This is a genomic window from uncultured Streptococcus sp., assembly GCF_963536705.1.
GTDB lineage: Bacteria > Bacillota > Bacilli > Lactobacillales > Streptococcaceae > Streptococcus.
In genome coordinates this window covers 1-57,263 of the sequence record NZ_CAUTAP010000007.1, presented here as the reverse complement: position 1 = coordinate 57,263, position 57,263 = coordinate 1, and the positions used below count along the sequence as shown (strand labels likewise).

At 44.3% G+C, this 57,263-nt stretch carries 58 protein-coding genes and 3 pseudogenes (1 of these 61 running past the window's edge); 5 read left to right on the top strand and 56 right to left on the bottom strand.

Annotated features, from left to right (window positions below; all coding sequences use genetic code 11):
* The 9 genes and pseudogenes from RWX26_RS05650 to RWX26_RS05610 all read right to left on the bottom strand — a co-directional run.
* Nucleotides 1-702: the beginning of a phosphoenolpyruvate synthase gene (locus RWX26_RS05650; RefSeq protein WP_314580041.1), read on the bottom strand. Its footprint begins 1,782 nt before the window's first position; the window shows 702 of its 2,484 coding nt (coding positions 1-702); its start codon is at nt 700-702; the stop codon falls past the left edge of the window.
* Nucleotides 702-1,601, bottom strand: a complete 900-nt coding sequence (locus RWX26_RS05645) for a UbiA family prenyltransferase (protein WP_314579997.1) — start codon at nt 1,599-1,601, stop codon at nt 702-704. Before RWX26_RS05645 ends, RWX26_RS05650 begins: the two co-directional genes overlap by 1 nt.
* Nucleotides 1,586-2,458: a phosphatidylserine decarboxylase gene (locus tag RWX26_RS05640; protein ID WP_314579994.1), complete on the bottom strand. Its 873-nt coding sequence runs from the start codon at nt 2,456-2,458 to the stop codon at nt 1,586-1,588. Before RWX26_RS05640 ends, RWX26_RS05645 begins: the two co-directional genes overlap by 16 nt.
* Nucleotides 2,451-3,083, bottom strand: a complete 633-nt coding sequence (locus tag RWX26_RS05635; RefSeq protein ID WP_314579992.1) for a CDP-alcohol phosphatidyltransferase family protein — start codon at nt 3,081-3,083, stop codon at nt 2,451-2,453. Before RWX26_RS05635 ends, RWX26_RS05640 begins: the two co-directional genes overlap by 8 nt.
* Nucleotides 3,070-5,565, bottom strand: a pseudogene (locus tag RWX26_RS05630) (PEP/pyruvate-binding domain-containing protein). Before RWX26_RS05630 ends, RWX26_RS05635 begins: the two are co-directional and overlap by 14 nt.
* A gap of 14 nt (nt 5,566-5,579) precedes the next feature.
* Nucleotides 5,580-6,170, bottom strand: coding sequence for a CDP-archaeol synthase (locus RWX26_RS05625; RefSeq protein ID WP_314579990.1), 591 nt, complete (start codon nt 6,168-6,170; stop codon nt 5,580-5,582).
* Nucleotides 6,171-6,518: 348 nt separating this feature from the next.
* Complete coding sequence (galE, locus tag RWX26_RS05620) at nt 6,519-7,520, bottom strand: UDP-glucose 4-epimerase GalE (protein ID WP_004187168.1); 1,002 nt, start codon at nt 7,518-7,520, stop codon at nt 6,519-6,521.
* Nucleotides 7,521-7,566: 46 nt separating this feature from the next.
* Entirely contained in the window at nt 7,567-9,048 is a 1,482-nt protein-coding gene (galT, locus tag RWX26_RS05615; protein ID WP_004187169.1) for a UDP-glucose--hexose-1-phosphate uridylyltransferase, read from the bottom strand.
* Nucleotides 9,049-9,267: 219 nt separating this feature from the next.
* Entirely contained in the window at nt 9,268-10,446 is a 1,179-nt protein-coding gene (locus RWX26_RS05610; protein WP_004187170.1) for a galactokinase, read from the bottom strand.
* Nucleotides 10,447-10,640: 194 nt separating this feature from the next.
* On the opposite strand from RWX26_RS05610, the gene RWX26_RS05605 reads away from it, so the two are divergent.
* Both RWX26_RS05605 and birA read left to right on the top strand, forming a co-directional pair.
* Nucleotides 10,641-11,642 (top strand): LacI family DNA-binding transcriptional regulator, encoded by a 1,002-nt coding sequence (locus RWX26_RS05605; RefSeq protein WP_004187172.1) that lies wholly within the window; start codon nt 10,641-10,643, stop codon nt 11,640-11,642.
* Nucleotides 11,643-11,658: 16 nt separating this feature from the next.
* A complete protein-coding gene (birA, locus tag RWX26_RS05600) occupies nt 11,659-12,594 on the top strand; it encodes a bifunctional biotin--[acetyl-CoA-carboxylase] ligase/biotin operon repressor BirA (RefSeq protein WP_004187176.1) in 936 nt (311 codons plus the stop codon).
* A 52-nt stretch (nt 12,595-12,646) separates the two neighbouring features.
* Here birA and RWX26_RS05595 read toward each other — a convergent pair whose 3' ends face one another.
* The 7 genes and pseudogenes from RWX26_RS05595 to RWX26_RS05565 all read right to left on the bottom strand — a co-directional run bounded on the left by RWX26_RS05595 (nt 12,647) and on the right by RWX26_RS05565 (nt 17,747).
* Nucleotides 12,647-12,838, bottom strand: a complete 192-nt coding sequence (locus tag RWX26_RS05595; protein ID WP_002895701.1) for a DUF3272 domain-containing protein — start codon at nt 12,836-12,838, stop codon at nt 12,647-12,649.
* Between the two features lie 37 nt (nt 12,839-12,875).
* Nucleotides 12,876-14,546 carry a DNA polymerase III subunit gamma/tau gene (dnaX, locus tag RWX26_RS05590; protein ID WP_314579978.1) on the bottom strand — a complete coding sequence of 557 codons (1,671 nt, stop codon included), beginning with the start codon at nt 14,544-14,546 and terminating at the stop codon, nt 12,876-12,878.
* The gene (locus tag RWX26_RS05585; protein WP_314579976.1) at nt 14,546-15,043 is read right to left on the bottom strand and encodes a GAF domain-containing protein; all 498 of its coding nucleotides are present in this window, start codon (nt 15,041-15,043) and stop codon (nt 14,546-14,548) included. The genes dnaX and RWX26_RS05585 overlap by 1 nt, the downstream gene beginning before the upstream one ends.
* A gap of 29 nt (nt 15,044-15,072) precedes the next feature.
* The gene (locus RWX26_RS05580) at nt 15,073-15,906 is read right to left on the bottom strand and encodes an alpha/beta hydrolase (RefSeq protein ID WP_314579973.1); all 834 of its coding nucleotides are present in this window, start codon (nt 15,904-15,906) and stop codon (nt 15,073-15,075) included.
* Between the two features lie 18 nt (nt 15,907-15,924).
* Complete coding sequence (locus RWX26_RS05575; protein ID WP_314579971.1) at nt 15,925-16,548, bottom strand: Type 1 glutamine amidotransferase-like domain-containing protein; 624 nt, start codon at nt 16,546-16,548, stop codon at nt 15,925-15,927.
* A gap of 11 nt (nt 16,549-16,559) precedes the next feature.
* Nucleotides 16,560-17,169 (bottom strand): annotated as a pseudogene (locus RWX26_RS05570) (class I SAM-dependent methyltransferase).
* Nucleotides 17,157-17,747 carry a GrpB family protein gene (locus RWX26_RS05565; RefSeq protein WP_314579969.1) on the bottom strand — a complete coding sequence of 197 codons (591 nt, stop codon included), beginning with the start codon at nt 17,745-17,747 and terminating at the stop codon, nt 17,157-17,159. Before RWX26_RS05565 ends, RWX26_RS05570 begins: the two are co-directional and overlap by 13 nt.
* Nucleotides 17,748-17,940: 193 nt before the next feature.
* Here RWX26_RS05565 and RWX26_RS05560 point away from each other — a divergent pair, with 193 nt between their 5' ends.
* Nucleotides 17,941-18,702 carry a DNA/RNA non-specific endonuclease gene (locus RWX26_RS05560; protein WP_314579966.1) on the top strand — a complete coding sequence of 254 codons (762 nt, stop codon included), beginning with the start codon at nt 17,941-17,943 and terminating at the stop codon, nt 18,700-18,702.
* Between the two features lie 62 nt (nt 18,703-18,764).
* Here the strand turns inward: RWX26_RS05560 and RWX26_RS05555 are convergent, their stop codons facing one another.
* The 15 genes and pseudogenes from RWX26_RS05555 to udk form a co-directional block, all read right to left on the bottom strand.
* Nucleotides 18,765-19,502, bottom strand: a complete 738-nt coding sequence (locus RWX26_RS05555) for a DUF3307 domain-containing protein (protein ID WP_314579964.1) — start codon at nt 19,500-19,502, stop codon at nt 18,765-18,767.
* A complete protein-coding gene (locus tag RWX26_RS05550; protein WP_314579962.1) occupies nt 19,499-20,164 on the bottom strand; it encodes a SatD family protein in 666 nt (221 codons plus the stop codon). The genes RWX26_RS05555 and RWX26_RS05550 overlap by 4 nt, the downstream gene beginning before the upstream one ends.
* 91 nt (nt 20,165-20,255) lie before the next feature.
* On the bottom strand, nt 20,256-20,573 hold the full coding sequence (locus RWX26_RS05545; protein ID WP_314579960.1) for a TfoX/Sxy family protein: 318 nt from the start codon (nt 20,571-20,573) through the stop codon (nt 20,256-20,258).
* Nucleotides 20,574-20,723: 150 nt separating this feature from the next.
* Nucleotides 20,724-22,244 (bottom strand): ABC transporter permease/substrate-binding protein, encoded by a 1,521-nt coding sequence (locus RWX26_RS05540; RefSeq protein ID WP_314579957.1) that lies wholly within the window; start codon nt 22,242-22,244, stop codon nt 20,724-20,726.
* Entirely contained in the window at nt 22,237-22,965 is a 729-nt protein-coding gene (locus RWX26_RS05535; protein ID WP_314579955.1) for an ABC transporter ATP-binding protein, read from the bottom strand. The genes RWX26_RS05540 and RWX26_RS05535 overlap by 8 nt, the downstream gene beginning before the upstream one ends.
* 68 nt (nt 22,966-23,033) lie before the next feature.
* A pseudogene (locus RWX26_RS05530) lies at nt 23,034-23,360 on the bottom strand (nuclear transport factor 2 family protein); the annotation flags it as partial.
* A 3-nt stretch (nt 23,361-23,363) separates the two neighbouring features.
* Entirely contained in the window at nt 23,364-23,807 is a 444-nt protein-coding gene (locus tag RWX26_RS05525) for a MarR family transcriptional regulator (protein WP_314579953.1), read from the bottom strand.
* Between the two features lie 185 nt (nt 23,808-23,992).
* A complete protein-coding gene (locus RWX26_RS05520; protein ID WP_314579951.1) occupies nt 23,993-24,772 on the bottom strand; it encodes a Sua5/YciO/YrdC/YwlC family protein in 780 nt (259 codons plus the stop codon).
* A 99-nt stretch (nt 24,773-24,871) separates the two neighbouring features.
* Entirely contained in the window at nt 24,872-25,462 is a 591-nt protein-coding gene (leuD, locus tag RWX26_RS05515) for a 3-isopropylmalate dehydratase small subunit (protein WP_125401552.1), read from the bottom strand.
* A 9-nt stretch (nt 25,463-25,471) separates the two neighbouring features.
* On the bottom strand, nt 25,472-26,854 hold the full coding sequence (leuC, locus tag RWX26_RS05510; protein ID WP_125341313.1) for a 3-isopropylmalate dehydratase large subunit: 1,383 nt from the start codon (nt 26,852-26,854) through the stop codon (nt 25,472-25,474).
* Nucleotides 26,832-27,122 carry a DUF1294 domain-containing protein gene (locus RWX26_RS05505; protein ID WP_314579950.1) on the bottom strand — a complete coding sequence of 97 codons (291 nt, stop codon included), beginning with the start codon at nt 27,120-27,122 and terminating at the stop codon, nt 26,832-26,834. Before RWX26_RS05505 ends, leuC begins: the two co-directional genes overlap by 23 nt.
* Nucleotides 27,119-28,156, bottom strand: coding sequence for a 3-isopropylmalate dehydrogenase (gene leuB / locus RWX26_RS05500; protein WP_314579949.1), 1,038 nt, complete (start codon nt 28,154-28,156; stop codon nt 27,119-27,121). Before leuB ends, RWX26_RS05505 begins: the two co-directional genes overlap by 4 nt.
* Before the next feature lie 12 nt (nt 28,157-28,168).
* Nucleotides 28,169-29,737 (bottom strand): 2-isopropylmalate synthase, encoded by a 1,569-nt coding sequence (locus RWX26_RS05495; RefSeq protein ID WP_176693558.1) that lies wholly within the window; start codon nt 29,735-29,737, stop codon nt 28,169-28,171.
* Between the two features lie 535 nt (nt 29,738-30,272).
* Nucleotides 30,273-30,941, bottom strand: a complete 669-nt coding sequence (locus tag RWX26_RS05490) for a YoaK family protein (RefSeq protein WP_314579947.1) — start codon at nt 30,939-30,941, stop codon at nt 30,273-30,275.
* A 164-nt stretch (nt 30,942-31,105) separates the two neighbouring features.
* A complete protein-coding gene (gene udk / locus RWX26_RS05485; RefSeq protein WP_009660533.1) occupies nt 31,106-31,741 on the bottom strand; it encodes a uridine kinase in 636 nt (211 codons plus the stop codon).
* An 80-nt stretch (nt 31,742-31,821) separates the two neighbouring features.
* On the opposite strand from udk, the gene RWX26_RS05480 reads away from it, so the two are divergent.
* Nucleotides 31,822-32,832: a Gfo/Idh/MocA family protein gene (locus RWX26_RS05480; protein ID WP_002930181.1), complete on the top strand. Its 1,011-nt coding sequence runs from the start codon at nt 31,822-31,824 to the stop codon at nt 32,830-32,832.
* Nucleotides 32,822-33,913 carry a DEAD/DEAH box helicase gene (locus RWX26_RS05475; protein ID WP_314579944.1) on the top strand — a complete coding sequence of 364 codons (1,092 nt, stop codon included), beginning with the start codon at nt 32,822-32,824 and terminating at the stop codon, nt 33,911-33,913. The genes RWX26_RS05480 and RWX26_RS05475 overlap by 11 nt, the downstream gene beginning before the upstream one ends.
* An 87-nt stretch (nt 33,914-34,000) precedes the next feature.
* On the opposite strand, the gene RWX26_RS05470 is transcribed toward RWX26_RS05475, so the two are convergent.
* The 25 genes from RWX26_RS05470 to RWX26_RS05350 form a co-directional block, all read right to left on the bottom strand.
* Nucleotides 34,001-35,398, bottom strand: coding sequence for a polysaccharide deacetylase family protein (locus tag RWX26_RS05470; protein ID WP_314579943.1), 1,398 nt, complete (start codon nt 35,396-35,398; stop codon nt 34,001-34,003).
* Nucleotides 35,399-35,459: 61 nt separating this feature from the next.
* The gene (locus tag RWX26_RS05465; RefSeq protein WP_002895748.1) at nt 35,460-35,846 is read right to left on the bottom strand and encodes a VOC family protein; all 387 of its coding nucleotides are present in this window, start codon (nt 35,844-35,846) and stop codon (nt 35,460-35,462) included.
* A 112-nt stretch (nt 35,847-35,958) separates the two neighbouring features.
* Complete coding sequence (locus RWX26_RS05460; protein WP_125347677.1) at nt 35,959-36,897, bottom strand: ketopantoate reductase family protein; 939 nt, start codon at nt 36,895-36,897, stop codon at nt 35,959-35,961.
* 15 nt (nt 36,898-36,912) lie between these two features.
* Nucleotides 36,913-38,304 carry a HAMP domain-containing sensor histidine kinase gene (locus tag RWX26_RS05455; RefSeq protein WP_314579939.1) on the bottom strand — a complete coding sequence of 464 codons (1,392 nt, stop codon included), beginning with the start codon at nt 38,302-38,304 and terminating at the stop codon, nt 36,913-36,915.
* Nucleotides 38,294-38,968 carry a response regulator transcription factor gene (locus RWX26_RS05450; RefSeq protein ID WP_002897753.1) on the bottom strand — a complete coding sequence of 225 codons (675 nt, stop codon included), beginning with the start codon at nt 38,966-38,968 and terminating at the stop codon, nt 38,294-38,296. Before RWX26_RS05450 ends, RWX26_RS05455 begins: the two co-directional genes overlap by 11 nt.
* 104 nt (nt 38,969-39,072) lie before the next feature.
* Entirely contained in the window at nt 39,073-39,555 is a 483-nt protein-coding gene (locus RWX26_RS05445) for a hypothetical protein (protein WP_314579937.1), read from the bottom strand.
* Nucleotides 39,556-39,862: 307 nt separating this feature from the next.
* Entirely contained in the window at nt 39,863-42,403 is a 2,541-nt protein-coding gene (locus RWX26_RS05440) for a M1 family metallopeptidase (protein ID WP_314579935.1), read from the bottom strand.
* 216 nt (nt 42,404-42,619) lie between these two features.
* Nucleotides 42,620-43,210, bottom strand: a complete 591-nt coding sequence (locus tag RWX26_RS05435) for a hypothetical protein (protein WP_314579932.1) — start codon at nt 43,208-43,210, stop codon at nt 42,620-42,622.
* Between the two features lie 156 nt (nt 43,211-43,366).
* Nucleotides 43,367-44,020 carry a phosphate signaling complex protein PhoU gene (gene phoU / locus RWX26_RS05430; RefSeq protein WP_002895767.1) on the bottom strand — a complete coding sequence of 218 codons (654 nt, stop codon included), beginning with the start codon at nt 44,018-44,020 and terminating at the stop codon, nt 43,367-43,369.
* Between the two features lie 14 nt (nt 44,021-44,034).
* Nucleotides 44,035-44,793 carry a phosphate ABC transporter ATP-binding protein PstB gene (pstB, locus tag RWX26_RS05425; protein ID WP_009660526.1) on the bottom strand — a complete coding sequence of 253 codons (759 nt, stop codon included), beginning with the start codon at nt 44,791-44,793 and terminating at the stop codon, nt 44,035-44,037.
* 75 nt (nt 44,794-44,868) lie between these two features.
* On the bottom strand, nt 44,869-45,672 hold the full coding sequence (gene pstB / locus RWX26_RS05420; RefSeq protein ID WP_002895769.1) for a phosphate ABC transporter ATP-binding protein PstB: 804 nt from the start codon (nt 45,670-45,672) through the stop codon (nt 44,869-44,871).
* A gap of 10 nt (nt 45,673-45,682) precedes the next feature.
* Nucleotides 45,683-46,567 carry a phosphate ABC transporter permease PstA gene (gene pstA / locus RWX26_RS05415; RefSeq protein ID WP_002895770.1) on the bottom strand — a complete coding sequence of 295 codons (885 nt, stop codon included), beginning with the start codon at nt 46,565-46,567 and terminating at the stop codon, nt 45,683-45,685.
* Entirely contained in the window at nt 46,557-47,474 is a 918-nt protein-coding gene (pstC, locus tag RWX26_RS05410) for a phosphate ABC transporter permease subunit PstC (protein ID WP_002895771.1), read from the bottom strand. Before pstC ends, pstA begins: the two co-directional genes overlap by 11 nt.
* Nucleotides 47,471-48,352 carry a phosphate ABC transporter substrate-binding protein PstS family protein gene (locus RWX26_RS05405; RefSeq protein ID WP_002900576.1) on the bottom strand — a complete coding sequence of 294 codons (882 nt, stop codon included), beginning with the start codon at nt 48,350-48,352 and terminating at the stop codon, nt 47,471-47,473. The genes pstC and RWX26_RS05405 overlap by 4 nt, the downstream gene beginning before the upstream one ends.
* A gap of 130 nt (nt 48,353-48,482) precedes the next feature.
* On the bottom strand, nt 48,483-49,787 hold the full coding sequence (locus RWX26_RS05400; protein WP_314579927.1) for an RsmF rRNA methyltransferase first C-terminal domain-containing protein: 1,305 nt from the start codon (nt 49,785-49,787) through the stop codon (nt 48,483-48,485).
* Entirely contained in the window at nt 49,788-50,558 is a 771-nt protein-coding gene (locus RWX26_RS05395) for an inositol monophosphatase family protein (RefSeq protein WP_314579926.1), read from the bottom strand.
* Nucleotides 50,548-50,826 (bottom strand): UPF0223 family protein, encoded by a 279-nt coding sequence (locus RWX26_RS05390; protein WP_314579925.1) that lies wholly within the window; start codon nt 50,824-50,826, stop codon nt 50,548-50,550. Before RWX26_RS05390 ends, RWX26_RS05395 begins: the two co-directional genes overlap by 11 nt.
* A gap of 2 nt (nt 50,827-50,828) precedes the next feature.
* On the bottom strand, nt 50,829-51,230 hold the full coding sequence (locus tag RWX26_RS05385; RefSeq protein WP_002906786.1) for a Spx/MgsR family RNA polymerase-binding regulatory protein: 402 nt from the start codon (nt 51,228-51,230) through the stop codon (nt 50,829-50,831).
* Between the two features lie 111 nt (nt 51,231-51,341).
* Nucleotides 51,342-52,271, bottom strand: coding sequence for a bifunctional riboflavin kinase/FAD synthetase (locus RWX26_RS05380; RefSeq protein ID WP_314579923.1), 930 nt, complete (start codon nt 52,269-52,271; stop codon nt 51,342-51,344).
* 248 nt (nt 52,272-52,519) lie between these two features.
* Nucleotides 52,520-53,398 carry a tRNA pseudouridine(55) synthase TruB gene (gene truB, locus RWX26_RS05375; protein WP_314579921.1) on the bottom strand — a complete coding sequence of 293 codons (879 nt, stop codon included), beginning with the start codon at nt 53,396-53,398 and terminating at the stop codon, nt 52,520-52,522.
* A gap of 3 nt (nt 53,399-53,401) precedes the next feature.
* Nucleotides 53,402-54,205, bottom strand: coding sequence for an alpha/beta fold hydrolase (locus RWX26_RS05370; RefSeq protein ID WP_268699365.1), 804 nt, complete (start codon nt 54,203-54,205; stop codon nt 53,402-53,404).
* Between the two features lie 30 nt (nt 54,206-54,235).
* On the bottom strand, nt 54,236-54,679 hold the full coding sequence (locus RWX26_RS05365) for a GNAT family N-acetyltransferase (RefSeq protein WP_006270531.1): 444 nt from the start codon (nt 54,677-54,679) through the stop codon (nt 54,236-54,238).
* A gap of 9 nt (nt 54,680-54,688) precedes the next feature.
* Complete coding sequence (locus RWX26_RS05360; RefSeq protein ID WP_314579914.1) at nt 54,689-55,960, bottom strand: DUF2130 domain-containing protein; 1,272 nt, start codon at nt 55,958-55,960, stop codon at nt 54,689-54,691.
* A gap of 30 nt (nt 55,961-55,990) precedes the next feature.
* Nucleotides 55,991-56,413 carry a hypothetical protein gene (locus RWX26_RS05355; RefSeq protein ID WP_314579911.1) on the bottom strand — a complete coding sequence of 141 codons (423 nt, stop codon included), beginning with the start codon at nt 56,411-56,413 and terminating at the stop codon, nt 55,991-55,993.
* A 95-nt stretch (nt 56,414-56,508) separates the two neighbouring features.
* Nucleotides 56,509-57,263 (bottom strand): ATP-binding cassette domain-containing protein (locus RWX26_RS05350; RefSeq protein ID WP_314579909.1); only part of this gene is annotated, 755 nt, incomplete at its 5' end.

The window sequence follows — 57,263 nt, the reverse complement described above, 5'->3', positions numbered from 1 at the left end:
TATGTCTGGTGAGTCCTCCGTCTGCTCTGTATAAAAGAGCTGGTCCTTGGGATGGAGCGTCACCATGGTTGTAGGAATCTTATCCTCGACAACCTTGTTGCCCAATCCCCGACCGATGACCATGATGTGCTCGTTCAGAATACCCTTGGGATTAGCTGTGAAGTAAATCCCAGACAAGTCTCCCTCTTGCATGACCTGAACAAGGCAAATCATCTGCGCTTGCTTCAAAGATAGTCCCTGCTCAAATAGATAACTAAGAGCTGACTCCTGATAAAGAGAGAGCAAGGTCGTTTGGATAGCTTCTTTAAGCCCTTCTGGACTGACATTAAGCTGGCTTTCAAACTGACCGGCAAAGGATGAGGCCTTGCCATCCTCAATGGTAGCAGATGAGCGAACTGCAAAGTGACAGTCTTTCTGAGAAAACTCCTGATGAATCCAGTTTTCTGCTGCCGTCAGATCTTCTTGCGCAAACTGCTCTATAGCCCAATCCTGCAGTTGCTGACTGAGCTGGGACAAGTCCAACTCTCCAGACCGATAGGCTGCTTCCATCCGCTCCAAGTCAGCAGAGCTAGCAGATTTTTGAAAAAAGTCAAAAGCAAACACTGCAAAGTCAGGAACCGGCAAACCAGCAGCCTGCATTTTCAGCAAATGATAGGCCTTGCCTCCAACCTGGTCAAGCCCTGTCTGCTCGATTCTTTTCATCAAAGTACCCCCATCAAGAGATAAACAGCAACGGACAGAACCATGGTCGTCTCTGTGATATAAGTATAACGCTCTACCCGCTCCCGGATATTAAAGCGAGTCGGATCCTTGATAAACTGTTCAAACTGGACGGTCATCCAGATGACATTCAGCACTAAGACCACCACTCCGACATGGGAAATATTCCAGAGGAGTACAAAATTGGTCAAGATATCCAGCAGAGTCACCACTTCGATAAAGCGAGTGGCTTTTTTGTAGCCAAAAAGCATAGAATAGGTCACATACTCTGTCTCGTCTTTTGGCGCCCGAATCTTGCGGCAGACTTCCCAGATTAGACTTGGGAAATACATGGTAAAGGCCAGCAAGACGGTCGGCAGGGACAAGAGGGGCAGATTGTACTTGTAGCAGACAAAAGAAATGGTATAGAGATTTAAAATCATCATGACCGGATTATGGGTCACTAGAGCCAGTGGCAGAGAATTTTGAATCTTGTCACGCTTGAAGAACCAGAAGGACATGAGGGTTCCGTAGATATAGAGAAAGAGGAACCAACCGATATTGTTCATAAAGAGGATATTGAGAAGTACAGATACAGCTACGATAAAGCTGAGGGCAATAGCCAGATCCTTCTTTTTTACCCGACCAGATGGCAGAGCCCGATGAGGAAAGAGCCGTCTGTCGGTCTCATAGTCCTTGAAATCATCTGCAATCCGCAGAATCATCAGAAAGACGAAAATGGTAAAGATTCCGATCAACTCCTGATGGTCAAAGTGAAAGGTGGTCACTCCGTCATTGAGCAGAAGGACAAAATAAATCTCAAAAAACATGATGGCAGCCACAAAAAAGCGCGACAGCAAAGGAAACATTTCCTTATAATAAACAGCTAATCGTTTAAACATAGCTTCTCTCCAATCTTTTCACCCATTTGAATCTGGGTTTCTATTCCGAGGTCTGAGTAAGTCAGGATATCCTGATCCAAGCGAATCGTGTCTGCCGGATAGAGGACAAGAATAGTTGAGCCGCCCAGACCAAAGCAGCCCTTCTCCTGTCCCCTAACCAAATGGTCCTGACTGTGATTGTATATTCTTCCGACCAAGAGAGCCCCTACTTCCATCTGCAGGACAGGTCCTAGGTCGGTATCTAAAAGACAGTATTCTCTTTTATTTTCCTTGTAAATCAAGCGCCGCTTCTGGGCTACCTGTCTAACCGTATGCAGGCGGCCTTTGATTTTTCGACTTTGGGTAATTCTGCCGGATTCAGCTGCCAAATAGCGGTGCAGATCTTCTATTCCCAAGCGATAGACCAGCGCTGTTCCGCCACTAAACAGTTGAGCCAATTCTTCATCCAGCAGTAAGTCAGCTAGCCTGTATGTCTGCCCCTTTATCGTCAGCTGCAAGTCCTGACTGATGGTAAAAGCCTCCAGCTTGGCATCCGCCACAGCCAGTACTTGACTATCAGGACAGACCGGACGCAGAGCGGGCTTGATTCTCCGTTGGAAGAAAGCCGCAAAGCTAGAATAGGGGCCATCTTCATAGTCAACTAAATCCAACTGATAATTTTCCACAAAAGCTGCAATTTTCTTGCGAGAACAAGGAGTGTAGTCTTTCAAAGTCAGAAGATAAGACATGCTAGGTCGGGTCAAGATAGGCAATAAGAAGCGACCCAAAGCAGTACCATAAAGCTTGTCTAACAGACCCGCCTTGTATTCTGTCGGTTCCACTACTTGGCAAGTCTTTCGCTGATAGACCTTAACCATGCGGGAGAACTCCCAGACCAATCAAACTTGCAACAGCTAAAATCGCAAAGACCAGATAGGCCAGCTTATTGGGCTTGGGAATTCGGCAGTTGTAGACAAATAGGAAGGTCAGCAAAAGAGACAAGCTCAGCCACACCCAAGCAAAGAAACCAGGCGCCAACCATTGACATACCAGATAGGTCAATGGAAAAAATAGGGCACTGTAGGTCACGGGCAAGCCGATAAAATACGAGCCAGATCCTTCATCATGCTTGGCCAAGCGATTAAAATGAGCCAAGCGCGTAACCGCAGCTAAGACATAGAGGACAGCCAAGATGATATTGGCCGCTCCCAAGGGCAGCTGAGTCATAAGAAGCACAGCCGGGAGAGCCGCAAAGCTAATCATGTCGCAGAGGGAATCAATCTCAATGCCGAAGCGTTTCTGACTTTCAGTCCGCTTCATCCGCCGCGCTACGACTCCGTCAAAAAGGTCGCAGATACCACTAACGATAAAGGCCATCATGGCTAGCCGCAACTGGGACTGAATGATGGCATAGACTGCCAACAGTGCAAAAGCAGCGCCCATATAAGTCAGGATAACAGATTTGTCGTATTCACCGATAAACAAAGGTTCATTCTTCTTCATGAATTCTTATTTCTCCTCTTCTTCCATCTAAGGTAACCAGCATGCCAGTTTTTAGTAGCTGAGTTGCATTCTTGGCGCAGACCAGAGCTGGAATCCCGCATTCCCGAGCGACAATGGAGGCATGGCAGAGAACTCCACCATACTCTGTCACAAGACCGCCTAGAATACCAAAAACATAGCTCCAGCCCGTATCTGTATAGCGGGTGACAAGGATTTCTCCCGGCTCAATAGTCTCAATATCAGCCAAATCCAAGAGAACTCGAACCCGACCGGTTACCTGACCGCTGCTGGCTGGCATTCCCGTCAGCAGAGCCTGACTCTCATGGGCCACCTCTTCCAGGCTCATCTCTTTGTCGGTCAAATCACCGACTGGCTCAAAATTCCGATAGGCCTGGCAATAATGCTGATTATCAGCCGCTTCTTCTTGAAGCTGGTCGGCAGTCTTTTGCCCTTCCATAAAGGCAGTCAAACTTTCTTTCATAATGTAAAAAATATCTTGTTCATTTTTCAGAAAGCCTTGCTTTTCGTAGGCCTGGCCGAGTTTGAGACTAATCTGACGAATGAGGTGGTAATAACGTGTGGAAATATCTTTGAACTCCTCCCGCCACCAGAGCAAGTTTCGCAGGGCTTCGCTGATTTTTTCTATCTTTTTCTGCTTGGATCGAGATAGATGAGCCAGATCCAGCTCAGACTCTGAGACAGGACTGAGCGAAGCTTTGGCCGCTTGGTAATACGCTGAATCAGCAACCAACTGCTGGACAGCTGTCAGGACCTGATGAGCATCTTCTTCATAACTAGCTACTCGTAAGTCCAGCTCTCGTGACGAGTGATAGCCAAAGTCCTTTTGAAAATTCCGAATCTTAATGAAATCTGCTCGGTCAGGATATTGTGCAGTCAGTTCCTGCAATTCTTCCACCGATAACTTCAGCCAATCGTCTGTCAGTTTCTCGTCTGCCAAAATAAGATCCGCAGCTTCCAGCATTCGAGTTAAAGGCTTGGTATGAGAAACATTTCCTAACTTTGCAATCAGCTGGAAAAATTCATCGACCGTCAGCCATTTGAGTAGACTGGTCTTTTTCATAGACAGCTGGACCGTATTGATGTAGGCCTGCCAGAAATAAGTTCCCTCACTGTCTAAATAAGCCTGATTTAGCACTAACTGCCAAAGACTCTCGACTTGCTGGAGCGGGCTTTGGTCGTTCAGTTCTCGTATTTCTTGATTTAGGCGGGTAAATTGCTGGCGCAGCTCTTGCAGCTTGTCTGGTGCCTGATGCAGAAAATTCTTAGTTACCTTTTGCGTTTTCAAAGCTACCCGCAGGAAATTCAAGAGCAAGGCTGGACTTAATATGCTGGTAAAACCTTGACCTCGGTAGTCTTTGTTGACTCCCAGCTCATCATCAAAGTCTCGCTCAATATAACCCGGAATCTGCTCCATGCCTTGTTTAACCACACCTAAGTTCCAGAAAGGTCGGGCATAATGCAGGCGCATCAGTGGCGGCATCACACCATCTGGCTCTAGGCCAATTGCCAGCAAAAAGCTGGAAAGGGCCTCTTACCAAGAATGGCGGTAAAGGCTCCACATCAGGTTGGGACAAGGCTGGGCCGCCACTCCTCCATCCCGAAAATTCGCCGTCGTCCAGCGGCCAGTGTCGATTTTAGTTGGTACTGTCGTGATGGGCCGAGCCTGAAGCAGATAGACTTGCTCTTGGACAGCGCACCACTCAATATCCATCGGCCGACCAAAATACGCCACAATCTCCAAAACCTGCGCGTGCAGTTTCTGCAAGACTGCCAGAGGGATTTCAACTTTTTCAAACTTGCTCCAGTCCGGCTTGTACCAAGAAAGAGTCAGCTGCTCAGGATTGACTTGACCGCTAACCAAGCTCTCAGCTGAGCCTTTTACATACTCCAAGAACATGGCCTGGTCCTGATTGGTCGCCACGTCTAGGGAAAAGCAGACACCGCTAAAGTCAGGCTCTATCTGCTCCTGAATCAGCACTGCCATAGCAAAATCCTGCTCAGCAAGCCCATGACGCTGCCAGTAGGCCAATGCTTCTGGATTAAAGAGGGAAAGCAGACAAGAACGAATGCCCTGCTCAATTTCTGACAGTGTCCAGCAGTTGCCAATCGAGTCATATTGACCGGCAAATGACATGGCCTGTCCGTCTTCTAAAAGGGCACTGCTGCGAACGATATAAGCTTGATTTTCCTGACAAAAGGCTGCTAACTCCTGTAGCCAAGCTGGATCCAAGGGATATTGCTGCAAACGCTCCGCAATTTCCTCCTTGCCCAGTTCGATTAATTCTTTAAGTCCCTGTTTTGAGTATTCTGGCAGAGCTACTTTTAGCCAAGCCATGACTTGGTCTGCCGGCAATATTAGAGCCCTAGGCACCGAAAGCCCCAGCTGACAGAGGTTGATTAACTGATTGATTTTACCGCCATAGACGGCCGAAGGCTCTTTTTCCAGCCATAGTTCTTTCATCAAAAGCTCCCACCTCACATACGATTTTTTCTAAGTTTAGCCCAGTAGAGCAGACGATTGACTCCTAGATGCGTGCCTACCCCCAGGATTATAATGCCCAGCATCTGCTGCCAGGACAGAGGGATATAGAAAAGCAAAAAAATAATACAGCCAATCAAGGAATCAATCTGGTCTATCCAGATAAAGGTCCATTTCCAGCCATTCTCCGCCGTCTTGCCCTCTCTGATTTCCAACCGGCGCTTGATAAAGCTATTAGGCAGCTCAAACAAAACATAAGCCAGCCCCAAAAGAGCCCCAAGCACCAGATTAAAGAGCGCGGTATTTTCGTAGAAAGCATAGACCAAGTGCAGCTTCTCTAGGCTAGGAATACTCTTCAAGAGCACGCCCCAAAGGATCTGAGCCAAAGCTCCCCAGATAATCATGCCAATGAAACCTTTCCAGGTCTTGTTAGCCCCAAAAAGCCTCTTCCCATCCTTTAAAATCAACCCAGCATCCATTGGTCGATAAGCCATCTGCAACAGTGAAGACTTGCAAAAGATCATATTGAGAACTCCAGCCAGAATGACCGGCATCAGGGTGATATATAAGGCAAGAATCGAACGCATACTTATTTCCTATTCTTTTTATGAAAATCAGCTTGAAAAGATTAAGAGACTTCTCAAACTTTTATGAGTTCATTATATCATAAGTCTCTAAAGCCCTTACACAACAAACTGTCAACAACTGTCACATCTGATTGTTGTACAAAAATTCGTTATTCTAAAATGTCGCTTCCCGTGGCATCTGTAACTACCTGATTTTTTAAGACATACTAAGAGTTAGCAGCAACTAAATAAGATTACAGATAATATGTCAATCAATCTTCTTTTTATTATAAAAGGCTTTTAAAAATTTGTAAAGAAGGGTTTTATAATTCAAAGTAAAAAACCAGCTTTTCTAGCTGGTTTGTCAGTTTATCTTCTGTCATCATAGCCATTTGGATGACTGGAGTGCCATTTCCAAGCAGTTTCGATAATGGTTTCGATATTGTCAAATTTCGGCTGCCAACCCAGAACATTTCTTGCCTTCTCAGAGGAAGCAATCAGCGTATCCGGATCCCCTGGGCGCCGCTCTGCTATTTCCAAAGGAATAGGATGTCCGGTCACCTTTCGGGCCGCTTCTACAATCTGCAGGTTGGAAAAACCAGTCGAAGAACCAAGGTTAAAGGCATCTGAAGGATTTCCAGCACGCAGATGCTCAACAGCCAGAATATGGGCGTCAGCCAAGTCGAAAGGATGGACATAATCGCGAACATTGGTGCCGTCTGGAGTGTCATAGTCGTCGCCAAAGACGGCAATCTTCTCACGTTTGCCCTGAGCCACTTGAAGCACAATGGGCAAGAGATGAGTTTCAGGTCCGTGGTCCTCGCCAATAGAGCCGTCGGGCTTGGCACCGGCCACATTGAAATAACGCAGAGCTACAAACTTGATCCCATAGGCCCGGTCTGCCCAGCGCATAATGGTCTCCATCATAAGTTTGCTCTCACCATAAGGATTAATCGGCTTTTGCGGAGTTGTTTCCAGAATCGGCACTTCCTCAGGAATGCCATAAGTTGCAGCAGTTGAAGAAAAGACAATGTTTTTAACGCCGCATTCCTGCATGATCTCCAAAAGAGAAACCATGCCGGCTGTATTATTATCAAAATACTTGAGCGGGTCCGCCATTGACTCTGCGACCAGTGAAAAGGCAGCAAAGTGAATGACTGCATCGATGGATGGATGTTTGGCAAAAACGCCACGCATAAAGTCCTTATCCGCCAAATCCCCCTCATAAAAGACTGCTTGCGGATGGACGGCTGCCCGATGGCCAGTCACCAAATTATCAACGACGACTACCTCTTCCTTGCCTGCTGCTACCAGACGGTCTACCATGTGCGAGCCGATATATCCAGCTCCACCTAATACTAAAATTGCCATAAAACCTTCCTTTCCCTGTTACGATAGTTTCATTATAACACATTTCCTAGGGCTGGATGCCGACGGATTGGACGAAGCGCATGAAAGCCTCCTGCCCTTCCTCTGTTCGCTTGTAAACTCCCGCATCTTCCAGTACTCGGCTGAAAATTTGTCCAACCGAGGCCTGAACGACTCCTTCCACCATCTCATCGGAAACATCTAGATTCTGGTCTTTGAGTTGATTGGCCCACTCCTGATGATAGGCCGCGACCTGACAGTCTTCTCCCAGCAGAAACAGTTCCACCTGCTTGAGTTCTTCCTTGAGCCGAGGCGGCAGAATAGCCAGTCCCATAACCTCAATCAGGCCGATATTTTCTTTCTTAATATGCTGCACATCCTTATGAGGGTGGTAAATGCCGTCCGGATGTTCTGGGGAAGTTTGATTGTCCCGCAAGACCAAGTCCAGCTCAAAACATCCATCTTTTCTGCGGGCAATCGGTGTGATGGTATGGTGCAGCTCACCCTCAGACTCTGCCAAGACCTGCACACTCGGGTCAGAATAAGTCCGCCAAGCTTGCAAGATCTTGTCAGCCAACTCAATCAAGTGTTTTTTCTTCTCAGACCTTAGACGAATAACGGACATGGGCCACTTGACAATGCCTGCCTCCACCTCTTCAAATCCGCTAAAAGTAAAGCTGCAATCCAGCTCTGCTATTTCCATAGGGAAGGTATGACGTCCGCCCTGATAGTGGTCGTGGGTCAGGATAGAGCCGCCGACAATAGGCAGGTCGGCGTTAGAACCTGCGAAATAGCCTGGAAAGGTCTCAACGATGTTCAGCAGGCGCTCAAAGGTCAGCCGGCTGATGGACATAGGAAGGTGCTGGCTGTGCAGAAAGATGCAATGCTCATTAAAGTAGGCATAGGGCGAATACTGGAAGCCCCACTCCTGTCCAGCCAAGTCAAATCGAATAATGCGATGGTTGGCACGGGCTGGGTGGTCCAAGCGACCTTGGTAACCTTCGTTTTCCATGCAGAGCTGGCAGGCTGGATAATTGCTATTCTTGGCCTTTTTAGCTGCCGCAATTTCCTTGGGATCCTTTTCTGGCTTAGAGAGATTGATGGTGATTTCCAAATCTCCATAAGCGGTCGGTGCTTTGAAAGCAATGTTTTTAGCAATAGCTTTGACCTTGATGTAGTCATTCTTTTGACTAAGCTGGTAAAAATCAGCCACAGCTTGCTCGGGATTAGAGGCATAAGTCGTCCAGAAGTCCCGATTGAGCTGGCTAGGGGCAGGTGTGATTAAGTTCATGAGCTCAGCTCCCAGTATATCCTGCTCTGCCAGAGTATCACCAATCTTCCCACTCTTCACAGCTACGGCTACCAAGTCATCCTTAAGGTCAATTAGCTGATCAGCCTCCGTATCCTCCTCTGCCACTGCCTCTCCGACCAAAGCCATGACACGATTGCTCAGATAGATGGTGTCCATTTCCTCAAAAATGCTATTGTCAATCACTGCTGATACGAAAGCATCCAGTAACTTCTTGGACATAGTTCTTCCTTTCTTTTGCTAGTAAAGAGAGTGGGACAGAAATCGGTAATTCGTTAGAATTCGATTTCGTCGTCCCACCTCCGCACAGTTGAGTAGGGCTGTAAAAGCTGATGAAATCAGCGTAGTAGAGCCCACTCAACCACTGCGTCTTGCTCGACAATCCAAAGACAATTGAGAGGCTAGGACTTTTGTCCCAGACCCAAGTTTCTTTTCTCTGATTTAGTCCAGCACTCGGCTTCCGCCAGCTACTTCTGCAATGTAAAAGCTAGGGGCATAGCCGACGACTTCTTGATACTTGCGGCCAACATTTTCTTTGAAAGATTCCACCGCATCCTTAGCAACTAAAGCAATGGCGCAGCCACCGAAGCCTGCTCCAGTCATACGAGCCCCTAGAACACCTTCTTGCTCCCAGGCCGTGTGAACCAAGGTGTCCAGCTCTAGACCAGTCACTTCATAGTCATGTTCCAAAGAAACGTGGGAAGCATTCATGAGACGGCCAAACTTGTCAAGATCGCCTGCCTGCAAAGCTGCTCGCGCTTGCAAAGTGCGCTGATTTTCTAAAACGGCATGGCGAGCCCGTTTGAGGCGATTTTCGTCCTCTATCAAATAGCTATACTCGTCAAAAGACCACTCGTCCAACTCACCCAAGGTAGTGATAGACAGCTTACGATTGAGTTCTTCAACAGCTTTTTCACACTCAGCACGGCGTTCATTGTACTTAGAGTCAGCCAGCTCACGCCGCTTGTTGGTATTCATAATCACTACGACATTGTCCTTGAGATCAAGCGGCACCAAATCATATTCAAGAGTATTGGTATCTAAGTAAATAGCCCTCTGGTCAGCTCCCATTCCGATAGCAAACTGGTCCATAATGCCAGAATTAACCCCGATAAATTCATTCTCAGTTAACTTCCCGATTTTCACTAAGTCCAGACGTTCTAACTGCAAGTCAAAGAGTTTCTCAGCAATGACACCCGTCAAAAGCTCCAGCGATGCAGAAGATGATAAGCCAGAACCATTTGGAATATTTCCATAAACATAGACATCCATGCCTCGGTCAATCTTATAGCCTGCCTCCTGCAGAAAATGCAGAACTCCTTTCGGATAGTTGGTCCAGTTATGCTCAGGCTCAAAGTGCAGGTTTCCCAGCGACACTTCAATAATCCCTTTTTCTTCAAAATTCCCTGAGAAGAATCGCAAGAGCTGGTCATCCCGCTTGCGAGCCGCTCCATAGGTTCCGAGAGAAATTGCTGCAGGAAAGACATGGCCGCCGTTATAGTCTGTATGCTCACCAATCAGATTGATCCGACCGGGTGAAAAGAAAGTGTGGTCCGCTTCTACTCCAAAAACCTTGGCAAAATCTGCGCGGACTTGCTCCGCTGAAATTAGGTTTGACATAAGCTAAACTCCTTTAAAATGAATAATCGATATTGTAATCGTTTTCTTATCTTTATTATAACTATTTTCAAGTAAAACTTCAATAAATTTAGTAAAATTTTACTTAACAAAATGTTTACTAAATTCTTCTTTGTTATTTACTAATTTTTGAGTTATAATTTATGTAGACAGTAAATTAAAAAGGATCAAATCAAATGGCTACTATCAAAGATATCGCCCAGACTGCTGGTGTTTCTCCCGCAACTGTTTCGAGGGTTTTGAACTATGACAAGTCCATGTCTGTCAGCGATGAGACGCGTAAGAAGATTTTCGATATCGCTGAACAGCTCAATTACCAAAAAAGCAAAAGGCAGAAAAAGACTTCACCTCAGACCCACCGCATTGCCATCGTTGAATGGTACACTGAGCTGGAAGAGCTGGATGATCTTTACTACTACTCCATCCGCTTAGGCATTGAAAAGAAAGCCCAGGAACTGGGCTATGATATCGTGCGGATTTTCAACAACGACTCTCTGAGCCAGCTAGAGCAGATTGACGGCATCATTGCCATCGGAAAATTCAGCAGCAAGCAAGTCAAGGACCTGGAGCAATACAGTCCTGCCTTGGTTTTCGTGGATAGCGATACGATCGACCAAGGCCACAGCTGTGTAACAACGGACTTTGAGCATGCCGTTACTCATGTTCTCGACCATTTTCTTCAGCAGGGTATTGGAGAAATCGGTATGATTGCTGGACGTGAAGAAACAGCAGATGGAACGACAAGTCTTGACGATCCGCGCTTGGCCTGCTTCTGCCGTTACCTTAGTGACAAAGGTCTTTATCAGCCGACTTATGTCAAGACAGGCAAGTTCTCCTCAGAGTCGGGCTACCAGCTGATGAAAGACATGATTGACGAACAAAAAGAACAGATGCCCAAAGCATTTTTCATAGCCAGCGATGCTCTGGCAGTCGGTGCTCTCCGTGCTCTTCAGGAAGCGAGAATAGCTGTTCCCCAAGATGTCCAGATTATTTCCTTTAATGATACATCCATCGCCAAATACGTCTATCCGCCTCTCAGCACTGTGACAGTCTTTACAGAGGAAATGGGTAAGCAAGCTCTGCAGATGCTGGACCAGATGATTAAAACTGACGAAAGCCCCATCCCCTATATGATCAAGCTCTCTACCAAGCTGACACTAAGAGCAAGCAGCCTTTAAGCTAGAAAGACCGCCTATGAAAACCTACGAAAAAATCTTTGACATCCTCAGCCAGGCTGACGACTATGTCAACGGTGAAAAAATAGCCCAAGAATTGGGCATTTCACGAACTTCCATTTGGAAAGCCATCCAAAAACTGGAAAAAGAAGGCATCCAAATCGAATCCGTCAAGAACCGGGGCTATCGATTGACAGCGGGTGACTTGCTGATTCCTGATTGGATTGAGGAACACTCACCTGTTCAGGTCTCCTTTAATCCTGACTGCCAGTCCACTCAGATGGACGCCAAGGCTGGCATGGAGGCCGGACGCCCGGCCAACACTCTTTATCTGGCCGCTGCCCAATCTGCTGGCCGTGGCCGTTTCGGTCGTGCCTTCTTCTGCCCCAGCCAGGGCGGCTTTTACATGTCTCTCCACCTCAAGCCCAACCTCCCCTTCGACCAGCTCCCTTCCTATACTATCTTGACTGCAGGAGCTATCTACAAGGCAGTGAAAAATCTAACCCTCATGGAAGTTGATATCAAGTGGGTCAATGACATTTACTATCGAAACAAGAAAATTTCCGGCATCCTGACCGAGGCTACAACTTCTATTGAGACAGGGCTCGTCACTGATGTTATCATTGGTGTTGGCTTTAATTTTTTCATTAAAGACTTTCCAGCTGAGATTAAAGAAAAGGCTGGCTCCCTCTTTGAAGAGAAACCAGCCATTAGTCGCAATGAGCTCATTGCCGAGATTTGGAAATGCTTCTACGAAAGTGCCCCAGAAGAGCTCATCTACCTCTACAAGGAGCGCTCCTTGGTGCTAGGACGGCAAGTAAGCTTCAGCCAAAAAGGCGCAGACTACCAAGGTTTGGCCAAGGATATCTCAGACAGCGGGCAACTCTTAGTCCAGCTGACAAATGGTCAGGAAATCTGGCTCAACAGCGGCGAAGTCTCGCTAACCAATTGGTAATCAAAAATTTCATTTCAAAAGGACTGAGTCTCATAGCTCAGTCCTGTTTTCATTATTTCGGTCCTAAATGTTTATCGATTTCATCCACAATCCGCCCCATGACATAGGAAATCTGCAGATTACGCAGCACTAAAACTGCCCAGAAAGCAGCCATGAAATAGCGCCCCGCCATGATAGATTCATTGAAAAAATAGGTTTCTAAGGCCGTAAAAACAGCCATTACAATAAATTGTCGTCTGTTCATAGTTTTATTATAACACGAAAGCCTAGAAAAATCTTTTTTAATCCTCTTGAATGGTAATTTTTTCTGCTAAAAAGTCAAATCCCTCTGGAATCAGGCTTTCCTCTTCCTTCTCTTCAGCCTCTGTCTTGCCATTGCGGCTGCGAGCTGAAAAGTCCGCCCGAATCTTGGTCCACTCTTCCAAGGAAATAGCCAAAATCTCTGGTGAAAAGCCTGCTGCATTGCTGAGGATATTGCCAAACATGGTATTGAGATTGTCCCGCTTCATGGTCTGCTCAGCGTTGAAATTAGACTCAAAAGCTAAGATAGCATGACTTTCATTGGCCGCTACCGGCTGCGATCCTGCCAGCAAGGCCTTATCAGCTCCAGCCAGACTTTCGATAATCTCACCCCAAGCATTCTGCAGCTTAGTCAGATTGCTGCGAGCCAGACTAGGATTCTCAACAGCCTCTTCTAAGATGGCATTGACCTTATTGCGGTCTGCTCGGTAGCCCTTAGACTTCTGCGGTCGAATATCCGAAGTTTTGACAGCCGCTACAGGTTTCCCATTGCCATTAGCCAGCTGCTGTTTAAGACTATCAATCTCTTGTCTCAGACCCTTGAGCTCATCAGCTAGATTATCCGGAATCGCTGCCGCTGCAGGAAGACTGCTAGTCTCTGCCAGTCGAATGGTCATCATTTCTGTATAAATCTTGGGCTGCAGGCTATTCTTGATATCTGCCAAACTCTTGGTCGCCATATCAATCATGGCAAAGAGAGTGTCCTGCGGTGTCTTGAGATTTTCCAGAAAGAGCTCGCTGGTATGATGATTCTCCCCACCAGTTTTGACAATAATCAAGTCACGCAGGTATTGCAGGAGGTCCGTCACAAAACGGGCCATATTTTTACCGCTGTCAAAAATCAGATTGAGATTATCCAAGGCTGCTACTGCATCATGAGAAATCAAGGCTGCTACATAGGCATCCAAGGCTCCTAAGCTGATGGAGCCAGTGATTTCTTCAGCAATGTCAGTAGTCAAACGATTTTCCTGAGTTAAGCTAAGAGCCTGATCGAGGATAGACAAGGCATCCCGCATACCGCCCTCGGATCGACGGGCAATAATCTGCACACCTTCTTGCTCAAAATCAATCCCTTCCTGCTCTAAAATCCACTCAATATGGCCAATAATGTCCTGCGTCTTGATAGACTTAAACTCAAAACGCTGGACGCGTGAAAGAATGGTCGCTGGAATCTTATGCAGCTCTGTCGTCGCTAGGATAAAAACCACATTTTCCGTTGGCTCTTCCAAGGTCTTAAGCAAGGCGTTAAAAGCCCCAGTCGAGAGCATGTGGACCTCGTCAATGATATAGACCTTGTGCTTGGCAAGACTGGGTGCATAGGTTGACTTGTCCCGAATGTCACGAATCTCATCTACCCCATTATTTGAAGCAGCGTCGATTTCGATGACATCTTCAAGGCTCCCCTCAGTAATGGCCTTACAAATATAGCAGTCATTGCAGGGCTCGCCGTCCTTTTGATTCGGACAATTCATAGCCTTGGCAAAAATCTTAGCAACACTAGTTTTCCCTGTTCCACGTGGACCAGAAAAGAGATAGGCATGGCTGATTTTTCCTTGCTCCACAGCCTGACGCAGAGTGGTAGCTACTACTTGCTGCCCCACCAGCTGACCAAAGGTCTGACTGCGGTATTTCCGATATAAAGCTTGATACATTAGGCTTTTTCTCCAAACATTTCAAAATTCCAAGTCGTTTTTTCAAGCAAAATCTGGACAAATTTTTCCAGATATTCCTGTTCCACATAATCATAATCACCCGCCAAGGCTGAGTCCAAATCCAACACTCCCAGAAGACGACCGTCTTTTACCATGGGCACCACAATCTCGCTTTTCGCTCTACTATCACAAGAGATATAGTTGGCATGCTGGCTCACATCGTCTACGATAATGGTCTGCTTTTTCTCAGCAGATTCCCCACAGACACCCTTACCTAAGGCAATATGGACACAGGAAACACCACCCTGAAAAGGCCCCAGAATCAGCTCACTCCCATCAAAAAGATAGAAACCAGTAAAAACCGAATGAGGCAGGGCTTGATTGAGCAGGGCGCTAGCGTTCGACAGATTTGCCAAAGCATTGGTCTCGCCCTCCAACAAGGCTTCTAGCTGAGCCAATAAAAGTTGATAATTTGAATTTTTTTCTTTTGTGTTCATAGAGTCTATTATATCAAAAAGCCGGTCTTTCAACCAAGCTTTTCTTTAATTTTGTTATCCAAAAATTCATCAATCAGTCTATTTACAATATCGGGTTGGTCGGTATTAGAATTATGTGCCGCCTTATCAATCCATTGAACAGACTTCCCAGTATTTTTTTCATAGGCTTTCAAATATCGTATACAAGACCCTGCACGATCTTCTTTTCCACATATAACCAATTGTGGACATTTCACTTCATAAGAAAGCTTCTTCTCTACCGCTTCTGAAAATATCTTATATCCGTATCCTGTAAGACGAGCATATCTTTTTTGATCGCCATCATAAACCATCATCATATCATACATCAGTTTTCTTCCATAGTCTGTTGTTGATACGCTTTTAGGTCCAGATTTCAAAAGAGATTTCCATGGATAGATTCTATAAATTGCTTCCATATTTTTTAAGAGCCACAATTCCATAGCTGTATAATACTTCCTTTGCATGGAAGGTGAATCAATCATAACAAGACCTTTTAATTTCTCGGGAAAAAGTTGAGCATAAACCTGTCCCACATATCCTCCCATCGACTGACCAATTATGATTGGCCTTTCAATTCCCTCTTTGACAAATATTCCATCTAGCCATTTCGCCATATCAAACAAGCTAAAATTGAGCTTAAAAGGATAAGATAATGCGTGGCCTGGAGCATCCCACACCAGGACTCTATATTTGTCTTTAAAGTACTCTATTTGTTTGTCAAATAATCTATGGTCAGCTGTAAGTCCAGGTAAAAAGATAAGAGCACTTTTCGCTGATGCATCCATATCATTCGTCCAATAGTGAATGACTCCACTTGATGTTTCATATGTCTTTTCAATCAAAATACTACACCCGCATTCTTATTTATTTTCCTCCAAAACCTTCATTTCTTCCCCCTCCACCAGCACTGCTTGGCGATTATTAAGAGGCAGTAAATTAAGCTTGTCTCCATAAGTTTCTAGGATTGCCTTAGCACTTTCAGCAAAGGGTTCTTCTCCGACATGAGGAAGGAGATAAAAATCTGCCTCCTTTAACGCCACCGTATCAGACAGTTCCCCTGCTACTTCCTTATCGTCCATAAGTCTGATGTAGTCAATATCCTCAGCAGTAATAACAGCGCCAGCAGATTCACCCACATAGATCATACCGTCTGCAATCTGCTCTTTTATCAAGGACATAAGTTGCTTTTTCTTTAGTTCTTGCAGAAGATAAAAAGTATTGCCACCAGAGACATAGAGGAGCTTGCTTTGGAAAATTTTGGCCTGAGCTGTTTCTCTATCACAAGCTGAAATATCCAAGACTTCTACTTGAAATCCCAAGTCCTCAAAGGTTTGTAGGGCTTCGTCAATATAGCCTCTGTAGTCTTCTACATTTCCAGCCGTCGGGATAAAAAGTACCTGATTGCCCAATTTCTTTTCGGACGCATATTGTCCGAACAAGTCCTTGACTCCCGCAAAATATGAACATAAAAATAATTGTTTCATAGGATACCTCCTTATTTTTTCTTAATTTTATAAAGAATCCATTGACCATTTCTTTGGCTATCGATGAGATGCAAGTCCAAGTTAGACAAATAATGCTCCAGTTTTTCTTGCTTTCTAAAGTCTGGTAGGTAGTAAGCTAATTTACTCCATTCACATGCCAGTAAGATGATTCCATCTGACTTAAGTATCTGCTTAAGTTCTAGGAACGCCTGAGCTAAATCCGACCAATGAAAATGAGTCTGAAAGGCTGTAATCAAATCCCTCAACCGGAAGATTTGTATTCTCAACATTTTTCACCTCAAATGCTAGTCCAGGCCCAGCAAATTTTTCAGCTGCTCTGATGGCCGTAGAAGAAATATCAATCCCCAACACTTGGCTATTAGGAAAGTGCTTTTTCAAATATTTCGAGGAAGCTCCATTTCCAACTCCAACATCCAAAATAGCATTATATCGTTTCTTATAATCCAGCTGACTGACCGACCAAACAACCATAGGCAGATAAACGCGATTCCATAATTTCATCATCCATAAGCCGACAAAACCTGATGGTTTCTTAGATTGGTAAATTAAGTAAAGAAAAGCAAGAATAATCAAAAGGCTAATTATTGCTAGATAACCCATACGCCTTCCCTCTCATATCTTCCGCCATAAAACTTTTTAGCTTCTTCTGTATAGTTCTTGATAAAATCCGTTTTCGCCTCTGTATAGGCATCACGATTGTGCTCGTATTGCTTCCACAAGGACAGCTTGAGCTTTTCATAGTCTTTAGCTACAGCAGGGTGCTCCTGTAAGTAGTCTCTAAAGTAAAGTTCATCATGATCGCCTTCATAGCGCAGATGCAGATGGAAAATCCGCTCGGCAAAACCACTCGGTGTGTAGCCTTTATTAAATGACATCCGCCCTTGGCTTTCTGACATGAGCAGATAACCATTTTGCAGCAGCAAGTCTCTCATTACCGCCATATCTGTTTCTTTGGGAATTTCCAATAAGATATCCACTATTGGCTTGGCCCAAATGGTCTCTACCGATGTTGAGCCAATATGGCTAAGACGAACGATCTGATGTTCTGGCAAAAAACTCAAGAGCCGAAGCCGTTCCGCCTCATACCAATCTTTCCACGCTACCTGATGCTCTCTCAGAAAAATCGGAAAAAGCTGCCACAGCTCTTCTAGCGACATTTCCTCTAAAGATGGACTCATAAGCACCTCCTTAGGTAATTTATACAAGCGTTTTCTATAGTTATGATTATAGGAAAAATACGCATCCTAGTCAAACCTCGCACTTATTGAACAGATATTTATTTTTGTAATATTTTTGAAAAGTTTCAGTTGTCAAACAATCTATTTTTTAGTAGAATGATGTCGGAGATATATTATTTAAAAGGAGTTCTTTATGAAAAAGTTTAGGTTTGGCACTTGGCTTGTCCTGTCAGCCGGCTCTTTGTTGTTACTTTCACAGGCTCTTCCTGCAGAAAATGTTGCTGCGAATCAGAAGAACCAGATTAAGGTCCAGCTGCTCAACCATAGCGATGAAACAGCTATCGGCACTCTGGAGTTGAATGGAGAGTATCAGCTAAAGCTAGGGAAAAAGGACAAGTACGGTCGGGCTACTGCTGCTCATGTTCAAATGCAGGAGCAACACAAAGCCAAAAAGAAAAAGGAGACCAAGGTCACTTACAATCCCATCGGTTGGCACAATTACAAATTCTACTACGGAAATGGAGATGATCGGGCTTGGCTCATGAATCGCGCTCACCTGATTGGCTTCACTTTCAGCGGCCTCAATAACGAAGGGAAAAACCTCGTTCCGATGACCGCTTGGCTCAACTCTGGCAGTTTCCAAGGACTGGACGACAATAACCCAGATAGCATGATCTATTATGAACATCGCTTGGAGCGCTGGTTAGAGGAAAATCCAGATTATTGGCTGGATTACAAGGTTACTCCGATTTATACGGACAATGAGCTTCTTCCTCGCAAGATTGAGCTCCAGTATGTCGGGCTTGACGCAGAAGGCAATATTGTCAGCATCCAGCTAGGGGGCAAGGAAACAATAGATGAAGACGGAATGTCTCATGCCATCCTGGACAATATCTCTCCAAATGCAGAGATTGACTACCAAACAGGCACTGCTGTCAATACCATGATTGAGTAGAATTAATAGATAAGAACATACAAACAGACCATCGCTATGATGATCTGTTTTTTTATTTATTTTTACCAATACAGACAACCGTAAACCAACAAGACTGCAATCATACTGAAAAGCGAGCCAATCAGATAGTATTCAGCAAAGGACTGGCTTTCTGAAATCTTATTATAGCGGGCAATAGACTTAGCCGTAAAAACTAGCCCAATGGCAGTAAACTGCCCGAAAATAAGAGAAAGTCCCATAATCAAGCGCTCTAATATCCCAATCATGGCACCAGCCCCCGCAATAGTCTCCCCACTGTCTTCCCCCGCCTGATACTTGCTGAAGAAGAGTTTAAAGAGGATATTAATCGGCTTACCAGTAAGGGCGAAGAAAAAGAAAGCCTGTAGCATGAGGTAGCGCTCAGAAAGCCAATTAGGAGCTGGAATTTGCTGCTGCCCTAAGAGAAAATAAAGAGCAAAAATGCTAATCAGATGCAAGACCTGATCCAGTATAAAGGCAAACTTTTGAGCATGATGCTGGACAATCGATGAATTCAACCTATTCTTCAAGAAGTCAATCAGCGCATGACTGAGCCAGACCAAGGCGAAATATAGCAGATAATTAGGTAAGATGAGCCCCAAGAGCAACAAGGGCAATAGAACAATTCCCAAGTGGAGAATCAAGAAATTCAATCGCTGGCTTTTGAGGTCGGCCATTTTCTGACTTTGAAGCTGAAAATCAGCTAGCACATGAGCCAGCAAAGTCAATACGAGAATCGGATTTTGCATAAAAAATTCTGAAAATCCCATAAAATTTGTCATTCTTCAGCCTCCTTTGCTGCCTGTAGAATCATTCTCATGGCTAAACGGCGATTTCTCAGATAGATCTTCAGACCAGACGACTTGAGCCGCTTACTAAGCGCACTGGGACTAATCTGTAACAGCTCTGCTATTTCTCCATGAGAAAAATTCTCGTCATAGATATATTCCATGAGCATCTGCTCCAAAACCTCTCTCTGACTGGTGTTCCACTTGCTTTGGATAAATGAAGTAGCTGTCAGCACCGTATTGACCGCCTGACTGAGCTCTTCATCTCCCAAGGATACAGCTATACGACTGCTGCCGTAGTCGTTCTTCTCATGAATAGCCTCAATGGCTGCGCGTGCCCTCCAGTAGGCCGGACCGTCCGCGCCAATACTCTGCTCCCGATTGATGTCTGTCACAATCTCCCCCAGGCCAAGCCCGAAGCGAATAGGATGAGGAAAGCCCAAGGCAATCTGATCAAGGAGCTGCATAATCTCTGGATTAGGCCGCAACAAAGCCTGAAACTCATCTCCAGTTGTTACTGTAAAAGGCGACACCAGATAATCCTGATAATCCTGATTTAGCACCGCCATCATGTCCTGCAGGTCCTTCTGGGCCTGCTTACGATTTTTCAGCTGTTTGGATTCAATTAAATCTCCAATAAGAGCAATATAAAGCATACCAAACCTCCTTTAAGTCCATTATAAAGGAAAATTTAAAAAATGTCTATTTAAACGGCAACTTTTTAGAATATCTATTGTAAAGGAAAGTCTATTTTTTCTTTTTAGGTGCTGGTAAGGCAGGATAGGCAGCTTCAATCAAACTGCAGAGAAAGGCAGCATCTTCTACTTCTTTTATATGAAGCATTGGTTTTGCGCCTGGATAAGGAGACTCATAAATCGGATTTTCAAAAAAATTCAGAGCTGGCTGGACCGGCTTGAGCAGCAAGCGATTGTCATAAATCCCGCCGAATAAGCGACCTCGATAATAAAGCAAATACTCTCCCATCATTTTGCGAAAGCTAATTTCTTGGCCTAAGCCCTGCAGCTGCTTCAGAATAAAATCCAAATATTCTTGACTAGATGCCATCGGAACACCTCCATGAATTGATACTTTATTATACCAGAAATGGATGAAGATTTCCTGACTAAGAGATAAACACATCTCCTTCAATCCGTAGTCTATCTATCCTCAAGTAAGCAAAAAAGCTAGACCTTACAAGTCTAACCCTTTTACTTCTTATTTTTTTAAAAGTCCTTCCTTGACCAGATAATCACGCGCAACAGCTTCCGCTTTTTTACCTTCGATGCCAACTTGATAATTCATCTGGCTCATCTGACTTTCCGTAATTTTACCAGCCAGCTTATTGAGAATACCTTCCAACTCAGGGTGTTTTTCTAGCAGTTCAGCCTTCAGGAGAGGCGCTCCTTGATAAGGAGGGAAAAGATGTTTATCGTCTTCTAAAACTTGTAAATCATAACGCGCAAGTTCTGCGTCAGTCGAATAGGCATCCGTGATTTGAATATCACCCGACTGGATAGCTTGGTAGCGAAGGGCTGGTTCCATGGTTGACACATTGAGATTCAGTCCATAGACAGATTGAAGTCCCTTGTTCCCATCTTCACGGTCGTTAAATTCCAAGGTGAACCCTGCCTTGAGCTTGTCTTGAACCGCCTTAAGGTCAGAGATGGTTTTAAGATTGTATTCTTTAGCAACACTCTTAGGTACTGCAATTGCATATGTATTTTGATAAGCCATGTGATTGAGCAAAACTAGATTGTCTTGTTTTTTGATTCCATCACGCGCTGCTTCAAAAACTTCTTCAGCATCATTGCTGACCTTTGGAGCAGGCTGCAAGAGTGTTCCAGTAATCGTACCGGTAAACTCAGGATAGATATCAATATCACCTTTTTTCAGTGCTTGATAAAGGAAGTCTGTCTTCCCAAAATTAGGTTTGACTGTCACAGTCATATCCGTATTTTCCTCTATGAGAAGTTTATACATATTCATGAGAATTTCTGGCTCTGGACCCAATTTCCCAGCAATAACCAGATGATCCTTCTCCTGTTTCGGTAGCAAACTTGGCGTATAAGAAGCGCCGAGCCCGAGTATTAAGACAGCAAAAGCTGTAAATACAGTCCGAAGCTTAGCCTTTTCCATCCATTTAAGGAGACTGTTGAAAAGAATAGCCAAAACTGCAGATGAAATTGCTCCAATCAGGATCAGACTGGCATTGCGACGATCAATTCCTAGAAGGATAAAGGAACCTAGTCCACCAGCTCCGACAAGGGCTGCTAGAGTTGCTGTTCCGATAACCATTACCGTTGCCGTCCGAACTCCTGACACGATGACGGGCATAGCTAGAGGCAGTTCAAACTTTTTGAGTCGCTCCCACTTGGTCATCCCAAAGGCGATTCCAGCTTCTTCTAAACTAGGATCAATCCCATTCAAAGCCGTGACAGTATTTTCTAAAATCGGGAAAATAGCGTAAATCACCAGAGCAGTCAGTGCCGGAAGTGTACCAATCCCCATGAGGGGGATAAAGAGTCCCAGCAAGGCCATTGAAGGAATGGTTTGAAAGATTCCTGCAATTTGCAGTACCCAATTGGCTGCCTTTTTGTGACTATGAAGATAGATAGCGAGCGGAATGGTCAGGAAGATGGCCACTAGTAAGGTCAGAAGAGACAGCTGGAGGTGTTGCCCTAAGGCTGCCAACCATTCGCCAAAACGCTCCTGAAAGGTAGAAAACAAATTAGCCATGTTGAACACCTCCAAATAAATCTGCTACGAAATTAGTCGCAGGTGAAGATAAGATTTCCTCAGGTGTCGCCACTTGACGAATCTCTCCGTCCTGCAGAACAGCAATCCGATTCCCCAACTTTAAAGCCTCGTCCGTATCATGAGTCACAAAAATTGTCGTCATCCCAAACTGGTCATGGATACTCTTGGTCAAGCTCTGCAATTGCTTACGAGAGATAGCATCAAGAGCTGAAAAAGGCTCGTCCATCAGTAGGATTTTGGGTTGGGCGATAATGGCACGGACAATGCCCACCCGTTGCTGCTCACCGCCAGATAGCTCGCCCGGCATGCGCTGAGCATAGTCTTCAGCAGGCAAGCCTACTAACTCCAGCAATTCATCAGTCTTCTGCTGAATATCTGCCTTGCTCCATCCTTTCATTTCAGGAATGAGAGCAATATTTTCAGCCACAGTTAGGTTTGGAAAGAGGGCAATCGCTTGTAAGACATAGCCAGTAGAAAGGCGTAGCTCTCGCTCATCATAGTCCTTGATGCGCTTGCCGTCCATGCAAACATCACCATCTGTAGGTTCCAAGAGGCGGTTGATGATCTTGAGCATGGTTGTCTTACCGGACCCAGAAGGACCCACTAAAACCATGAACTCTCCATCCTCAATCTGTAAGTTGACATCTCTCAAGACATCCTTTTCTGTATAGCGTAGCGCTACATTTTTATATTCAATCATTGTTTGTCCTCAATTTAAAACTTTCCTCGATTAATTAAGTCTTCTACCTTAGGCATGACTTCTTTATTATCCCAATGCTCCACAATCAAGCCATTCTCATCTGCACGGAAAGTATCCGTTGTCACCCATTGAGCTTCCCCGCCATTGAGATATTGATGAACATGAACAAAGACCAGATTACCATCCTCAATAGTACGGACAATCTTCATCTCACGCTCGGGATGGCGCTCGAAGAAATTTGCAAAGAAAGTCGCAAATCCTTCTTTCCCATCAGGCACACCTGTCGAATGTTGGATATAAGTATCTCCTACAGACTGTGCTTGAGCCTCAGCAACTCGTCCGTCTTGAATAGCATGAATGTATAGATTTTGTCCATTTTCAACTTGTTTTGACATATTCTAAACCTCATTTTCCTTCTCTTTCAGATTAGCCAAAATTCTTTCTTGAAAACCTTCAAATTGGCGAATTTCTTCCTCTGAAAATCCTTTGTAACAGATAGTATCCAATCTCTGACTGACACGTTGCCCAACTTCTTTCTGGGACCAACCCTGATCCGTCAACTTGACATATTTTTTTCGCTTGTCGGAGCCACACTGACTAAAGGTCACCAAACCCTGCTCTTCCAACTTTTTCAGCATAGTCGTCAGCGTATTATTGGCAAGTCCTGTCTCCAGCGCAATATCTGTCGCCGTAGCGCAGCCCGTCTTACTATTCCATAAAACCGCTAAAATCTTTCCCTGCTCACTCCGATAAAGAGAGTCAGGGTCATGTCTCAGTAACTTTTGAAAAATCCGCCCATTCAACAAACGAATATGATGGGCTACCAAATGACAATATTTCATGAAACCTCCAATTTATTTCTATATCGAATTGTTTTTTAATTGTAACAATTTGAATTATATCTGTCAAGAATTTTGTTCTATTTGGAAATAATTTTAAACTGGGTAAAGATTTTAAACTTAAAGTTCCAAACTAAAAAGCTCAGTGCGGAAGAAGATCTTCTCTCTCGCACTGAGCTTCTTTTTTCTTAGTAGTATTCACCCTGACGGTAATCCCATGAGTTAAAGGTATCGGACAGGTGCATCATGATTTTGTCAATGTCCAAACCTTTGCGGATGACCACTGGTGCTGGTGAGATGGAACGTTGCCCACCTTGTTCTGGAATCAGTTTTCCAGCTTTATCAACCATAGAGACCATAACGCCTTGCTCGTAGCGCGTTTCAATGGTCTTATCTGGCTGGATAGAGGCTACATAGTCATCTGCTTCAATGACTAAGTCAACAGCATTTTCGATGCGCTCGCCAATTCCTTCGACTTTGCCGCGGTTTCCTTTACCGGATGGGTTGGCTGAGGATGCATAGACCATCTTGCCTTCTTCCCAAAGCTTAGCTGCCAGCTGCTCGCCCGCCTTACCAAACTTAATAACAAAACAGCTAGTGCCACGAACATCTGTCATCAGCTCTTCCCGACCGTCGCCATAGGCTTTGAGCTTTTCAAAAGCTTCTGGCTTCCATGGAAGGATACAGCCCAAGAGGATGTCTTCATCCCAATGCTTTTGATAAAAAGCTTCAATTTCCGGATTCAGCTGAGCCAAAGCACGGAGCTCATCCATACTGCCACAGAGGACAACACCTGGCTTATTACGGTTACGAGCTTTAGCTTCAAACTTACGCTCCAAGCCAGCTTTATCGCTGGTCATGATGATGTAACCCACCTTGGTCGGGCAAACGATACAGCCGCCATCGCCTTTCAGGATGTCATAACCTTCTTGTGAAAGCTGTCCGTTCCATTGAATGTGTTTTGTCATAAGTTTCTTCCTTTTCTATTAAATTAAGATTTATTTTACCATATATTTTTATCGGATACAAGGTTTTTTCAGAATTTTCTCAATATAGCAAAAATATGGTTACTGCCAATAAGATGGACGATTTTTTTCATATTCTGCAATCAAATCCTCATACTGCAGCGTAATGCCAATGTCATCCAGGCCGTTGAGGAGCTTGTGCTTCCATTCACCATCAATGTCAAAGGAGAATTCTCCCACCGGCGAAAAAATCTTCTGCTGCTCCAAATCCACCGTCACTTCATCCGTCGGCTTCAGATTCGCCAAGGCTTGCCGGACTTCCAGTGGCTGGACGATAGGCAGCATACCGTTGTTAAGCTCGTTATTGTAGTGAATATCGCCAAAAGATCCAGCAATGACTACCTTGAAGCCATAGTCAGACAAGGCCCAGGCAGCGTGCTCCCGAGAGGAACCCGCTCCGAAATTGTCCCCAGTAATCAGAATAGTCGCCTTGCGATACTCAGGTCTGTTAAAGACGAAATCAGGATCTTCGGTGTACTGATTGTCCAGATAGCGCCATGCGTACATAAGGTACTTACCAAAGCCTTTTTTATCAATCAACTTGAGAAACTGCTTGGGTAAAATTTGGTCTGTATCGATATTATCGTTCATGAGGGGGACTGTTGTCCCCGTGTAGATTGTAAATTTTTCCATAAAACTTCCTTACTGGACCTCCGGTAGTTGGCGGACATCTACGAAGTGCCCGGCAATAGCTGCCGCTGCTGCCATGGCAGGACTGCAAAGATGGGTTTTAGCACCAAATCCCTGACGATCCTCAAAGTTCCGATTACTAGTAGAAGCACAGTGAACTCCATCTGGCACCTTGTCTGGATTCATTCCCAGGCACATGGAACAACCCGGATCGCGCCACTCAAATCCCGCATCCATGAAAATTTTATCCAGTCCCATCTTTTCAGCAGCCCGCTTGACCGGACGAGAGCCTGGTACGACGATAGCTGTCAGATTGGGAGCAATGTGCTTACCAGCGACAAACTTAGCCGCCAGCTGCAAATCGCTGAGTCTGGCATTGGTACAGGAGCCGATAAAGATATAACCTAGGTCAATATCTTCTGCTTTCTTACCTGGTGAGAGGTCCATGTAATTATAGGCCCGCTCATCGTTCATATCACGTATTTCTGGGAAAGCCGCGCCAAACTCTACTCCCATAGAAGGATTGGTTCCCCAAGTCACCATAGGTGCCAACTGGGAAACATCAATCTCAATAACCTTATCATAGACAGCATCAGGATCACTAACCAGAGTCTTCCAATCGGCTACCGCCGCCTCAAAGTCCTTGGGAGCGCCCGGCCGTCCTTGAACGTAATCATAGGTCTTCTGGTCGGGATTCATAATGCCCATCTTGGATCCAAACTCAATGGACATATTGCAGATGGTCATGCGCTCTTCCATGGTCAGATGGTCAATCGCATCACCAGCATACTCGACCACATGACCGACACCTGCAGCCACACCATATCGGGCAATCAGAGCGAGGATAAAGTCCTTGGAATAGACACCTTTAGGTGGCACCCCAGTAAATTTGACCAACATTTTCTTGGGCTTGACCTGCCAAATGGTCTGCGTGGCAAAGACGTGCTCCACCTCCGAAGTACCGATTCCAAAAGCAATAGCTCCAAAAGCTCCGTGAGTGGCCGTGTGACTGTCACCGCAGACGATAAATTTGCCCGGCTGAGTCTTGCCCGTTTCCGGTCCAACCATATGGACAATCCCCTGCAGTTCCGATCCGTGAGCCGCGTGTTCAATGCCAAAATCCTTGACATTCTCAGAAAGTTTATCAATCTGAGCCTTGGAAATCACATCCCGGATATCATAGATATTGACCGTAGGAACATTATGGTCAAAGGTTCCAAAGGTCAAGTCCGGCCGTCTAACTTTGCGCCCTGCATCTCGAAGACCTTGAAAAGCCTGAGGGCTGGTTACTTCATGAATATAATGCTGATCCACATACATAAGCTGGGGTTGGCCTTCTTCACCCGTTATCAGATGTCTTTCCCACAGCTTATCAAAAATCGATTTTCCAGCCATACTTGCTTCTCCATATGTAATATAAAATTCCGATTTCCACTATTATTCCGCAAATCCAAGCCAGCCAGAAATACCATTTTCTGGTCTTGTGGTGAAAGAGTCGACCGCCTAATAAAGCGCCTAAACCTCCCGCTGCCAATGCTGACAAGAGCAAAGTCTTCTCTGGAATGCGGTAGTGATTTTTCTTAGCCTTTCGCTTATCCCTGCCATAAAGCAAGAAAACGACAAGGTTCCATAGCAGGCAAATACCTGTTAATATCCATTTCATAAGTTATTGATAATGGCCTCCGTCATTTGAGTTGTTGTCGCCTGACCGCCAAGATCTTGGGTTAAAATACCTTGAGCCAAAGTCTTTTCCACCGCTGCTTCAATCGCTTCTGCAGCTTCAACCTCTGCAAAACTATCCCGCAGCATCATGGCTACAGAAAGTATCATGCTGATAGGGTTGGCAATGCCTTGCCCTGCAATATCTGGAGCAGAACCGTGAATAGGCTCATAAAGACTTGGCCCAGCAGCCGAATGACTGGCCGATGGCATAACTCCCAGCGTCCCTGACAAGACACTGGACTCGTCTGAGAGAATATCGCCGAAGAGATTTTCCGTTACCACAACGTCAAACTTAGCAGGATTGGTAATCATGAGCATCGCAGCGCTATCCACCAATTGGTGCTCCAAGGTCACATCTGGATAATCCTTGGCCACCTCATCTGCTACTCTACGCCAGAGTTTGGATGTCGCTAGCACATTTTGCTTGTCAATACTGGTCACGCGCTTTCTGCGACCACGCGCAATGTCAAAGGCCTTACGGACAATTCGTTCCACCTCTTCATAGCTGTAGTCGTTGATATCACGCGCAGATTTGTCCTTCAAAATATGCTCACCAAAGTAAATCCCACCAGTCAGCTCGCGCACGACCACGAAATCCACACCAGCAATTCGCTCTGCCTTCAAAGGCGACAAATGCTTAAGAGCATCGAAAATCTTAACTGGGCGGATATTGGCATAGAGTTCAAGCTCCTTGCGCAGAGCGAGCAAGCCTTGCTCAGGACGAACTGGAGCATTATCATACTGGGGACTGCCGATAGCTGCTAGGAGAATAGCATCCGCCTCCTTGGCTGCTACCAGAGTAGACTGAGGCAGAGGATTACCTTCCGCATCAATACCAGCACCCCCAAAAGCCTTCTCTGTGACATGGTAAGTAAATCCAAACTTGCCCGCAACAGCAGCCAGTACTTTGAGACCGGCTTCCATGATTTCTGGGCCGATACCATCACCCGCCAGAGCTACAATTTCTTTTGTCATAGTCGCTTCCTTCTAATTATTTGCAGGCAGATCGCGGTAGGATACCTGATGGCCGATTTCACCCGCATTTTCCTTTTGCACAAAGGTATTGGCATGGATATAGGCAATGGCGCTGGCCTTAAGAACATCAAAGTCAATACCAGAGGAGTTGAAAATTGTATCTGTATCCGTATTTTCAACAGCTACCAAGACGCGAGCCTGAGAGTCAATACCATCCGTCACCGCCTCGATGTTATAAGATAAAAGCTGAACAGACTGGTTAAAGAATTGGTCAATGGCATTAAAGATAGCTTCAACGCTTCCTTTACCTTCTGCCACACAGCTGACCGTCTCTCCGTCGCCATTAACCAGCTGCACATCCGCTGTGATGGTATGGTCATCATTGGTCGTCAGCTGCAGATCATCAAAGTGGAAGCCTTCAGGATTTTCGACCGTCGTTCCAGCAATCAGAGCCCGAATATCAGCGTCTGTGACTTCATTTTTCTTATCAGCCAAGACCTTAAATTTAGCAAAGAGATCATTAATTTCAGATTCTGCAAAGTCCAGAGCCAATTCTTTGAGTTTTTCGACAAAGGCATGGCGGCCAGACAGTTTACCAAGCGGAAGCGAATTGCTCTTAACACCAACCAGCTCAGGTGTGATGATTTCATAGGTCAGTGGATTCTTAAGAACACCATCCTGATGGATACCGGACTCATGAGAGAAGGCATTGCCACCAACGACCGCCTTGTTCTTAGGCACTGGAATACCTGAGAAGCGGGACACCAGCTCAGAAGTGTTGATGGTTTCATTAAGGACGATATCCGACTCAACCTGATAGTAGTCCTGACGAATTTCTAAGGCAACTGCTACTTCTTCCAATGCTACATTACCAGCCCGCTCACCGATTCCATTGATAGTTCCCTGAACACGACCAGCACCGTGCTTGATAGCCGTCAAAGTATTGGCCGTTGCCATACCAAGGTCATCATGACAATGAACACCAAATACCACCTTATGATCAGAAGTCACATTTGCCACTAGGTAGTCGAAAATATTTGCAAACTCTTCTGGAGTAGTAAAGCCAACTGTATCTGGAATATTGATATAAGTCGCACCTGCATCCACTGCTGTTTGTACCACCTGAAAGAGGAAATCCAGCTCTGTTCTTGTCGCATCCTCTGGTGAAAACTCGACTATATCGAACTTGGAGCGCGCGTAGGAGACATGCTCTTTCACTGCTTCTAAAATCTCTTCCTTGGACTTTTTCAGCTTGAACTCTCTGTGAATAGGACTGGTCGCAATGAAGACATGAATCTGTGGATGCTTAGCATCCTTGAGCGCTTCATAGCAGGCATCAATGTCTGATTTAACCGAACGCGCCAGCCCAGTAACAGAAGCTTTTGTGATGACTTTAGCAATCTCCTGCACCGCCGCAAAAGAATCTGGACTCGCAGCAGGAAAACCGGCTTCAATGACTGAAATCCCCCACTTCTCTAACTGCTTGGCAATAGCCACCTTCTCCTTGATAGAGAAATTCACTCCTGGTGTCTGCTCACCATCCCGGAGGCTGGTATCAAAAAATTCAACTTTGCGTGTCATAGACAACTCCTTTTCTAAGATACATAGACCATTTAGGAAAAAATCTTCCCCAACTTCTAGGTCGTGTTCAATGACTGAGACGGTATAAGACAAATCGATTTCAGAAAAATCAAGATGTAGCCCCACTCCCGTCGCTCCTTTAGAATCCATTTCTTCCTCATCAGAGTTTGAGGTAAGATAGGTGAAATAAAAAACATCTCACTTGAGGAACAAGCGAGATGTTGATTTACTCCCGCTTGGTAAGCCAAACAGGACTAATGCTTTTGCACTAGCCCGAGTAACGCAACAACAAAGCAAAGCTTGAAGATTGGGTTGACTTCATGTTTGACTAACTCCTTTTTGAGATGGTTTCTTATTGTTTAGTATTTTAACACAGTATCATAAACCTGTCAAGAAAAAGTCGATATTTTCTGAAAATTTTTAATATGCTGGATTATTTTTGGGGATTTAAACTGTAAATACGAGAAAAAGGAAGTGAGGTAACTTTGCTTCTTCTATTTTTTCAGGAATCGTAACATGATTCATTCTACTTTCTTCATCTCCTCATATACTGAATTCCTCGGAAAAGGAGAAAGGCTGTTAGAATCAGGGAAACAAGCCAGATGGTCTTCAGGAGGTAAAATTGAATCAGATAGGTAGAGATGATGGCTCCGACTACAAAGCTTGCCAATAGAGCAACAAAGAAAAAGCCTTCTTTCAAATCTTTTCCTTTCTTGTTTCGAGCATAGTTGCCAAAAGCTACCATAGTTTTCTTGATATTCCCCGTCATAAAAGAGTTGTTATAGACAATGCCATCCACCTCGCCAAAAGCCGTCGCAACTAGGCCCATGCAGAAAGCTAGTGGTGGTACGATATAGAGACGAGGCACATTTGCTGGTAAAAATCCAGCGACAGCTGTCGTCAATATCAAAGGAAAAACACTGGACAGCCTGCGCCAAGAATGCTCAAAATGATGCTGAAAAACAGTCATCAGAAAAATCCCCAGCATAAAAGCCAACATAGTTGCCAATTTCACTTCGATTCCGCTGGTTTCCTGATTGATAAGCTCGACCGAAAGAAAAACGACGTTTCCCGTCTGACCTGCCACCAAGGTACTACCCCTCTCAATGAAGGTATAGGCGTCGATAAATCCTGCACAAAAGGTCAAGAGGCAGGCAAAAAATTTTGAACGAGAGTGAAACTCTCTTTTTACAAATTGTTTCATAAACCACCTACAAAATAAGGGAGTGACCAGACTCCGAAAATCATAGATTTCAGTCCGTCCACTTCCCCTTGCTAGATTACATTTCAAAAATCTTGCAGCTACTGCGATTCGCCAAATTGACAGCTATTTATTTCCTCAAATGACGGAGCAGAAAGCTACGTGTCCTAGCCTTCTCTGGCTTCCTTAAGGATTTTTTCAATCTTGGTCGTAATCAGGTCAATAGCCACCTTGTTAGAAGCTCCCTCTGGAATGATAACATCCGCATAGCGCTTGGTCGGCTCGATGAACTGATGGTACATAGGCTTTACGACTCCCAAATACTGCTCAATAACGCTATCCAAACTGCGTCCACGCTCTTCCATGTCTCGCTTAATCCGACGAATAATCCGAACATCGTCATCTGTGTCCACAAAGATTTTAATATCCATCAAATCCCGCAGGCGCTGATCTTCTAAGACCAAAATCCCCTCAACTATGAACACATCCTGAGGCTCCTGACGATAGGTTTTTTTGCTGCGGGTATGCTCCGTATAGTCATAAGTAGGAATATCCACAGGCCGACCAGCCAAGAGCTCCTTGATTTGCTCAATCATCAGGTCCGTGTCAAAGGCAAAAGGATGATCATAGTTGGTCTTAACCCGCTCCTCAAAAGTCAGATGCGTCTGATCCTTATAGTAGGAGTCATGCTCAATCATGGCAATTTTTTCGTTTGGAAAATTAGCCAAAATTGCTCGAGAAACACTGGTCTTTCCGCCTCCGGAACCACCAGTCACACCAATAATAATAGGTCTATTTTGCATTATAAGCTCCATCTCTTGTTATCTTATCTATTTTACCGCAATTCATGTTATAATGAAAGAGCTAAAATAAAAAAAAATACATGCTTAAAAATAGAAAAAAGGAGGTTTTTATGTTCAAACTTGGAATCATCGGAACAGGTTCTATTTCTCATGAGTTCATCAAGGCCGCTCACTCAACAGGCGACTATCAGCTGGCAGCAGTCTACTCTCGGACTCTGGCTTCTGCTGAGCGCTTTGTGCAAAACTATGAAAATACAGCCGTCTATACTGAAATGCTGGACTTTCTGTCGTCTGATATCGATGTCGTCTACATTGCTAGCCCCAACAGTTTGCACTTCAATCATGCCAAGGTAGCTATTCTGGCTCGTAAACACGTCATTGTCGAAAAGCCAGCGGTTTCTCGTCCCAAAGAATGGCGGGAATTGGTCAAGCTGGCGGACGAGCATCAAGTCTATCTCTTTGAAGCTGCCCGCAACTATCATGAGCAGGCCTTTGATACAATCAGTGATTTTCTCAAGGACAAGACCGTCTTGGGAGCCAACTTCACCTATGCCAAGTATTCTTCTAAAATGCAGGCTCTACTTGCAGGAGAGCAACCCAATGTTTTCTCAGCTAAATTTTCTGGCGGCGCTTTGATGGACTTAGGTGTCTATACAGTCTATGCGGCTATCAGACTTTTCGGCCATCCGCGCTTCGCTCGCTACAGCGCCCAGCAGCTAGCCAATACGATTGATTTAAATGGAGCCGGCTGTCTCATCTATCCAGACTTTCAAGTTCAGATTCAGGCCGGTAAAAATATAAACAGCAATCTGCCTGCGGAAATATACACGGATCAAGGAACTCTGACTTTAGACGGGATTGAATTTATCAGCTCTGCTATTTTCCAATGTCTGGATGGTCAAGAGGAGGTGCTGCCTATCAAGCGTGCTTCCCATACCATGCTGGAAGAAGCTCAAGCTTTTGCGCGAGTGCTCAAGGGCGGACAGGATGCGGCTTATGAGAAATGGTTGAATGCGGCTACGGCTGTTCACGAAAGCTTATTTGCCATGCGCAAGGACGCTGGCATTAGATTTGAGGTTGATGATGATTAAGGAACTATTTCCCCCGAGTTGGCAAAATCAGCTGGCTCAGCTAGGATTTGAAAATTTGACAACTATTCAGGAGAAGATGTTTGAGCCTATTTCTGCAGGCGATACGGTGCTGGGAATTAGTCCGACTGGTACTGGCAAAACTCTGGCCTATCTCTTTCCCAGTCTGCTCAAGCTGACACCTAGAAAAGCACAACAGCTCTTGATTTTAGCTCCTAATACTGAGTTGGCTGGACAAATTTTTGAGGTATGCAAGACTTGGGCGGAGCCTTTAGGACTGACAGCCCAGATCCTGCTCTCCGGCTCCAGCCAGAAGCGACAGATTGAGCGCCTTAAGAAAGGTCCGGAAATTATCATCGGAACGCCTGGGCGGATTTTCGAGTTGGTCAAGCTCAAGAAAATCAAGATGATGAATGTCGAAACCATCATTTTAGATGAATTTGACCAGCTGCTCAGCGATTCTCAGTATCATTTTGTAGATAAAATCACCCACTATGCGCCTCGTGACCACCAGCTGGTATATATAAGCGCCACTGCTAAGTTCGACCACGATAAGATTGCTGAAAATACTCTAGAAATCAGCATTGACGACCAAGTTTTGGACAACATCCAGCATTTTTACATGCAAGTCGAAAAACGTGATAAGGTGGAGTTGCTCCGCAAATTATCCAATGTTGAAGATTTCCGTGGACTGGTCTTCTTCAACGCTCTGTCAGACCTAGGAAGCGCTGAGGAAAAGCTCCAGTATCATGAAGCCAATGCCGTTTCTCTTGCCAGCGATGTCAACGTTAAGTTCCGCAAGGTGATTTTGGATAAGTTCAAAGAGCACCAGATTACTCTCCTGCTAGCCACTGACCTAGTTGCTCGCGGCATTGATATTGACTCGCTAGAATGCGTCGTCAATTATGAGCTTCCGCGCGATTTAGAAACCTATACCCACCGCTCTGGCCGAACCGGCCGCATGGGCAAGGAAGGCTATGTCATCACCCTCATCAGCCATCCAGAAGAACTGAAGACATTAAAAAAATACGCCCCCGTTGGTGAAATTGTATTAAAAAATCAAGAACTTTATGTAACAAGTTAAACTAAAAAGCTTTGGAAACATTAGATTTCCAAAGCTTTTTTACTTATTAGCAACAAGAATTTCAAAAAGCTAAACCCAAGGACCGTCTTAGTCTCTACCATAATAGATACGATGGGGCTCTAGCTGACCTTCCAGCAGCTCATCGACCGTTACCAAAGTATAGCCGTTATTCTTCAGATACTCGAGGACACTTGGCAGAGCGTCAATGCTGGTCTGGTGAATATCATGCATGAGAATAATCGAGCCTGGCTGGGTTTTAGCAATCTCTTGCATAATGGCCTTAGTATTGCGTGTCTTCCAGTCTAGACTGTCCACATTCCACATAATAAAGGACTGGTCAACCGAATTTTGGATTGTAGCATTAATGGCTCCATAAGGAGGCCGCGTAATCGTTGGCTTGATGCCTATGACATTGTTAATAGCGGTCTGTGTATCAAGGATTTCTTTTTGGGCTGTCTCCAGAGGAAGTTTGGTTAAGACTGGATGGTCCCATGTATGAATCCCAATCTGATGACCTTCATTGTGCACACGCTTGACGATCGCTTCATTACCAGCAATGTTTTGACCAACCATAAAGAAGGTCGCCTTGGCACCGTATTTCTTAAGGATATCCAGAGCCTGCGGTGTTGTCTTAGGATCTGGACCGTCATCAAAGGTCAGAGCAACCATCTTCACATGCTTCTTAGCTTCAAAACTCTGATAAGCTGCCAAGTCATCGCCAGTCAGATAGTCCACATTGATTTGGTCATAAAAGCTAGACAAAGGAACGTCAACGCTGGTTAAGCCTTGCACTTCCTTACTCAGCTTAATAGAAAAATGGCTGTACTCATAACGGAAGGACCACTGACCCAACTCCGTTCCATTGAGGTTATTGAGAATTTCCGTCTGTAACGCTTCATCGGCCTGTCTAAAGGTCAGCTGGCTGGATATCTCGTTGATGAAGATTTCCTTAGCTGCATCAGGATCCTGAAAGAGCTTATCCAGAGTGAAAGGGCTGCCGTCTGGACCGAGATAGCTGTCAGCAACTTCCCGCTCTTCTCCTTTACTGATTTTCATCTCTTTGACATGATAGTCCTTGCGATGCACCAATACTTCTTTAACATCCTTCAGGCTCGTTTCTTTTTCCTCGGCATAGTAGAAGGTCAATTCCTCAATCTTATCGCCCTTCTTCTGATTATCCTTAATCGTCTGGCTATCAGCGTCCATCTGCTCCTTGACACTTGCCATAACCTGACCATCCAGCAGAGGATAAAAGGCCTCTACATAGTGGCTGCCAATCATCTTGCTCTGCTTTTCAGTTTTTTCAGCGTGGTAGGTCTCTTCTTGAGAAATCAGCACACTAACCTTCTCTTGCAGTTCCTTTTCTTGGAAAATAGCGTAAATTTTTACAGCACCCAGAAATAGAGCAGCAACAAAAGCTAAACCTAGCAAGCTGAGAACAATGAATGTTTTCTTACCGTGTTTCTTGTTATTTTGTCTTTTCATACACCTGTCCTAAATGAATAAAAATCATCATTTATCTTGCAAAATTAACTTCAGCTAGATGTTAAAGACTCTTCTCACGAATGACTTCCACCTTGTAGCCATCAGGATCTTTTACAAAATAATAATTAGGCGGGTTACCAGGAAGACCCTTTGGATCTGTCACTTCATAGCCTTTGGCCTTGTGCTCAGCATGCAGACCTTCCAAGTCTGGCGTGCTAAGTGCCACGTGAGCAAAACCGTCCCCAATCACATAAGGGCCATGATCATAGTTATAGGTCAGTTCCAGCTCATAATCATCACCTTCCAAACCTAGATAAACGATAGTAAACTGATAATCTGGAAAATCCTTGCGGCGCAGCTCTTTAAAACCAAAAGCCTCTGCATAAAAAGCGATAGACGCTTCCAAATTCTCCACACGCAAACAAGTATGTAACATTTTTGATGCCATAATTTCACCTCATTCTTTCTTGTTTATTATTATACCCTATTTTAGGCAAAACTTATATTAAATTTTTAAAAAAGTAAATAAAAGCAGATAAAAAGCAAGCCATTAAGGCCTGCTAAGAATTGTTTTTCAAAAACTGATCAATGAAGTCGCTATACGAATTCCATTGAGGCATGGGAATGCTTTCTTTCTCAGCACTTCTTTTGATTTCAAAATATTGATCAACCCACTCGGCATAGCCTGAATGCATGTGATTTGTGACCATTTCGGTAATCAAAGGCTGACTCAACATGAACTTCATTACTGGAACCAAGAGAAATAGGGGCAGGGATAGATATTTAGTAGGTTTATAACGATGTTTAGGAATGCCATATCGCTGACAGAGTTCTAAACCTTCTCGCCAAGCGCAAATCATCTTTCGAATTGCTTTTTTATCTTTCAAGAGTGCATCAAAAGTCCCCGCTTCTGCAACTGCACCTGCCATTACCGCCTCCTGAAGGCAGTGAACCTTCATCCAAGAAGCCAAGTCAGGCATAGCATCAATGCCTATCCCACTAGCTATGAAAATAGGAGACAACTCTGATGTATAAGAATCATCATCAAGTAACGTAGCTTCTTTGAAAATGATAGCTTGGATCCGACCATCACTCTTTCGCCCTCCTCCAACAGAAGAAGGAAAAGCTAACGACACCTGCTTTCTGTTCAAATAAGAAGGAATCTTGGAGTTGATATTCCAGTTATTCTGTAAAATAAGTAAATGAGCTTTTTCCTTTATAGCCGCTAAATGATTCAATGCCTGCTCTAGTTGCAAACTATTTACCGTTAAGAGAATCAGGTCATAGTCTTGATCAATACTCGTCACCAATGGCGGCTGGAAATGATGTTCTTTATAGACCTGTTCGTCTTTCCTTAAATCTTTAATAGAAAGTGTGAAGCCTTGCTCTAAAGTCGACAGCTTATGCTCTCTAACTAAGACAGTAACTTGATGTTGATTAGACAGTAACCAAGCGTATGTCAAACCAATTGTGCCAGCACCATAAACCAAAATGTTCATATTAGGCCTCTCCCGCTATTTAACGGAGCGCTTTTTCATTTCTTTCAATAGCAGTTTAACTTCAAAGACCGTACCTTTTGGTTTGTTGTCCTTGACATAAATGGTGCCCTTGAAAGCATCGACAATCTGCTTGGCCAGAGAAAGTCCCAGACCAAAGCCACCTTTCTGACGGGTCCGAGCCTTGTCCACCCGATAAAAACGATCAAAAATCTTCTTCTTATCTTCATCGCTGATACCAGGGCCATTGTCCGCCACTCGGAAAATAAGGTAACGATCTGTCGAAGTAGCCATGACACTGATTACGCCATCATCATCTGTATACTTGATAGCATTGTCAAATAGAATAGTCATCAGTTGTTTGAGAAAAATTTGATCGGTCACAATAGGGTGCTTGATCATATTTTCTGAATGAAAAGCTTTTTTATTCTCCCTTGCGATAATGCAGTAATTAGCAAAGGTCGTATCAAAAAATTCTGGTTCGACTTCACCATATTGAGGTTTGATGCCATCATCACGACGTGCCAGATTGAGCAGATTGGTCGTCAATAGGCGCATATTACGTACTTCATCCAAGCTAGAAGCGATATTTTCACTGCTCTGCATAATTGTTGCTTCAGGCTTACGAAAGAGTGTTTCTAAGCGGCTCTGCAATACCGCCAGAGGAGTCCTCAGCTCATGGCTGGCATTTTCCACGAAAGCTTTCTGCTTCTGGATACTTTCCAGCAGGGGCTTAACACTCATCCGAGCCAGATAGATACTGGCAATCAGGGAAATTCCCCAAAAGCTGACCATAACCATGGCAATCAACTGCTCATGCTTGCCGCTGGTCTGCTCCAACTGACTGATACTAGTCATGACCACAGCGTACTTGATATCAGGATACTCATTTTTAGGATCAATATCAAAGAGATAAGCCCGATAGCTTTCCGTTTGACCAAAACTGTTGCCAATCACAATTTCCTTAATCTGATTCAGATAGGACTTGTTAAAGTCCAAGGAATTAAAGTCCAGAAAGCCATCGCTCTTGCTGGTGGAAATATTTTTATAATTATCATCCAAAAGCAGGGCGAAAGTATTAGAACTGAAATTTGGCGTCGTCAGATTATCAGGCTTAGGCTCTTCGTTTGGATTGCCATCTGGGTCTTTACTGCTTTTAGGACTTTTAGTATTGACCTTATTGCTTGGATCAGACTGTTGGCCTGTCGTCCTATAGGCCAAATCAGCTACTGAACTAGGATCATTACTCAGGTTTTTCAGATTTTCATCAACTGACGTATAAAGGCTGGAGCGCATAACCTGAATAATAATCAAGGTCATGGCCGAGAAGATTAATGTAAACAACCCAAAATAGCGAATGAAATAAGAGAAATCATCCGCATAAAAGGTCTTCTTGATTTTATTCAGCATCTTTTAAAATGTAGCCGACACTACGAAGAGTATGTAGGTTTTTCGCAAATGCCGTTCCTTTCAGTTTTTTACGAATCTTTGAAACGTACACTTCGACAACGGAAACAGTGGTATCACTGTCAAAGCCCCACAGACGGTCAAAAATTTGAGTCTTAGGCAAGATTACATTTTGATTTTGCAGGAAATAAACCAAGAGGTCGAACTCTTTACCAAGCAACTCTACATCTTTACCAGCCTTCGTGGTTGAATTTGTAGATAGGTTAACAGTTACATCACCATAAGAAAGAGTATTCTCGTTGAATTTACCAGCGCGTTTCAAGAGCGCTTGGATCCGCATTTTCAGTTCTTCCAAATAGAAAGGTTTTGTCAGATAGTCGTCAGCGCCTAGCTCAAAGCCATGTCCTTTGTCATCCAAGCTTTCCTTAGCAGTCATGATGAGGACAGGGGTTGTGACTCCTTTTGCTCGGAGATCTTTCAGCACTTGGAAACCATCCTTTTCAGGCAGCATGAGATCCAGTAAGATGAGGTCATAAACACCGCTTTCTGCTTCATATAGACCTTCTTCACCATCAAAAACCTGCATTACATCTGCAAAATCATCTAAAAAATCAAAAACTGAGTTTGACAGTCCAAGATCATCTTCTACCAATAGAATTTTAATCATTTTTCTTTCCTCCAATAAAACTTTCCAAGATTATGTCTTTTGGTTTTTGTTTTATTTGCTATTCTTATTATATCATGACTTGGGTCAAAATCAGTAAGTTTTTTCTACGACTGCGACGTTTTATTTTCTTTTGTCGACTTATTATTGTTCTTGTCCGATTGTTCATTTGTGTTCGTTGAAGACTTTTTCTTATTTTTCTTCTCGTTGTCATTTTGCTGAGCAGATGAATTCTTGCTCTTGTCATTGTCAGACTCCTGGCCGTCTTGAGGCTGCATACCTCGGTCTTGACCGTTTTGTCCTGGTCCACCATCCTGCGGCTGCATGCCATTACCCGGTCCACCATTTTGACCATTCTGACCAGCTTGTGGCGGCATTCCATTTCCTGCATCCTGGCCATTCTGACCCTGCTCCGGTGCTCCAGGCATAGCAGCTGGCTGTTGAATAGCTGATTGCTGATTGTTTGTACCGTGAATAGCTGTCGCAAGACCATAGCCACTCAGAAGTCCGACTGCTAGAGCACCACCCGTCGCAACTGTCAGCCACCATTTGGTGCTTTTTTCTACAACAATCATTTTTTCCATATCCATTTAATACGATTCCTTCTTTCTTTTGTAAATTTTTCAATCTGTTTCTATCAAACAAGAAGCTAATGCAGCTTACAAGTCATCCCATACACATCCTTTCACTTGAATAGCATTATCATATAGATTTTTACTTAAACAGGACTGAATTTTTTCTTAAAAAAGGCTGAAAATGCGAGAAATTGGATATAAAGCTCTTTATTGTCATTCATACAAGGCAATAAATTGAACTTTTATTTTCAAAATCTTATAACACAGAAAAAGCCTGAAATAGATAATATCTCAGGCTTTCTAGTCATTTTAATCAAATCTATCAGATTGCAGCTCGAATTGCTTTTTCCACTGCTTCTTTCTCACGCTTCACCAATTCAACACGCGCAGCGATTTCTTTGATTCCCATGCTGATGTTTCGGCTAATCGCCATATCGTCCAACTGCGGTTCAAAGAAGTCTTTGTACTCTGCTAATCTCTTCTCTGTCTTGAAGACCACTGCCGGGCTAATGACAAAGCTATCAAAGCTCATGTCGCCACCTAACGCTGCCTTGATCCAGTCCCAATTCTCACGCGCCCAAGTCCACACTGCTTCTTGAGTAAAATCACGGCTGAGGAATCGAGCATACCAAGCTGACAAATCCTGCGGTTTCACAGTAAATTTGTCCTTCCAAGTCGCTAAAAGTTCATCCAAGGTTTCCTGGTTCTTCGTATAAGAAAGGGCTGTAGAAAGAGCGTTTTTGAAGCTTCCGTCATTTGAAGCGACATATAGGTCCAGATAAAGCTTAGTCAGCTCCTTGCTTTCATGATGCTTGATTTGGTTGACCAATACCTGCAAGCGAATAGCGGCAGGGAGTTTTTCCAAATTATCACGATAGCGTTCAAAAATCTGGCTAGCTTGAGCTCTAGCTGTCTCATCGTCCGCCTTAATCATATTACCCACAATGAGCTGACGAACCATCTCATCCTCATCGCTTTCACCTTCCTGTTTTTCAAAACCAAGACGGTCGAAATTGCTTTGACTAAGTACTTTCAGCAGGGCTTTGTAATCTTCTTCAGTCTGACTTCCCTCATCCACAAAGCGGTTCAATCCTTCTAGCACTTGGGAAACAGCTGAAACCACCATATAAGAAGTTTCGTTTGCCAACTTGCTGATAACTGGCAGCAGATCCGCATAGGAAATCATACCTGACTCTGCCAGAAGTCGGCGCTCTTGCACGATTTGCAGCTTGCTGATATTGTCCAAAGAGCTAAGATTATTCAGAAGAGCATCAAGCAACTCACCCTGATAATCTGTAATATAGTGAGCAGTGTTTTCTGTATTGAGACGCAGGGCTCCTTCATTTTGCGTTGCCAGGGCTGCATAATTAGGAATTTCCAGTCTTTCTGTCGTCAGAGTATCAGGAAGTCCTTGCCAGTTACTGTTGAGCGGTACTGGCCAGAGGCGGCCTTTGTCTTCGTGCTCTCCAATGAAGAACTGCTTCTGTGTCAAAATCAAGCAGTCATTTTCAACCTTAGCAGTGACAACTGGATAACCCGGTTGTTCCAACCAAGCATCCATAAAGGCAGCTACATCACGGCCAGAAGCTTGAGAAAGAGCATCCCAAAGATCACGACCGATGGTATTCCCATACTGGTGCTTCTCAAAGTAGGCGCCTAGTCCCTTACGGAAGGCATCGTCTCCCAGCCAACGGCGCAACATGTGCATGAGACGGCTACCCTTAGCATAAACAATCGCTCCATCAAAAAGAGTATTGATTTCATCAGGATGCTTGACCTCTACATGGACCGACTGGACGCCATCTGTCGCGTCACGCTTGAGGGCATAAGGAGCTCCGCTGGTCTGAAAATCTTCAAAAATCTTCCAGCTAGGCTCAATCGCATCAACTGAGACATACTCCATCATATTGGCAAAGCTTTCATTGAGCCAGAGGTCGTCCCACCACTTCATGGTCACTAGATTTCCGAACCATTGGTGGGCTAGTTCGTGTGCAACAACCAAGGCAACTGTCTGACGGCTCAGGGCTGTTGAATTTCCATCCACCAGCAGATAAATTTCCCGATAGGTCACCAAGCCCCAGTTTTCCATAGCCCCAGCAGAAAAATCTGGCAGGGCCACATGAAGGGACTGAGGAATAGGATACTTGACTCCATAGTATTCTTCGTAAAATTCGATACAGCGAACCGCAATGTCCAAAGCAAACTCTAGATTGCTCTCTGGGTGGGCCTTGGTCGCATAAACTCCTACTAAAGTTCCATTCTTGGTTTTAGCAGTAATTCCTTGCATATCACCCGCAGCAAAAGCCAAGAGATAGGAAGACATACGTGGAGTCGTTTCAAACTTCCAAACGCCAGTCGCTTTGCGGTTTTCAACATCAATTTCCGGCATATTAGACAGGGCCAACTCACCCTCTGCTTGGTCAAATTTCAAAGCCAAATCAAAAGTTGCCTTAGCCTCTGGCTCATCCACACTCGGAAAGGCTTCGCGGGCAAAGTGACTCTCAAACTGCGTAGAGATAATCTCTTTTTTCACACCATCAACCGTGTAGTAAGATGGGTAAATCCCCGTCATATTGTCCGTAATCTTACCAGTATAAGTTATTGTCACCACTACAGACCCAGCTGCTTCCAGCTCGATATAAAGAGCTTCATTGTCCTTATCCAGAGCGAAAGGACGTGCTTGGCCAGCCACCTCTACAGCTTCAACTGTCAAATCTTTTTGATGTAGGGAAACCTTACTCGTCTTAGCTTCCCCAGTAATGGTCACCTTGCCTGAAAAAGTCTTGTCAGCACGATTCAGATCCAAAAAGAGATCATAGTGCTCAGGAACAAAAGTTTCAATAAAATGTTTAACTGCTTGCATAAGCTTCTCCTCATCTAACGAACAATGTAGCAAGATCAATCTGCTACCCTTGTCCGCTTATAATCTGTTATTATTGTATCATATTTAAAAGATTTCGTTGCAAAATAAATGCAAGCAAAAAGACAGGAAAACCTGTCCATTTGGTTTATGATAATAGAAGAAAGGTTCCCATTCAAATAGCTAGGAAAACTATCACATTCCCCAGTTAGTGCCACATCATCCTTCCTCTTTGCTTAGCTTAACATTGTAAATGATTTCAGCTTCTGGGCTTCCTTTTTCATCCTTGACAACATCTTTTAACTGACCGTATTCAACTAATAATTCCATATTCAAATCAATCCCTTTAGCTCTTGTGAGTTTAGCTTCATCAGGTAAATGTTGCGCGTTAGAAACATCAATGTTATTCCCGTTTGAGTCCTTTAAATCTATAGCTTCATTTCCACCTCCATCAAAATTAAGAATTATATGTGAGACGATACCAAAGCTACTTGGATACACATTATTAACTTTAGTGCCAAGAGTGGCTTTATTTCCATGCTTATCATAAATAGTTGGACGGATATAGACATTTGAGAAAGTTGACCCTTCCTCAGTAACGTAGATTGGGGAAAACTCAATCTTTTCAACCCCTGAGTAATGCTCTTTTATATAAGTTCCTAGTTGCTCTTCCAGAAGTCGAAAGCCATGCTGATAGAGTTTAGCTGTTTTGGGGCTAAGGTTAGGTTTTGTTAGTTTGTTGTACATGTAGATTCCGCCTGAACCTAACATGACCAAAACAGTAATCATTATAAGGATTTTTTTCTTCATAAACATTCTCCATTATATACTTATATAAATATATATGAATTTCAACTCAACTATAGTAGTATAACATAGTTAGTTGTAAGTTAAAACACAAAATAGAATGCTAACCATACTTGAGATTATACAAAAAAGACACGACACAAATCGTATCTTTTATCATCACAACTCAATAATTTTACCTGTTTCAAAGTAAACAACCCATTCACAGATATTCTTGGCATAGTCGCCGATTCGTTCCAAGTAAGAGATAACTTGGAAATAATCGCGGCCAGTCACAATCAGCTCTGGATTTTGTTTGATTTCCTCTGTAGCAAGATCGCGAATATCATCAAAGTATTGGTTGATTTTCTCATCCATAGCTGCTACAGCATAAGCTTGGTCTACATTTCCATTGAGGTAGACGTTCAGGGTTTCTTCGACGAAATTCTTAACATCACGCCCCATCTTGCTGATGGCATCTTCTACGGACTCGATGCGAACTTCTCCCTTCATCCGAACAGTAGCTTTGGCGATCGATACAGCGTGGTCACCCATCCGTTCCAAGTCACTGCTAGCTTTCAGCACGGTGATAACGGTTCGCAAATCCTGCGACACAGGTTGCTGCAGGGCGATGATTTCTAGAGATTTCTTCTCCAGTTTCACCTCGTATTCATTGACTTCAGCATCGTCTTCAATGACCTGACGAGCCAGTTCACGGTCATGCGTGACAAAGGCACGCACTGTCCGGTTAATCTGCGATAGGACTTCATTTCCCATCGCGTAGAATTGATTATGAAGTTTTTCTAAATCTTCTTCAAATTGTACTCTAAGCATAAGATTCCTTTCTGTTATCCGAATTTACCAGTAATGTAATCTTCGGTCTCTTTATGGGCTGGATTGAGGAACATCTTCTTGGTTTCATTAAATTCAATCAAGTCTCCACCAAGGAAGAAGCCGGTCTTTTCAGAAATCCGAGACGCCTGCTGCATGGAGCGAGTGACCAAAAGCATGGTATATTTGTCTTTCAGGCTGTAGAGGGTTTCCTCGATTTTCCCAGCTGAGATTGGATCCAAGGCTGATGTCGGCTCGTCCAAGAGAATGATCTTAGGACTAGTAGCTAGCACGCGAGCCACACAAACCCGTTGCTGCTGACCACCGGAAAGACCGATAGCGGAATCATGCAGACGGTCCTTGACCTCGTCCCAGATAGAAGCACCAATAAGGGAGCGCTCTACTGCTTCGTCTAAAACTGCCTTGTCCTTAACACCATTAATCCGAAGTCCATAGACTACATTTTCATAAATAGTCATAGGAAAGGGATTGGGCTGCTGGAAAACCATTCCGATTTCCTTGCGAAGCTCTACCGTATCTGTCCTCGGACCATAGATATTGTGACTGTTATAAATGACCGTTCCTGTAGTAGTTACTTCTGGATTCAGGTCGCCCATTCGGTTGATGGCCTTGAGCAAGGTTGACTTACCTGAGCCTGACGGTCCAATCAAAGCCGTAATCTCATTTGGCATGAAATCAAGTGAAACGCTATTAAGGGCTTTCTTTTTATTATAATAAACCGACAAGTCCTTGACTTGCAAAATAGGTTCTGTCATACGTTTTTCCTTCATTTTATTTTACATTCAACCAAAGACTAAGCTTGTTGAATCGTGATGAATACGGACGGCAGCTTAACCAAAGTGGCCTGAAACATAGTCATTAGTGGACTGAAGCTTGGCATTTTGGAAAATATTAGCCGTCTTATCGTACTCAATCAAGTCGCCCAGATAGAAGAATCCAGTGTAGTCACTAGCACGGGCAGCCTGTTGCATATTGTGGGTCACAATGATAATGGTATAGTTATTCTTAAGCTCAAACATGGTTTCTTCCAGCTGCATGGTCGCAATCGGATCCAAGGCTGACGCTGGCTCATCCATGAGCAGAATGTTTGGCTTGACCGAAATAGCACGGGCAATGCAGAGCCGCTGCTGCTGACCGCCAGAGAGGGTCAGGGCCGACTTGTGCAAGTCATCTTTGACCTGATCCCAAAGGGCCGCTTGCTTGAGCGAAGTCTCCACAATTTCATCTAGAACCTTTCTATCTCTGACACCAGCCCGTTCATGAGCAAAGGTAATATTTCGATAGATGGACTTGGCAAAAGGATTTGGCCGTTGGAAAACCATGCCGATATGCTTACGCATTTCATAAACATTGATTTCAGGGCGGTTGACATCAATCCCCTCATAGAGAATCTCTCCAGTCACATTGGCAATATCAATGGTATCGTTCATGCGGTTGAGGCTGCGAAGATAGGTTGATTTACCTGATCCAGAGGGGCCAATCAAAGCAGTGATTTTGTTTTTTTCAAACTGCATATCAATGCCCTTGATGGATTCCTTTTTACCGTAGTAAACATGCAAATCCTTGGTCGACAGGGCTACCTTTTCTTCAGGAAAAGTAATGATATGTTTTTCATTCCAATTATATTCTGTCATTTCTTCTCCTTTAAGCAGAGGTTAATTTCTTATGCAGATAGCTGCCCAGTTTGCGGGCTCCCAGATTAAAAATCAAAATGAAGATTAGGAGAACCGCTGCTGAACCTGCAGAAACAGCCGTTCCATCAGGAATTGTTCCCTCACTGTTGACCTTCCAGATATGGACAGCCAAGGTTTCAGCCTGACGGAAGATAGAGATAGGACTAGTGACGCTGAAAATATTCCAGTTGGACCAGTCAAGAGCTGGAGCTGATTGACCTGCTGTATAAATCAAGGCTGCTGCCTCACCAAAGATACGACCAGAAGCCAGTACAATACCTGTTACAATACTAGGCAAAGCTTCTGGGATGACCACATGCAGGACCGTTTCCCAACGGGAAATTCCCAAGGCCAAACCAGCTTCACGTTGGGTGTGGTGGACATGGCGCAGGCTATCTTCGACGTTCCGCGTCATCTGAGGCAGATTAAAGACTGTCAGAGCCAAGGCACCAGAAATGATTGAGAAGCCATACTCGAACTGGACAACAAAGATCAAATAACCAAAGAGCCCGACTACTACCGAAGGCAGTGAAGACAGAATTTCAATACAGGTGCGGACAAAGTTGGTCACTGGTCCTTTCTTAGCATACTCTGACAGATAAACCCCAGCCCCCATAGAAAGAGGCACAGAGATAATCAGAGTAATTACCAGCAGGAAAAAGGAATTGTATAGCTGAATCCCAATACCACCGCCAGCTTGGTAAGAAGAGGATTTCCCTGTCAAGAAAGACCAGGAAACATGCGGCAGACCTCTAACTAAGATATAGAGGATGAGAGAGGCAAGGATAGCAACAATGATACTCGCTATTGTGTAGAGAACACCAGTCGCCAATTTATCTAATTTCTTAGCGTGCATAGTTTTTCTTACCTCTTTCTTTTGTAATTAGTTTAATCACACTGTTAAAGGCTAAGCTCATCATCAAGAGCACCAGAGCCAGAGACCAGAGAACGTTATTATCCACTGTTCCCATAACGGTATTTCCGATTCCCATAGTCAGGACAGAGGTCAGTGTAGCTGCTGGTGTTGTCAAAGAAGTTGGAATCACCGCAGAGTTCCCAACGACCATTTGGATAGCTAGGGCTTCACCAAAGGCACGTGCCATTCCAAAGACCACAGCTGTAAAGATACCTGAGCGAGCAGCCTTGAGTGTTACCCGCCAAATGGTCTGCCAGCGCGTTGCGCCCATAGCCAGACTAGCTTCACGGTAGTGACGCGGCACAGCACGCAGACTGTCCGTCGTCATAAAGGTTACTGTCGGCAAAATCATAACAAAGAGTACAAAAATACCAGACAAAATCCCAAAACCCGTACCGCCAAAGACTGTACGGACAAAAGGAACCACGATTTGCAGACCGATAAAGCCATAAACAACAGACGGAATACCAACTAAAAGTTCAATCGCCGGTTGCAGTATCTTTGCTCCTTTTGGAGACACCTCTGTCATAAAGACTGCTGCTCCAATCGCAAAGGGAGTTGCTATCAGGGCTGACAGAATGGTAACGATAAAAGAGCCTAAAATCATTGGCAGGGCACCGAATTCCTTACCAGAAGGATTCCAGACGCCACCAAAAAGAAAATCAAAAACATTAACGCCGTTGACAAAGAAAGTAGATAGACCTTTCTGAGCAACGAAGATTAGAATCATAGCCACAATCACCACAATCAGTGACAGACAGGCAAAAGTCAGATAGCGGCCAAACTTCTCCAAGCGAGAATTTTTAGAAGGCGATAACAACTTTTTGGTTAATTCCTCATTTTTCATTTTGAATCTCCTTCTATTGCTGTGACATTCCCATCAGCGTCCTTGCTGACTTTCATATCATTGATTGAGATATAGCCCATGCTGGTAACTACCCCTTTTTGAACATCGTCTGACAGCATGTATTCAAGAAACTCAGCAGCAAGACCAGTCGGCTTGCCCAGTGTATACATATGCTCATAAGACCAGAGCGACCAGTTATTGGTAGCAACATTTTCTGCTGTTGGCTCGTAGTTATTAAGTTTCAAGGTTTTTACAGACTCGTCAACATAGGCAAAGGCCAGGTAAGAAATCGCACCAGGAGTTTGAGAAACGATATTTTTGACCATACCGTTGGAATCCTGCTCTTGACTCTGCACAGCTGATTTCCCATCCATGATAACACTGTCAAAGGTTGCTCGGGAACCAGAGCTAGCCGCACGATTGATAATTGAGATCTCCAAGTCCTTACCGCCCAGCTCTTTCCAGTTGGTAATTTCACCAGTGAAAATTTTCTGCAGCTGCTCGGATGTTAGATTATCCACGTCAACTTCTTTATTGACAATCACAGCAATACCGGCCACAGCGACCTTATGGTCCACCAAGTCAGACGCTTTGATCCCTTCCTTCTCTTCAGCGAAAACATCCGAGTTCCCGATTTCAACAGCTCCTGACTGCACTTGAGACAGACCTGTACCAGATCCCCCCCCTTGTACATTAACCGTTTTACCGATGTTGTTTGAGCCAAAGTCATCAGCTGCCGCTTCAACTAAAGGCTGCAGGGCAGTTGACCCTACCGCTGTCATGGATTCACCACGGTCAATCCATGATGAACAAGCTGATAAGGTGAGTCCTAAGCCCAGAGCTGTCAGCGCTAAAGCAAATTTTTTCAATTTGTTCAAAAGATTTCTCCTTTAATAAAATCAAGAGGATGGGAAGTATCTTTAGTATTTCTTACTTAGCAGAAAGAAGCTTTTTTCAATACATTCACATCTTCAACTATATCATATAATACCAGCTTTTCCTAATATTTTATCTAAATCTCAGGCCTTTTGGGAAATAATTTTTCAGGGTTTTTCCAGTGACTTTTGCAAAGCCCAGACCGTTCCCGCCAAGGACTAGTTGGTACCAGCCGTTTGGCTGCGGCTCTGCCAGTTCAATCGTCTCACCTGCCGCATATTTCTTGAAGTCCTGATTACTGATTTCAACTCGATTCAGAACTTCGCTGGGCTTCATAGCCAAGCCTAGGGCAAAGCTAGGCTCAAAGCGATTCTTCTTAAACGTTCCTAGATGCAAACCGTTACGAGCAATCTTTATCTTGGACAGGTCTGGCAGGCCAGCTGGCAACAAATAAAGATTGTCCCCAAAGGTCTGCAGGTCACCAGTCAAGACTGTTTTTAGATGCTTGCTCTCAAAATCCTGCCATAGCTTTCTTTGCTCGCTCGTCAAACGATTCTTACATGATTTAATTTTCTTGCAGCTATTCTCACCAGTAAAGCGAAAATGGGCTGCAAACTGACCTTCACCTTTGAAGCGATGCGGATACATCCGAGCTGTCTCAGGAAAGCCAATCCCTTCAGCCATCCCGTTTATCTTAGGAATATCAATCAGTTCAAGTGGAAATTCTTCCAGTAACCAAGAAACAATGTCTTCATTTTCTTCAGGAGCCCAAGTACAGGTCGAATAAACCAGACGACCGTCCTTGGCAAGCATGCTCATAGCAGCTGTTAAAATTTCTCGCTGGAGCTGGGCGCATTGGGCTGGATAATCCGGAGTCCAATACTGGGTAGCATCCGGCTGCTTACGAAACATGCCCTCGCCCGAACAAGGGGCATCTAAAACAATCAGATCAAAATAACCTTCAAAGACCTGAACCAAACGCTCAGCTGATTCATTGGTAACCACCACATTTCTGGCACCAAAGCGCTCAATGTTCTCCACTAAGATTTTAGAGCGTTTGCTGTTGATTTCATTAGAGACCAGTAAGCCTGTATTGTCCAGAAAAGACAAGAGATGGGTAGACTTGCCACCTGGTGCTGCCGCCAAATCTAAGACTTTCATCCCCTTAGTTAGTGCTGCTATCTGAGCCACCATCTGAGCTGCAGGCTCCTGCGAATAAACCAGACCAGTCACATGCTCAGCAGACTTGCCAGGCACCTTGCCATAAAAGCCCCAGTCTGTCTGAGGAATGGCATCTGAGAAATTCTGCTGGCCTTCTTTCAGAGGATTGCTGCGAAAGGCCGAAATCGGCTCCTCGTCAAAGGTTGCAAAAAAATCCGCCGCTTCTGCGCCTAAAATCTGCTCATATTTTTCTTTAAAACCTTTAGGAAAGTCCATCTACTGCTTCCCCTTTTCTAAATAAGGCTTCAGAGCTGATAGTTTGCACTTAGGCGCCATCATGACAGGCTGCCTAGTCTGGAAATTTAGCCGACTGCCATCCAAGGTCTGGACGATAAAGCCTAGCTTCTCCGCCATAATCGAAGCCGCCGCATAATCCCAAGGCCAGTTGTAGGAGAAATAAGCCAAGAGGCCACCAGACAGCACCTTGCTAAAGCTAATCCCAGCACTGCCATAGACCCGAACACCTAAACACTCCCTAGCCAAGTCTGCCAAGCCCCAATCATTGGCCTGCAGCATACCGGCATTAGAAGCCATAAGAAAATCTTGAAAAGGCCGGTCCTCAAAAGCAGGAAGTTTCCGGTCGTTACAATAGACGTCAAAGTCTCCGCCACCATGATAGAGCTGGTCTCTGGTCACATCATAGATTAAGCCAAAACGACCAATGCCCTTTTCAAAATAGGCAATCATAACGGCAAAATCAGCCTTCTGAGTGATAAAGTTGGTAGTCCCATCAATTGGATCAATCACCCAGACATTGCCATCAGCAATATTATGTCGGAGTCCATTTTCCTCCGCTAAAATAGCATCCTGCGGATAGCGGGCTAGAATCTTAGCCACCAAATCATCCTGAACCCTCCGGTCCATCTGGGTGACCAAGTCAGTGGCACTGGTTTTTTGACTCACATCCAAATCATCATAGAGATGTTCTCTCAAAAAAGCACCAGCTTGGTAGATGATTTCTTTAGCAAAATGAAATTTATTTTCCAAGAGAAATGCTTCCTTTACCTTTACTTTTTGCCTCTTGAACAGCACGATAAAGCGAATAACCGCTGACGTTTTCAAACTCACGGCCGATTCGCTTCTCTTGGCCCTTGCTAGGAACAACTTGCTTGAAAGCCGCATAGGACTTCAAGAGCTTTTCTGCTTGGACATTCTGTTCATAAGCTGCTTCTACATCATTAAAAAAAGAGAGCACCGAAGCAAGCTCTTCAGTGCTCCACGATAAATCTAGTGGGTAACTATAATTTTTGTTCATCTTTACTGAATATCTGCCCGCATAGTTGCGGATCTTAACTCTTCCTTACGATAACTACGAGGCAGGAAAGCACGAATTTCATCCTCGTTAAAGCCGATTTGCATCCGTTTGCCATCTAAAATAATTGGGCGTCGCAAAAGACTGGGATTTTCCTCAATCAACTGAATCAAGGTTGAAATAGACAAATCCTCCACATCCAAATCTAATTTCTGAAAAATTTTTGAGCGAGTTGAAATAATGTCGTCTGTACCGTTCTCTGTCAGAGAAAGAATGTGTTGCAATTCGGGAGCTGACAGAGGGCTCGTCATGATATTATGTTCCTGAAAGGGCACTTCATGATTTAGCAGCCAAGCACGCGCCTTACGGCAAGAAGTACAACTCGGCGATAAAAATAATGTAATCATGCGTTTCTCTTCTAATTCTGTATAATAACTACCTCTATTATACTAAATTTTATTTGGCTTGACTATATTTTTTTGAAAATTACTGCCGAATGTCATGAAAATATAAATTTTTCAACTATTTCGATAACCAGTCCAACTTCTAGCGATTCGTTCATCACTCTGCAGTTGAGCAATCAAGCTGTCAATACCATCAAACTTAACCATCTCGCGAATCTTATCCAGCCAGAAAATCCGAATGGTATCGCCATAGATATCCTGAGAAAAATCAAAGATATTAACCTCAAAACGGAGTTCATCACCGTCAAAAGTTACATTTTTCCCAACACTAGCCATACCACGATAGCGCTGACCATTGTGCTCAACATCCGCGACATAGACGCCATCTCCTGGGAGATGGACTCGATCCAAGGGAGCTAGATTGGCTGTTGGATAGCCAATCGTCCGTCCTCTGGCATTGCCATGAACCACAATGCCACGAGTAGACAGAGGGTAGCCAAGCAGCTCTTGTGTTTCCAGCATATCTCCGACAGCAATCGTCTCCCGAATCCGAGTGGAAGAAATCTTCCGATTATCCAAATTAACCGAGGGAACGATAACAATCTTGCCATTAAAATAATCTCTCAGCTCATGTGACTCTTTGCGGTCTGAGCCAAAATGATAGTCAAAGCCAGCTACCACGGCTTTGGCACGCAGACGAGACACGTACTTCTCAAAAAAGTCCCGAGCTGTATTGCCCGCAAAATGGCTAGTAAAATCAATCAGGTAAAGATAGTCAACACCCAGACTTTCCAGCTGCGCCATCCGGTCTTCAGGACTAGCTAGATGCAGCATGAGCTCAGGCTGATAGCGGACAAAGGCTAGCTTAGGCGACTCTGGGAAGGTCATCACTGCAATCTTTAGTTCTTGCTCATCAGCAATCTCTCTCGCCTTCTCAAAGAGTGCCTGATGCCCCTTATGCAGCCCATCAAAATAGCCTAGAACAAGGACCGTATCTTCTGTCTGATCAATCCCTTTTTCATCTATAATTCTCTTGGTTATCATCATTCCTCTATTTTACTACGCATTTGCTATTTTTACAATATCCGTTCTGCTCGAAAACGCAAAATATTCAAAAAGATTTTTACTGCCTTAGTCAGGGCGTTTGTCAAAAACTGAAAAAAGCAAAACAAAAGGACAGCAGTTGTGCGGTTGCTGTCCTTTTGTGAGGTTTAATGAAATTATTATAACATGCAAGCGCACATTTCATATTACAAAAGAGTAACAATCTTTTGACAATTCTACTGCGGATATTAAAGGAAGACTTTGCGGGGCTTGTAGGCGGTTTCCCGCTTTTCCAAAATGGCTACTAACTTCTCCTTATAAAAGCCAGCTAGCTCCGATTCTTCTGACACCAAGCTGATAAAACGGCCATTTCTCACATCCTCAACCTGCTCGTCAGAGAGCTCAACTTTCACTAAATCTCCGATTCCTAACTCGAGTGGTTGGAGAAAGGAGAAATCATCTACTGCTACTCGCTCTGCTATTTCATCCAGGGTCAAGGCATCATCTAAGCTCATACCTGCTGAGGAAGTCCGTGTCAGCTGGGACATGTGACTGGCAAAGCCAAGCTTGGCTCCCAAATCAACAGACAGGGTTCGGACATAGGTCCCCTTGCTGCACTTGACTCGAAAACGAAAGCGGGCTTGCTCATCTTCGTAGGAAATCGGACTGGTGCGCTCAAAACTATAGATGGTCACCTGCCGCTCTGGCCGCTCCACTTCTTGACCCGCTCTTGCATACTCATAAAGCTTGCGGCCATTGATCTTGACTGCTGAGTACATAGGCGGAATCTGGCGAATCTCACCAGTCATGGACTCTATCGCTTCATCAATGAGAACTTCTTCTAAAAGCTCCGTCACCGGAGTCCGCTCAAGGATGTCTCCACTGGCATCCTCTGTTGTCGTTGAGCAGCCCAGGGTAATCTCCCCCTCGTAGACCTTGCCTTCCTCCTGCATAAACTCTACCAAGCGCGTCGCCTTGCCCACAGCAATCGGAAGCACCCCGACCACATCTGGATCCAAGGTACCCCCATGACCGACTTTCTTGTTTTTTAAAATCTTGCGCAGCTTAAATACCGCATCATGCGAGGTCATGCCCGCTTCTTTTTTTAAGTTGATAATTCCGTTCATTGGTTAACTTTCTAAAAATACTAAAACTCTCTTTTGGAAATCCTTATGCTGTTCATAGAGTGCATGGCCACAGTCTAGCAAAATAGTGAGCTGGCTATCTTTGATATGTTGATGCAATTCGAGCGAAGCTTCTACACCTAGAACGTCATCTTCTTCTGCTCCGATGACTAGCGTAGGACAGTTGATCTTTTCCAGAACTGCTAAACTATCATGTCTTAAGCAAGATATGGTCTGAATAGCAATCCGCTGTTTATCTTTAATACGACCAAAGATTCCCATTATTCGATAAAGGTATTTAAACTTTCCAAAGGATTTAGGTGTATAAGAGTGACTTGCAATATCCAACATTAGTTCCTTATAGGATCCAGTCTGACTCAACTCAAGCCAGCGAGTAATCCGCTCCCTACCAAGATTATTCAGTTTCGCAGTAGTAACTGTCAAAATCAATTTTTCAACTCTTTCTGAGAAATCTGCTGCCAACCATTGGGCAATCATACCACCTTGAGAAATTCCTAGGACAGCTACCGTTTTCAAACCTAAAACATCCATTGCTTCAGCTATATCAGTCGCCATATCTCGCGTTGTATAATTTTCTGGCAACTCATTAATTCTGCTAAAAACATAGACCTGGTAAGCTGTTGCGAAGCCCCTATAAGCTAGGGCAAGCATTTGCGTCATTCTCTTAACAGTCGCCAAACCATCCCCTAGACCTGGAATGATGAGCAGCGGCTTCTTCCCTTTTCCAAAGGTCACATAATCCATGCTTTTTTCGTTAAAATATAAGGTTTTCCCTTTTGTTGAAGACATTACTTCGTTTCCCTTACTATTTTATCATGTTTATTCATGTTGACTTTTTAAATGCAGAGCAAAGCCGGCAGTCACTTTTTCAAATCCAACCGCCTGATAAAACTGATGTGCAGCATTTCGTTCAGCAGTTAATCCACTATTTAGAGCCAGCGCCTTAACTCCTTCTTTTACCGCTTGTTTTTTCAATTCATCGATTAGCCTACTAGCAATTCCTTGTCGTCTTGCTTCTTTTGCAACTGACAAAGCCAAAATACGATAGTAAGATCCATCTGCTTCAAAAAAGAAGAGCTTTGCATAACCTAAGAAACCTAAAATTTCTCCGTTTCTTTCAGCTAAAAGACAGCCATAATGCGGCTGAGAGAGAATCATTTCTAAACGTCGAGCCAGCTTAGAAGCGGTCGTTGGATAGCCCAAGTCTTCGTATAGAGACAATAAGGCTTCAGCATCTTTCATGGTTGCTTTTCGTATCTGCATAGGAGCCTCCTAGTCTCCCTTCAATGCTTCAAACTTAGCTTTCATGGTAGGATTTTTGCGCGTCAGTTTTTTGACAGAGACGTCGTCCAGTTTGTTGTTTGCTAAGCGCAGCTGGTTTTCAGAGGTTGTCAGGAATTTCTTGATTTCTTCCATCCGGCGGATAGCTTTGTCAATCTCTTCGATGGCCTTGCCAAAGTTGGTAGAAGCAGACTGATAGTTCTTGGCGAAAGCTACTTTAAAGGCATCCAAATCTTCCTCAAAATGCGTAATATCAATATTCTGCTCCCGCACCAAGGCCAGTTCCTGCTTGTACTGGAGCGAGTTGAGCGCAGCATTGCGCAAGAGGGTAATCATGGGCAAGAAGAACTGTGGTCGGATAACATACATCTTCTCATAGGCATAGGACACATCGACAATACCTGAATTGTAGAGCTCGCTATCAGCCTCAAGAAGTGTCACCAGAATGGCATACTCGCAACCCTTCTCCCGCCGGTCCTTATCCAACTCTTTGAAGAAATGCTCGTTTTTCTTCTTGGTCGCTGTCTCATCGCCTTCATTTTTCATCTCAAACATAATGGAGAGAATTTCTACACCATTTTCATCCACCTCACGGTAAATGTAGTCACCCTTGCTGCCGGTTCTGGCATCATTGTCCTTGCCAAACTCAGCTCGTGGGAACATCCCCATACGGTTCTTGTTAAACTCGTACTCGCAGTGCTGTTCCAAACTCTCGCCAATCATCTTAGTAGACTGCTTTGCCTTGAAATCCTTGTAAAACTCTATGGTCTCGTCTTTCTGCCGCAGCTCTACCTCATAGCGCTCTTTGAGTGAGGTCTGAGCCAGCGCTGCTTCCTTTTCTTGCAAAACTAGCTGATTTTTCACCTCGTCACGCTCTTTTTCCAGCGCAGACAAGGTCTTTTGCAATTGATTTTCATGTTCCAAGCGCAGCTTTGTCAGCTGACTTTCCAATTGCTGAACTTCCTTATCCTTCTCCTGCAATTGAAGACTAGCTGCCTGCTCCGCCTCTTTCTTTGCCAATTCCTGCTGGGTCTCAAACTGAGCAATTTGATTTTGAAGATTGCTAATTTCCTGCTCTTTCTGCGACAGGAGAGCTTGTTGGGCATTCTGGGATTTCTGCTTTGCTAAAGCCAGTTCCTGCTCAATCCGAGCATGAATTTCCTTGTCAAACTCTGCAGTCCGAACCTGCGACAAAAGCTCACTGTACTGGCTCTCATTAACAGTAAAAACCTCCCCGCAGTTGGGGCATTTGATTTCGTTCATGGGGTACCTCTTTCTCTGTAGTTAAACTCTTTATTCTTTTTCTTTTCCGACCCGACAGTTCATGCAGCCTTCATACATTATTTGGAGCTGACAAGGAAAAATCTTATTTCCCATTGATAATTCTCCCTGCCAAAGACACTTTTTATCACTGTAATATTCGTGAATAATTGTAATAATAAATTGCGGATATTCTTTTAGAAAATGTTCTAATGGATAGTAAACACCAGTGAATGCCCGATTTTCTTGACTGTCCAAAATGTAGATTTGACAATAATCAAGCTCAACATTTTCAAAGCAAATGCTAGCTTCATAATACTTTTCGCCCTCCTGACTATAATCAATCATATAATCAAACTGAACATGCAAATGATTGCTTTCCAGCCAAATCTTCCGAGTGCTCAAATCATGCAAACTAAAGGCCCGGCCAGGAGGCTTCTTCTCTGCTCCTTCCATCTTTCTCCTACTTCTACTCGTTAATCTTTATGATTATTATATCATCCTTTCTCGAAATTAAAAACAGCAAGCCGTTGGCTTGCTGTTTCAGCTTATCACTCACCCATCTCAATCCGCCAGCTGGCGGCTGTTTTTCTTTCTTGAATAAACTTACTGTAAATACCTTGTTTGGCCAGTAAGTCTTGGTGTTTGCCTTGCTCGACAATGCGGCCTTGATCCAGCACTAGAATCTGGTCTGCATGCTCAACCGTCTTGAGTCGGTGGGCAATCATGATAATGGTCTTATCGCGAGTCAGAGCCTGAATAGCCTGCATGAGAGCTTCTTCGTTTTCTGGGTCAACATTGGCTGTTGCTTCATCCAGAATGATAATAGGTGCATTCTTGATAATAGCCCGAGCAATGGAAATGCGCTGACGCTCACCTCCAGAAAGACTAGCACCCCCTTCACCAATCTTGGTGTCATATCCATCAGGCAACGAGAGGATAAAGTCATGACAGGCGGCTTTCTTAGCAGCCTCTATCACTTCTTCCTGACTGGCCTCCGGCTTGCCAAAACGAATGTTATTAGCAATAGTATCCTCAAAGAGATAGACGCTTTGGAAGACAAAGCTGAAATTGCGAATCAGGCTGTCATAGCTGTAATCCCTGACATCATGCCCGCCTAGACTGATACTTCCTTGATCCACATCCCAGAAGCGGGCGATGAGGTTGCAGAGCGTTGTTTTGCCAGAGCCAGAAGGTCCGATCAAGGCAGTTGTCGTTTTTTCTGGAATGGTGAGGGAAACCTGGTCAATGATTTTCTTATTTCCATAAGAGAAGCTAACATCTCTCAGCTCAATCCGACTGCTCT

Excerpts from the sequence above, each read along its gene's own strand:
- RWX26_RS05645 (WP_314579997.1), bottom strand. The coding sequence starts at position 1,601 with ATGTTTAAACGATTAGCTGTTTATTATAAGGAAATGTTTCCTTTGCTG.
- RWX26_RS05640 (WP_314579994.1), bottom strand. The coding sequence starts at position 2,458 with ATGGTTAAGGTCTATCAGCGAAAGACTTGCCAAGTAGTGGAACCGACA.
- RWX26_RS05635 (WP_314579992.1), bottom strand. The coding sequence starts at position 3,083 with ATGAAGAAGAATGAACCTTTGTTTATCGGTGAATACGACAAATCTGTT.
- RWX26_RS05625 (WP_314579990.1), bottom strand. The coding sequence starts at position 6,170 with ATGCGTTCGATTCTTGCCTTATATATCACCCTGATGCCGGTCATTCTG.
- galE (WP_004187168.1), bottom strand. The coding sequence starts at position 7,520 with ATGGCAATTTTAGTATTAGGTGGAGCTGGATATATCGGCTCGCACATG.
- galT (WP_004187169.1), bottom strand. The coding sequence starts at position 9,048 with ATGTCCAAGAAGTTACTGGATGCTTTCGTATCAGCAGTGATTGACAAT.
- RWX26_RS05610 (WP_004187170.1), bottom strand. The coding sequence starts at position 10,446 with ATGTCAAACCTAATTTCAGCGGAGCAAGTCCGCGCAGATTTTGCCAAG.
- RWX26_RS05605 (WP_004187172.1), top strand. The coding sequence starts at position 10,641 with ATGGCTACTATCAAAGATATCGCCCAGACTGCTGGTGTTTCTCCCGCA.
- birA (WP_004187176.1), top strand. The coding sequence starts at position 11,659 with ATGAAAACCTACGAAAAAATCTTTGACATCCTCAGCCAGGCTGACGAC.
- RWX26_RS05595 (WP_002895701.1), bottom strand. The coding sequence starts at position 12,838 with ATGAACAGACGACAATTTATTGTAATGGCTGTTTTTACGGCCTTAGAA.
- dnaX (WP_314579978.1), bottom strand. The coding sequence starts at position 14,546 with ATGTATCAAGCTTTATATCGGAAATACCGCAGTCAGACCTTTGGTCAG.
- RWX26_RS05585 (WP_314579976.1), bottom strand. The coding sequence starts at position 15,043 with ATGAACACAAAAGAAAAAAATTCAAATTATCAACTTTTATTGGCTCAG.
- RWX26_RS05575 (WP_314579971.1), bottom strand. The coding sequence starts at position 16,548 with ATGAAACAATTATTTTTATGTTCATATTTTGCGGGAGTCAAGGACTTG.
- RWX26_RS05565 (WP_314579969.1), bottom strand. The coding sequence starts at position 17,747 with ATGAGTCCATCTTTAGAGGAAATGTCGCTAGAAGAGCTGTGGCAGCTT.
- RWX26_RS05560 (WP_314579966.1), top strand. The coding sequence starts at position 17,941 with ATGAAAAAGTTTAGGTTTGGCACTTGGCTTGTCCTGTCAGCCGGCTCT.
- RWX26_RS05555 (WP_314579964.1), bottom strand. The coding sequence starts at position 19,502 with ATGACAAATTTTATGGGATTTTCAGAATTTTTTATGCAAAATCCGATT.
- RWX26_RS05550 (WP_314579962.1), bottom strand. The coding sequence starts at position 20,164 with ATGCTTTATATTGCTCTTATTGGAGATTTAATTGAATCCAAACAGCTG.
- RWX26_RS05545 (WP_314579960.1), bottom strand. The coding sequence starts at position 20,573 with ATGGCATCTAGTCAAGAATATTTGGATTTTATTCTGAAGCAGCTGCAG.
- RWX26_RS05540 (WP_314579957.1), bottom strand. The coding sequence starts at position 22,244 with ATGGCTAATTTGTTTTCTACCTTTCAGGAGCGTTTTGGCGAATGGTTG.
- RWX26_RS05535 (WP_314579955.1), bottom strand. The coding sequence starts at position 22,965 with ATGATTGAATATAAAAATGTAGCGCTACGCTATACAGAAAAGGATGTC.
- RWX26_RS05525 (WP_314579953.1), bottom strand. The coding sequence starts at position 23,807 with ATGAAATATTGTCATTTGGTAGCCCATCATATTCGTTTGTTGAATGGG.
- RWX26_RS05520 (WP_314579951.1), bottom strand. The coding sequence starts at position 24,772 with ATGACAAAACACATTCAATGGAACGGACAGCTTTCACAAGAAGGTTAT.
- leuD (WP_125401552.1), bottom strand. The coding sequence starts at position 25,462 with ATGGAAAAATTTACAATCTACACGGGGACAACAGTCCCCCTCATGAAC.
- leuC (WP_125341313.1), bottom strand. The coding sequence starts at position 26,854 with ATGGCTGGAAAATCGATTTTTGATAAGCTGTGGGAAAGACATCTGATA.
- RWX26_RS05505 (WP_314579950.1), bottom strand. The coding sequence starts at position 27,122 with ATGAAATGGATATTAACAGGTATTTGCCTGCTATGGAACCTTGTCGTT.
- leuB (WP_314579949.1), bottom strand. The coding sequence starts at position 28,156 with ATGACAAAAGAAATTGTAGCTCTGGCGGGTGATGGTATCGGCCCAGAA.
- RWX26_RS05495 (WP_176693558.1), bottom strand. The coding sequence starts at position 29,737 with ATGACACGCAAAGTTGAATTTTTTGATACCAGCCTCCGGGATGGTGAG.
- RWX26_RS05490 (WP_314579947.1), bottom strand. The coding sequence starts at position 30,941 with ATGAAACAATTTGTAAAAAGAGAGTTTCACTCTCGTTCAAAATTTTTT.
- udk (WP_009660533.1), bottom strand. The coding sequence starts at position 31,741 with ATGCAAAATAGACCTATTATTATTGGTGTGACTGGTGGTTCCGGAGGC.
- RWX26_RS05480 (WP_002930181.1), top strand. The coding sequence starts at position 31,822 with ATGCTTAAAAATAGAAAAAAGGAGGTTTTTATGTTCAAACTTGGAATC.
- RWX26_RS05475 (WP_314579944.1), top strand. The coding sequence starts at position 32,822 with ATGATGATTAAGGAACTATTTCCCCCGAGTTGGCAAAATCAGCTGGCT.
- RWX26_RS05470 (WP_314579943.1), bottom strand. The coding sequence starts at position 35,398 with ATGAAAAGACAAAATAACAAGAAACACGGTAAGAAAACATTCATTGTT.
- RWX26_RS05465 (WP_002895748.1), bottom strand. The coding sequence starts at position 35,846 with ATGGCATCAAAAATGTTACATACTTGTTTGCGTGTGGAGAATTTGGAA.
- RWX26_RS05460 (WP_125347677.1), bottom strand. The coding sequence starts at position 36,897 with ATGAACATTTTGGTTTATGGTGCTGGCACAATTGGTTTGACATACGCT.
- RWX26_RS05455 (WP_314579939.1), bottom strand. The coding sequence starts at position 38,304 with ATGCTGAATAAAATCAAGAAGACCTTTTATGCGGATGATTTCTCTTAT.
- RWX26_RS05450 (WP_002897753.1), bottom strand. The coding sequence starts at position 38,968 with ATGATTAAAATTCTATTGGTAGAAGATGATCTTGGACTGTCAAACTCA.
- RWX26_RS05445 (WP_314579937.1), bottom strand. The coding sequence starts at position 39,555 with ATGGATATGGAAAAAATGATTGTTGTAGAAAAAAGCACCAAATGGTGG.
- RWX26_RS05440 (WP_314579935.1), bottom strand. The coding sequence starts at position 42,403 with ATGCAAGCAGTTAAACATTTTATTGAAACTTTTGTTCCTGAGCACTAT.
- RWX26_RS05435 (WP_314579932.1), bottom strand. The coding sequence starts at position 43,210 with ATGAAGAAAAAAATCCTTATAATGATTACTGTTTTGGTCATGTTAGGT.
- phoU (WP_002895767.1), bottom strand. The coding sequence starts at position 44,020 with ATGCTTAGAGTACAATTTGAAGAAGATTTAGAAAAACTTCATAATCAA.
- pstB (WP_009660526.1), bottom strand. The coding sequence starts at position 44,793 with ATGACAGAACCTATTTTGCAAGTCAAGGACTTGTCGGTTTATTATAAT.
- pstB (WP_002895769.1), bottom strand. The coding sequence starts at position 45,672 with ATGACAGAATATAATTGGAATGAAAAACATATCATTACTTTTCCTGAA.
- pstA (WP_002895770.1), bottom strand. The coding sequence starts at position 46,567 with ATGCACGCTAAGAAATTAGATAAATTGGCGACTGGTGTTCTCTACACA.
- pstC (WP_002895771.1), bottom strand. The coding sequence starts at position 47,474 with ATGAAAAATGAGGAATTAACCAAAAAGTTGTTATCGCCTTCTAAAAAT.
- RWX26_RS05400 (WP_314579927.1), bottom strand. The coding sequence starts at position 49,787 with ATGGACTTTCCTAAAGGTTTTAAAGAAAAATATGAGCAGATTTTAGGC.
- RWX26_RS05390 (WP_314579925.1), bottom strand. The coding sequence starts at position 50,826 with ATGAACAAAAATTATAGTTACCCACTAGATTTATCGTGGAGCACTGAA.
- RWX26_RS05385 (WP_002906786.1), bottom strand. The coding sequence starts at position 51,230 with ATGATTACATTATTTTTATCGCCGAGTTGTACTTCTTGCCGTAAGGCG.
- RWX26_RS05380 (WP_314579923.1), bottom strand. The coding sequence starts at position 52,271 with ATGATAACCAAGAGAATTATAGATGAAAAAGGGATTGATCAGACAGAA.
- truB (WP_314579921.1), bottom strand. The coding sequence starts at position 53,398 with ATGAACGGAATTATCAACTTAAAAAAAGAAGCGGGCATGACCTCGCAT.
- RWX26_RS05370 (WP_268699365.1), bottom strand. The coding sequence starts at position 54,205 with ATGTCTTCAACAAAAGGGAAAACCTTATATTTTAACGAAAAAAGCATG.
- RWX26_RS05365 (WP_006270531.1), bottom strand. The coding sequence starts at position 54,679 with ATGCAGATACGAAAAGCAACCATGAAAGATGCTGAAGCCTTATTGTCT.
- RWX26_RS05360 (WP_314579914.1), bottom strand. The coding sequence starts at position 55,960 with ATGAACGAAATCAAATGCCCCAACTGCGGGGAGGTTTTTACTGTTAAT.
- RWX26_RS05355 (WP_314579911.1), bottom strand. The coding sequence starts at position 56,413 with ATGGAAGGAGCAGAGAAGAAGCCTCCTGGCCGGGCCTTTAGTTTGCAT.